Source organism: Ruegeria sp. AB6, assembly GCF_056542685.1.
Genome location: NZ_JBQGAD010000004.1, coordinates 342,597 through 383,388, shown reverse-complemented (window position 1 = coordinate 383,388; position 40,792 = coordinate 342,597). Strand labels below are relative to the sequence as shown.

The 40,792-nt window shown below is 57.1% G+C and carries 37 protein-coding genes (1 of these 37 running past the window's edge); 8 read left to right on the top strand and 29 right to left on the bottom strand.

Features of this window, described 5'->3' with window-relative positions:
• Nucleotides 1–91: 91 nt before the first annotated feature.
• The 5 genes from ACR0DB_RS11785 to glyA all read right to left on the bottom strand — a co-directional run bounded on the left by ACR0DB_RS11785 (nucleotide 92) and on the right by glyA (nucleotide 5,596).
• Nucleotides 92–514 carry a universal stress protein gene (locus ACR0DB_RS11785; protein WP_480551048.1) on the bottom strand — a complete coding sequence of 141 codons (423 nt, stop codon included), beginning with the start codon at nucleotides 512–514 and terminating at the stop codon, nucleotides 92–94.
• Nucleotides 515–592: 78 nt separating this feature from the next.
• On the bottom strand, nucleotides 593–1,966 hold the full coding sequence (locus ACR0DB_RS11780) for an alanine/glycine:cation symporter family protein (protein ID WP_170680932.1): 1,374 nt from the start codon (nucleotides 1,964–1,966) through the stop codon (nucleotides 593–595).
• A gap of 24 nt (nucleotides 1,967–1,990) precedes the next feature.
• A complete protein-coding gene (lipA, locus tag ACR0DB_RS11775) occupies nucleotides 1,991–2,935 on the bottom strand; it encodes a lipoyl synthase (protein WP_480551045.1) in 945 nt (314 codons plus the stop codon).
• A 14-nt stretch (nucleotides 2,936–2,949) separates the two neighbouring features.
• On the bottom strand, nucleotides 2,950–4,332 hold the full coding sequence (gene lpdA, locus ACR0DB_RS11770) for a dihydrolipoyl dehydrogenase (RefSeq protein ID WP_480551043.1): 1,383 nt from the start codon (nucleotides 4,330–4,332) through the stop codon (nucleotides 2,950–2,952).
• A 10-nt stretch (nucleotides 4,333–4,342) separates the two neighbouring features.
• A complete protein-coding gene (glyA, locus tag ACR0DB_RS11765) occupies nucleotides 4,343–5,596 on the bottom strand; it encodes a serine hydroxymethyltransferase (protein ID WP_480551041.1) in 1,254 nt (417 codons plus the stop codon).
• A gap of 145 nt (nucleotides 5,597–5,741) precedes the next feature.
• Here glyA and ACR0DB_RS11760 point away from each other — a divergent pair, with 145 nt between their 5' ends.
• Nucleotides 5,742–6,368: a helix-turn-helix domain-containing protein gene (locus ACR0DB_RS11760; protein WP_170771603.1), complete on the top strand. Its 627-nt coding sequence runs from the start codon at nucleotides 5,742–5,744 to the stop codon at nucleotides 6,366–6,368.
• Between the two features lie 22 nt (nucleotides 6,369–6,390).
• On the opposite strand, the gene ACR0DB_RS11755 is transcribed toward ACR0DB_RS11760, so the two are convergent.
• The 4 genes from ACR0DB_RS11755 to ACR0DB_RS11740 form a co-directional block, all read right to left on the bottom strand.
• Nucleotides 6,391–7,413 carry an adenylate/guanylate cyclase domain-containing protein gene (locus ACR0DB_RS11755; protein ID WP_480551039.1) on the bottom strand — a complete coding sequence of 341 codons (1,023 nt, stop codon included), beginning with the start codon at nucleotides 7,411–7,413 and terminating at the stop codon, nucleotides 6,391–6,393.
• Between the two features lie 3 nt (nucleotides 7,414–7,416).
• Nucleotides 7,417–7,776: a group I truncated hemoglobin gene (locus tag ACR0DB_RS11750; RefSeq protein ID WP_170771607.1), complete on the bottom strand. Its 360-nt coding sequence runs from the start codon at nucleotides 7,774–7,776 to the stop codon at nucleotides 7,417–7,419.
• A 117-nt stretch (nucleotides 7,777–7,893) separates the two neighbouring features.
• Nucleotides 7,894–8,724, bottom strand: coding sequence for a class I SAM-dependent methyltransferase (locus tag ACR0DB_RS11745; protein ID WP_480551037.1), 831 nt, complete (start codon nucleotides 8,722–8,724; stop codon nucleotides 7,894–7,896).
• A 39-nt stretch (nucleotides 8,725–8,763) separates the two neighbouring features.
• Complete coding sequence (locus tag ACR0DB_RS11740; RefSeq protein WP_480551035.1) at nucleotides 8,764–9,603, bottom strand: alpha/beta fold hydrolase; 840 nt, start codon at nucleotides 9,601–9,603, stop codon at nucleotides 8,764–8,766.
• Between the two features lie 253 nt (nucleotides 9,604–9,856).
• Between ACR0DB_RS11740 and ACR0DB_RS11735 the strand changes: the two genes are divergently transcribed.
• The gene (locus ACR0DB_RS11735; RefSeq protein WP_480551033.1) at nucleotides 9,857–12,094 is read left to right on the top strand and encodes an ATP-binding protein; all 2,238 of its coding nucleotides are present in this window, start codon (nucleotides 9,857–9,859) and stop codon (nucleotides 12,092–12,094) included.
• Nucleotides 12,087–12,800 carry a response regulator gene (locus ACR0DB_RS11730; protein ID WP_480551031.1) on the top strand — a complete coding sequence of 238 codons (714 nt, stop codon included), beginning with the start codon at nucleotides 12,087–12,089 and terminating at the stop codon, nucleotides 12,798–12,800. The genes ACR0DB_RS11735 and ACR0DB_RS11730 overlap by 8 nt, the downstream gene beginning before the upstream one ends.
• A gap of 106 nt (nucleotides 12,801–12,906) precedes the next feature.
• Here the strand turns inward: ACR0DB_RS11730 and ACR0DB_RS11725 are convergent, their stop codons facing one another.
• The 7 genes from ACR0DB_RS11725 to ACR0DB_RS11695 form a co-directional block, all read right to left on the bottom strand.
• Nucleotides 12,907–14,028, bottom strand: coding sequence for a Gfo/Idh/MocA family protein (locus ACR0DB_RS11725; RefSeq protein ID WP_480551029.1), 1,122 nt, complete (start codon nucleotides 14,026–14,028; stop codon nucleotides 12,907–12,909).
• Nucleotides 14,025–15,086 carry a sugar phosphate isomerase/epimerase family protein gene (locus tag ACR0DB_RS11720; protein WP_480551027.1) on the bottom strand — a complete coding sequence of 354 codons (1,062 nt, stop codon included), beginning with the start codon at nucleotides 15,084–15,086 and terminating at the stop codon, nucleotides 14,025–14,027. Before ACR0DB_RS11720 ends, ACR0DB_RS11725 begins: the two co-directional genes overlap by 4 nt.
• A 62-nt stretch (nucleotides 15,087–15,148) precedes the next feature.
• Nucleotides 15,149–16,273 (bottom strand): substrate-binding domain-containing protein, encoded by a 1,125-nt coding sequence (locus tag ACR0DB_RS11715; RefSeq protein ID WP_170783160.1) that lies wholly within the window; start codon nucleotides 16,271–16,273, stop codon nucleotides 15,149–15,151.
• A 32-nt stretch (nucleotides 16,274–16,305) separates the two neighbouring features.
• Nucleotides 16,306–17,259: an ABC transporter permease gene (locus ACR0DB_RS11710; protein WP_170783161.1), complete on the bottom strand. Its 954-nt coding sequence runs from the start codon at nucleotides 17,257–17,259 to the stop codon at nucleotides 16,306–16,308.
• On the bottom strand, nucleotides 17,256–18,194 hold the full coding sequence (locus ACR0DB_RS11705) for an ABC transporter permease (protein WP_237217331.1): 939 nt from the start codon (nucleotides 18,192–18,194) through the stop codon (nucleotides 17,256–17,258). The genes ACR0DB_RS11710 and ACR0DB_RS11705 overlap by 4 nt, the downstream gene beginning before the upstream one ends.
• Nucleotides 18,195–18,217: 23 nt before the next feature.
• Entirely contained in the window at nucleotides 18,218–19,738 is a 1,521-nt protein-coding gene (locus ACR0DB_RS11700; RefSeq protein ID WP_480551025.1) for a sugar ABC transporter ATP-binding protein, read from the bottom strand.
• Nucleotides 19,735–20,583 carry a sugar phosphate isomerase/epimerase family protein gene (locus ACR0DB_RS11695; protein WP_480551023.1) on the bottom strand — a complete coding sequence of 283 codons (849 nt, stop codon included), beginning with the start codon at nucleotides 20,581–20,583 and terminating at the stop codon, nucleotides 19,735–19,737. Before ACR0DB_RS11695 ends, ACR0DB_RS11700 begins: the two co-directional genes overlap by 4 nt.
• 109 nt (nucleotides 20,584–20,692) lie before the next feature.
• Here ACR0DB_RS11695 and ACR0DB_RS11690 point away from each other — a divergent pair, with 109 nt between their 5' ends.
• Nucleotides 20,693–21,706, top strand: coding sequence for a LacI family DNA-binding transcriptional regulator (locus tag ACR0DB_RS11690; protein ID WP_480551021.1), 1,014 nt, complete (start codon nucleotides 20,693–20,695; stop codon nucleotides 21,704–21,706).
• Nucleotides 21,707–21,824: 118 nt separating this feature from the next.
• Here the strand turns inward: ACR0DB_RS11690 and ACR0DB_RS11685 are convergent, their stop codons facing one another.
• The 4 genes from ACR0DB_RS11685 to ugpB all read right to left on the bottom strand — a co-directional run bounded on the left by ACR0DB_RS11685 (nucleotide 21,825) and on the right by ugpB (nucleotide 25,994).
• A complete protein-coding gene (locus ACR0DB_RS11685; protein ID WP_480551019.1) occupies nucleotides 21,825–22,880 on the bottom strand; it encodes a sn-glycerol-3-phosphate import ATP-binding protein UgpC in 1,056 nt (351 codons plus the stop codon).
• 3 nt (nucleotides 22,881–22,883) lie between these two features.
• Nucleotides 22,884–23,720, bottom strand: a complete 837-nt coding sequence (ugpE, locus tag ACR0DB_RS11680) for a sn-glycerol-3-phosphate ABC transporter permease UgpE (RefSeq protein WP_170772291.1) — start codon at nucleotides 23,718–23,720, stop codon at nucleotides 22,884–22,886.
• Between the two features lie 20 nt (nucleotides 23,721–23,740).
• Entirely contained in the window at nucleotides 23,741–24,622 is an 882-nt protein-coding gene (gene ugpA / locus ACR0DB_RS11675; RefSeq protein WP_480551017.1) for a sn-glycerol-3-phosphate ABC transporter permease UgpA, read from the bottom strand.
• A 61-nt stretch (nucleotides 24,623–24,683) separates the two neighbouring features.
• Nucleotides 24,684–25,994, bottom strand: a complete 1,311-nt coding sequence (gene ugpB / locus ACR0DB_RS11670) for a sn-glycerol-3-phosphate ABC transporter substrate-binding protein UgpB (RefSeq protein WP_480551015.1) — start codon at nucleotides 25,992–25,994, stop codon at nucleotides 24,684–24,686.
• Nucleotides 25,995–26,165: 171 nt separating this feature from the next.
• Here ugpB and ACR0DB_RS11665 point away from each other — a divergent pair, with 171 nt between their 5' ends.
• Complete coding sequence (locus ACR0DB_RS11665; protein WP_170783169.1) at nucleotides 26,166–27,068, top strand: LysR substrate-binding domain-containing protein; 903 nt, start codon at nucleotides 26,166–26,168, stop codon at nucleotides 27,066–27,068.
• Nucleotides 27,069–27,312: 244 nt separating this feature from the next.
• On the opposite strand, the gene ACR0DB_RS11660 is transcribed toward ACR0DB_RS11665, so the two are convergent.
• From ACR0DB_RS11660 to ACR0DB_RS11640, 5 genes are read right to left on the bottom strand one after another with little or no spacing between them, the layout of a single operon-like run.
• Nucleotides 27,313–28,344, bottom strand: a complete 1,032-nt coding sequence (locus tag ACR0DB_RS11660) for an L-idonate 5-dehydrogenase (protein ID WP_480551013.1) — start codon at nucleotides 28,342–28,344, stop codon at nucleotides 27,313–27,315.
• Nucleotides 28,345–28,347: 3 nt separating this feature from the next.
• Nucleotides 28,348–29,106 (bottom strand): SDR family oxidoreductase, encoded by a 759-nt coding sequence (locus ACR0DB_RS11655; protein WP_170783171.1) that lies wholly within the window; start codon nucleotides 29,104–29,106, stop codon nucleotides 28,348–28,350.
• Between the two features lie 3 nt (nucleotides 29,107–29,109).
• On the bottom strand, nucleotides 29,110–29,457 hold the full coding sequence (locus ACR0DB_RS11650) for a non-heme iron oxygenase ferredoxin subunit (protein WP_480551058.1): 348 nt from the start codon (nucleotides 29,455–29,457) through the stop codon (nucleotides 29,110–29,112).
• 27 nt (nucleotides 29,458–29,484) lie between these two features.
• Nucleotides 29,485–30,222, bottom strand: a complete 738-nt coding sequence (locus ACR0DB_RS11645; protein ID WP_480551011.1) for an SDR family oxidoreductase — start codon at nucleotides 30,220–30,222, stop codon at nucleotides 29,485–29,487.
• The gene (locus ACR0DB_RS11640) at nucleotides 30,219–30,917 is read right to left on the bottom strand and encodes a GntR family transcriptional regulator (protein ID WP_480551009.1); all 699 of its coding nucleotides are present in this window, start codon (nucleotides 30,915–30,917) and stop codon (nucleotides 30,219–30,221) included. The genes ACR0DB_RS11645 and ACR0DB_RS11640 overlap by 4 nt, the downstream gene beginning before the upstream one ends.
• A 177-nt stretch (nucleotides 30,918–31,094) precedes the next feature.
• Between ACR0DB_RS11640 and ACR0DB_RS11635 the strand changes: the two genes are divergently transcribed.
• Nucleotides 31,095–32,126 carry a sterol desaturase family protein gene (locus ACR0DB_RS11635; RefSeq protein WP_480551007.1) on the top strand — a complete coding sequence of 344 codons (1,032 nt, stop codon included), beginning with the start codon at nucleotides 31,095–31,097 and terminating at the stop codon, nucleotides 32,124–32,126.
• Between the two features lie 183 nt (nucleotides 32,127–32,309).
• Here the strand turns inward: ACR0DB_RS11635 and ACR0DB_RS11630 are convergent, their stop codons facing one another.
• A complete protein-coding gene (locus ACR0DB_RS11630; RefSeq protein ID WP_480551005.1) occupies nucleotides 32,310–34,793 on the bottom strand; it encodes a response regulator in 2,484 nt (827 codons plus the stop codon).
• A 119-nt stretch (nucleotides 34,794–34,912) separates the two neighbouring features.
• On the bottom strand, nucleotides 34,913–35,944 hold the full coding sequence (locus ACR0DB_RS11625; protein WP_480551003.1) for a carbon-nitrogen hydrolase family protein: 1,032 nt from the start codon (nucleotides 35,942–35,944) through the stop codon (nucleotides 34,913–34,915).
• A 169-nt stretch (nucleotides 35,945–36,113) separates the two neighbouring features.
• Between ACR0DB_RS11625 and ACR0DB_RS11620 the strand changes: the two genes are divergently transcribed.
• Nucleotides 36,114–37,061, top strand: coding sequence for an AraC-like ligand-binding domain-containing protein (locus tag ACR0DB_RS11620; RefSeq protein ID WP_480551001.1), 948 nt, complete (start codon nucleotides 36,114–36,116; stop codon nucleotides 37,059–37,061).
• Nucleotides 37,062–37,198: 137 nt separating this feature from the next.
• The gene (locus ACR0DB_RS11615; RefSeq protein ID WP_480550999.1) at nucleotides 37,199–38,929 is read left to right on the top strand and encodes a GMC family oxidoreductase; all 1,731 of its coding nucleotides are present in this window, start codon (nucleotides 37,199–37,201) and stop codon (nucleotides 38,927–38,929) included.
• 3 nt (nucleotides 38,930–38,932) lie between these two features.
• On the opposite strand, the gene ACR0DB_RS11610 is transcribed toward ACR0DB_RS11615, so the two are convergent.
• Both ACR0DB_RS11610 and ACR0DB_RS11605 read right to left on the bottom strand, forming a co-directional pair.
• Complete coding sequence (locus ACR0DB_RS11610) at nucleotides 38,933–40,435, bottom strand: enoyl-CoA hydratase-related protein (RefSeq protein ID WP_480550997.1); 1,503 nt, start codon at nucleotides 40,433–40,435, stop codon at nucleotides 38,933–38,935.
• Nucleotides 40,436–40,486: 51 nt separating this feature from the next.
• Nucleotides 40,487–40,792 carry the 3' end of a helix-turn-helix transcriptional regulator gene (locus ACR0DB_RS11605; protein WP_480550995.1) on the bottom strand. The gene runs 615 nt beyond the window's last position, so the window shows 306 of its 921 coding nt (coding positions 616–921); its start codon lies beyond the right edge, outside the window; the stop codon is at nucleotides 40,487–40,489.

Genomic DNA, 40,792 nt, shown 5'->3' with positions numbered 1-40,792 from the left:
CCCAGCAAAATCAACCATCTTCCCGCCCAACTCAACATGCAAGTCATACAAAGGCGTGCGCCGCGGTAATGTCATATCTATAACCTTTCAATTAGCGGGATTGGTCGCGAACGACCATGACAGTGCAGTGCGCATTCCGCACCACCCGCGCCAAGTTCGGGCCAATTTCATAATTCGGGAAATCGCCCTTGGTGGAGGCCATGACAATCAGGTCAAACCCCTCTTTATAGGCGAGTTTCAGAATTTCACGGTAGACGCTGCCTTCTTCGATGTGGATCGCCACATCGGAGGCATCGCCGTGATTCAGAATGGCCTGGACCGCGTTGCGCACATGATCCTTGGCACCAGCACCATAGTTCGCAGGTAGGTTCGGCAATTGAATTATCTCGGGGATGACGGAAACCGCGTGCAGTTCGGCGCCGTAGAATTTCGCTTGTTCCAACGCGACCGGCAGAGCCAGTTTCCAGGAACGGTCATCCGTATGATCAATCGGCAGCAGGATTTTCTTGGCCATCACGTCTCTCCTCGAGATATGGAATTCTGTTTCAAAGGCGGGGGGCCGGGTTGGCCCCCCGTTTTGGTCGGGCCGAACCTATTCGGCGGGTTTTGCCTCCGGCTCTTCGGACTGACCACCCGAGGCGAAGAACTCTTTCGTCAGTTTGAAGACGATCGGGCTCAACAGGGCCAGGGCGATCAGGTTCGGGATAGCCATCATGGCGTTCAACGTGTCCGCCAGCAGCCAGATGAAGCCCAGATCCGCAGTTGCGCCGAAGTAGATCATGACGATCCACAGGACGCGGTAGGGCATCAGGGATTTCACACCCAGCAGGAACTCGACACATTTTTCGCCATAGAAGGACCAGCCAAGGATAGTAGTGAAGGCAAAGATCGACAGGGCAATGGCGATCAAATACCCACCGATACCCGGCAGCGACAGTTCGAACGCATGGCTGGTCAGCGCCGCACCGGATTCACCGGATGTCCAAGCACCCGACGCGATGATTGCCAGACCGGTGATCGAGCAGACGATAATGGTATCGATGAACGTACCCAGCATCGCGATCAGGCCCTGGTTTACCGGACCTTTGGTCTCGGCAGCGGCGTGCGCAATCGGGGCGGAACCCAAACCCGCTTCGTTCGAAAACACACCACGTGCCACACCAAAGCGGATGGCGGCCCAGACGGCTGCGCCCGCGAACCCACCTTCGGCGGCGGACGGGGTGAATGCGTAGGTGAAGACGAGGGACAGCGCATGTCCGATGTTGCCGATGTTGATCAGCAGAACCAGCAGGCCCGCGATGATATAGGCAACAGCCATGAACGGAACCAGCTTGCCCGCGACAGCACCGATGCGCGTGATTCCGCCCAGGATAACAGCTGCGGTCAAGACCATCAGAACAACGCCGGTGACCGAAGTATTCAGGCCGAAATTGGCCTCCAACACCTGAGCAACACCATTTGCCTGTACGCCGTTGCCGATACCGAAAGCTGCGACCGCGCCGAACAGGGCAAAAGCTACACCCAGCCAGGCCCACTTCGCGCCGAGGCCGTTCTTGATGTAGTACATCGGGCCGCCGACATAGTTACCCAGCTCGTCTTTCTCACGATATTTCACCGCGCAGACGGCTTCAGCATATTTGGTGGCCATGCCCACCAGGGCGGTCATCCACATCCAGAACAAAGCACCCGGACCGCCCAGGAAGACAGCAGTGGCCACACCAGCGATGTTGCCCGTACCGATAGTTGCCGACAGCGAGGTCATCAGCGCGTTGAACGGGCTGATCTGCCCCTCGCCCTGCCCTTCGCGGCCTTTGAACAGCAGGCTGAAGCCTGTGCCAATGCGCAGGATCGGCATGAATTTCAGCCCGACCTGCAGGAAGAAGCCGACGCCGAGGATAAGAACCAGCATCAGCGGTCCCCAAACGACGCCATTGATGGCCCCTACGATTGAATTTAACGCTTCCATGGTATTCCTCCCTAGTGCGTCTGGTTATGCCCCGGCAGCAATCGCCCGCTGGCGAGCTTGCTTGAGGGCGGCAAAATCTTCGTCCGCGTGGAACGACGAACGGGTCAGCGGTGTGGCCGACACGTGCAGAAAGCCCTTGGAGCGCGCGATCTGCTCCAGCTGGGTGAACTCTTCCGGTGCCCAGAACCGGTCGATCGGATGGTGTTTCGGGGTCGGTTGCAGATATTGCCCAACCGTCAGGAAATCGACCTGTGCCGCGCGCAGGTCGTCCATCACCTGCCGCACGTCATCCAGGCTTTCCCCCAGCCCGACCATCAGACCGGATTTGGTGAAAATCTCGGGATTGGCGCGTTTGGCGTCGTCCAGCAGGCGCAGCGAAGTATAGTAGCGTGCGCCGGGACGAACCGTCGGGTAGAGATGCGGGACCGTTTCAAGATTGTGGTTGAACACATCCGGCGCACTTTCGAAGACGGCCTCCGCCGCGCCGCCCTTGCCCAGAAAGTCGGGGGTCAGGACCTCTACCGTGGTGCCGGGGTTTTGATGACGCACGGCGCGGATGGTCTGTGCGATATGTTCGGCCCCGCCATCAGTCAGATCGTCACGGTCCACGGATGTGATCACCACATGGCGCAGGCCCAGCTTTTTGACTGCCGTCGCGACGCGGCCCGGCTCGAACACATCGAGCGCATCCGGGCGTCCGGTTGCGACGTTGCAGAAGGAACAACCGCGGGTGCAGACCTCGCCCATGATCATCATGGTGGCGTGACGTTTGGACCAGCATTCGCCGATATTCGGGCAGGCGGCTTCTTCGCAGACAGTTGCCAGATCGTGATCGCGCATCAGGCGGCGAGTCTCATAGTACTCGGCGCTTTCGATCTTTTTCCGGCGTATCCACTTGGGCTTGCGCGGGATCACGCTGTCGGCCTTTTTGGCCTTTTCCGGGTGGCGAGGGCGAAGCTGGATGGTCATCTGGCTGAACTTCCTTAGGCGTGGATCGCGCGACCCATGGCGTCGAGGCAGGCTTCTTTCACCGCCTCTCCCATGGCTGGATGTGCGTGGCAGGTCGCGGCAACATTGGCGACGGTGGCGCCTTTGGTCATCGCCAGAACGAGTTCTGCGATCAGATCGCCGCCATGGGCTCCGCAAATATGCGCGCCCAGAATTTTGCCGCTCGGGTCAGCCAGAACCTTTACCGCGCCGTCGGTTTCCCCGGTCGAACGCGCGCGCGAGTTGGCCATGAAGGCGAACTTGCCGACCGTGTAGTCGGTACCGGCCTCTTTCAGCGCCTCCTCGGTTGCGCCGACCGAGGCGACCTCGGGGTCGGTATACACAACACCCGGTACGGTGTTGTAGTCCACGTGAACATCCTGCCCGGCCAGCATCTCGACACAGGCGACGCCGTCCTCTTCGGCTTTGTGGGCCAGCATCGGGCCGAGGATGCAATCGCCTATGGCATAGATACCGGGCACCGAGGTGCGGAACTTCCCGTCAACCTGAACAAAGCCGCGCGGGTCAAGAGCTATCCCCAGATCTTCCAGCCCCAACCCGCGCGTAACGGGACGGCGGCCGACGGCGATCAGGACCTTGTCGGCCTCAATCACCTCTTCCTTGTCTTTGCCGACCCGATCCAGCGTAAGCGTTAATCCGGTTTCTGATTTGTCGATGGCCTTCAGCGCGCGCCCCAACTGGAATTTCAGCCCCCGTTTGGACAAGGCCCGTTGCGCCAGTTTCGCAATCTCGCCATCAATGCCGGGCAGCACGCGGTCGAGATATTCAACCACCGTAACCTTAGCGCCAAGACGCGCCCAGACCTGCCCCAGTTCCAGCCCGATCACGCCTGCGCCAATGACAACTAGATGATCCGGCACAGAGTCCAGCGCCAAGGCACCGGTCGAACTCAATACGTGCTGCTCATCAATCTCAATCCCGTTCAGCGGCGTCGGTTCGGACCCGGTGGCGATCAGGATGTTCTTGGCTTCATAGATATCATCGCCAACCTGCACCTGCCCGTCGGCGGGAATGCGTGCCCAGCCTTCGATCAGCTCAACGCCGTTTTTCTTGAACAGAAACCCAATGCCCTTGGTCAGATCACCCACGATCTTGTCCTTGCGCCCCATCATGGCGGGTACGTCGATGCTGGCCCCCTCGACCGCAATGCCATGGGAGGAGAGATGTGCAAGTTCGGCATATTTGGCCGAGGAGGTCAGCAACGCTTTGGAGGGGATACACCCAACATTCAAACAGGTACCACCCAGCGCCCCGCGCCCCTCGATGCAGGCCACTTTCATCCCCAATTGGGCGGCGCGAATGGCCGCGACATAGCCGCCCGGGCCGCCGCCAATGACGATCAGGTCATAAATGTTCATGGGTCGTCTCTCAGTAGATGGGGTGTTGTGCGCACAGGGCGCGGACCTGATCGCGGGTCCGTGTTTCAACGGTCGCATCGCCTTCGGGCGTCCGGACCAGCGCATCCAGAACATCGCCAATCAAGTGGCCGATCTGGCGGAATTCATCCGGCCCGAACCCACGGCTGCATCCGGCGGCAGTGCCCAAACGGATACCGCTGGTCACAGTTGGTTTTTCCGGGTCGCCGGGAACGCTGTTCTTATTGCAGGTAAAACCTGCACGCTCCAACGCGGCTTCGGCGTCTTTACCCTTCACCCCGATAGGGCGCAGATCGACCAGCATCAGGTGATTGTCCGTACCACCGGAAACGATGTCGCAACCGCGAGCCATCATCACTTGGGCAAGGGCCGAGGCGCTGTCGACAACCCGTTGCATATAGGTTGAGAATTCAGGTTTTAGTGCTTCGCCAAACGCGACGGCCTTGCCTGCGATCACGTGCATCAAAGGGCCTCCCTGAAGGCCCGGAAACACTGCCGAGTCCAGCTTTTTGGCCAGCGCCGCGTCATTGGTCAGGATGATGCCGCCGCGCGGACCACGCAGCGTCTTATGCGTAGTTGACGTCACCACATGGGCATGACCGACCGGCGAAGGGTGCAAGCCAGTTGCCACAAGCCCTGCAATGTGTGCCATATCGGCCAGCAACCAGGCCCCGACCTCGTCCGCGATCTGGCGGAATTGGGCGAAATCAATTGTCCGGGAATAGGCGGACGCACCTGCGATGATCAGTTTGGGTTTCTCGGCCCGCGCCAAAGACGCCACCTGATCATAGTCAATCAACCCCGCATCGGTCAGTCCGTACTGTACTGGCCGGAACCACTTGCCCGATTGCGCGGGTTTTGCACCATGAGTCAGATGGCCGCCAGCGTCCAACGACATTCCAAGGATCGTGTCACCGGGGCTGAGCAAAGCCAATTTGACAGCCCCGTTTGCCTGAGCACCTGAATGCGACTGCACATTGGCAAATTCGCAACCAAAAAGCTGTTTCAGCCGCTCGATTGCCTCGGCTTCAACCTCATCCACAAATTCGCACCCGCCATAGTAGCGGCGACCCGGATAGCCTTCGGCGTATTTGTTGGTCAGCACGGAACCTTGGGCCTCAATCACAGCCTGAGAGACGATGTTCTCTGACGCGATCAATTCAATTTGCTCAGCCTGCCGCTGGCTTTCGCGTGCGATCGACGCAGCGATAACCGGGTCTGCTGTATTGAGCGAAGTTTTGAACATTGTCTCCTCCCGTAGCATCGAATCCCATGTAAGAGATTTTGTTTCCTATAGTGGAATTTTATCTCTTAAAGCAACATTATTCTCAAAATTGTGAAGTTGTGCAGCTTGGGAAAACCGGCTAATCTTTGAAAAACAAGGAGAATACATGTCTGAAGATACCCCCGGCGATGTTTCCAATGCGGAAGAACATGACGATGGGGCCGCACTGGGCCGGTCCATTAGGGACGCGCGGCGTGCAAAAGGCTGGACTTTGGAAGAGGCCGGGCGGGCGGCGGGAATCGGGCGCTCGACACTCTCGAAGATCGAAAACAACCAGACCCGCCCCAGCTTTGACATCGTTCGACGGCTGACCCAGGCGCTGGATATGAGCACGCCGCAGTTATTCCTGCAATCGGGTCAAACAGGCATTTCGGGTCGGCGCGACTTCACCCCCAAAGGTCAGGGCGAAACGCGGGACACCCCCACATATCTGCACGAGCTATTGTGCCCTGAACTAACCAGCAAACGGATGCTGCCCTATATCGCCACAATCAAGGCCCGCGATGTCTCAGAGTTCGAGAACTGGATCAGACATAGCGGAGAAGAGTTCATGTACGTCATCAGTGGCGAATTGATCTTTGTGTCCGAACACTACCGCCCGCTTCCAATGAAAGCCGGTGACTCGCTTTACTACGACAGTGGAATGGGGCACGGCTGCATCTCGACCAGCAAGGAAGATGCAAAGGTGCTTTGGGTGTCTTTGGAAGGCTCTGCCGCGCAAAATCTCAGATGACGGCGACACAGCCAAAACGCATTCAATCCCTGTCCGTCAGGCGCCAGATTTCCTGCTGTTCAAAGCCACGAACGGATTTCAGGCCAACACTTTCAATGTCGAACTGATCTTTCAACACCTCGGCGACTTCGTCCTGAACGGTGATTTGCATCGGTTCCGAAAACTCTTGCAAGCGTGAGGCCAGGTTCACCGCCGGTCCGAAAATATCGTAGACATATTTCTGGATACCCACGACCGAGCCCACAACCGAACCCGAGGCCAGCCCGATCCGACAGCGCCACTGGTGCGGATGGCTCAGGTTGCGGCGGGTTAGATAGCGGACGAAACGAATGGCCGTATTGGCGATTGCCTTTGCGTGATCCGGCGTCGGATCTGGCAAACCTGCAACCGTGATATAGGCGTCACCGATGGTCTTGATACGCTCGCAACCGAATTGCTCACCGATCCGGTCAAAGGCGCTGTAGATGTCGTTCAACTCGGTGACCGTCACGCTGGGGTCCTGCGAAGCTACCATCTCGGTGAAACCCACGAAATCCAGCATCAGGACGGACACTGGATCGTAAAGCTGCGGCGTCACGACCCCAAAGGTCTTGTATTCCTCGTAGACAGACCGCGGCATCAGGTTCAGCAACAGCTTTTCAACCTGTTCCTTTTCTCGTTTCAGCTCACGCGTATTGCGCTCAACCATCATCGAGTAGGAGTCAATCATGGACTCCAGCTCTTTGATGCGGGTGATGTTCTGACAGACAAGAACCAGCAAATCATCATGTGCGACTGTAAAGTCCAGCGCGATCACCAATGTCCGGCGCTTCTTCTTGAAACTGATTTCCGAGGTGTAGCGTCCGGATTCAAACAAGCTCTTGCGAACCGTCTCAATCTCCAGATCGGGGAATAGCTGCTGCAAATGCGACGATTGAGTTTCGGTATTGAACCAATCCTCAAACGTGTCGTTGCGGAAACCGAACCGAAGTGTTTCGCGATCCAAAAGCGCAACACCCACACCGATGGCACGCAGCAACTGTTCATTGATGGCTTCGATAGTCATGGTTTACCTAACAATCAGAGGACGACGTTTCCCGAATTCTGCCAGGACAACAGCGATATCGTCCTGCGCCACGTTGTGTTTTTGAAGCGCGTCCTGCAACACGGTTTCCAGCTCATCGAAATGGGCATTGGTGATCTGGAGATGCGAATGCAACTGATGCAGTTGTTTGTCTGTATAAGAAGCCGGGCCACCCAGCAAAGATGCGATGAATTTGGTTTGATGGTCTACCATTTTCGTCATATCCACATGATCAAAGAATGGGCCAACCTCATCGTTGTCCAACAGAGTGTCGTAAAATGAAATCACGATTTTGCTGATTTTTGAAAACCCGCCGTATTTCTCATAAAGTGTGCGCTCAACCATTTAAACAAATCCCTATCTGAAAATTACTCGTCACCCGCATACCCCGATTTGCTCATGCGCGTTTCTCCAACGTTCCTGAAAAGATGCGTTGAAACGTTGGAGAAATGCCGTTTGAAATCAGCGTCGTACCGCGATGATCTCGGCGTATTCCGACGCGATGCACAACGTGTCATTTGTTGACACATCGAATTCCCGGATCAATGCCATGATATCGTCGCTCAAAGCGGCTTGCCCTAACGTATCCAGTGCCTCGAACGCTTTCTGCATCGGGCCGTAGAACGTGCGGAAGTATTCCAGAAAATGCTCGGCCGATCTGTAGCGGAACATGAAGGTTTTGCGCCGGAAAGACGTGATTTCGCACTTGCCTCCAAACGTCTCTTGAACCCAGGTTTCACTGCCCCATTGCGCCGGAGAGTTCACACCCGCAGGCGGTGGCACATGCTTCCCAATGGTTTTGAACAACTGTCCGATGAAACTGTCCGGTGTCCAGTTTGCCATACCGATCTTGCCACCCGGACGAACCACGCGCTGAAGCTCGGCCGCGGATTGCTGCTGATTGGGCGTGAACATCACACCAAAGGTTGAAACCACCGCATCAAAAGTCTGATCCCCAAAAGGCAGCTTCTCGGCGTCGGCAACTTTGTAGGTCACAAACAGACCTTCGGCTTTGGCGCGCTGGCTACTGGCCTGCAGCAGAGTTTCAACATAGTCGGTCGACGTGACATCGCAAAACCGCCGGGCGAACGCTAGGGTGGCATTGCCATTTCCGGCCGCGACATCCAGAATTCTGGCACCTGGCGTCATAGCCATCGCCTCGGCAAGCTCTTCTCCGGTGATCTGCAGGGTCACGCCCACTTTGCTGTAGTCGCCAGACCCCCAGGCAACGTTCTGTTTGGCTTTAATGGCCGTAAAGTCCGGGGTGGCCGTGGTAGATGTTTGAACATTCATGATCTCAATCCTTCTTGCTGAATGCTGAATTTATGTGGTTCAGGCGGCTTTCCCGCTTGGCCAGCTGATGTTCACGGCGGGCCGCTCGGCGCTGGCCACGTGTTCAATGATCCGTGAGTTGACCCATTCCGGCTGGAAGATCGGAGCCATGTGCCCCAGCTCGGGCAACAGCGCCATCCGCGCATTGGGCAGCGCCTGCGCGATTTCCACTGCCGCGTGCTGCGCAATCTGCGGTGATTCCAGCCCGGTCATGACCAGAGTCGGCATTTCAAGCCTGGACAGTTCGGACAGATCCCAGTCTTCGGCGAAACCATTTTCGAAATCGCGCAGGACCGAGGGCACCATCGCGGCTAAGCGATCTTTGGCCTGTTCGGGCAGCGCCTCCCAAAATCCATCTTCATTCCAGAAGTTCAGGAAGTGCTGCATCGCACTGGCGGGATCACCCGTGGATACCGCAGTCGAGACCGTCGCCGACACGTGCTGAATGTCGCGAAACAGCACTTGGCTCAGGTCATTCCCTTGAGCAAGGAAATGAAATATTGCCGGCTCGTAGAGCGTCAGGCTTTTCACCAGGTCAGGGCGCAGCAGAGCGATCTTGATTGCGATGCCGCCACCGTTGGAATGACCGACCAGATGCACGGGGCGTCCCAGTGCTTCGATCTCGCGCAGAACAGGTGCTGCCGAAATTGCCGCGCCAGTCTGGGACATGTCAGGTTCAAGGGGATCGAGCCCGTAGCCGGGCAAATCAAAGGCATGGAGAGAAAACCGCCCTGCCAGATCCTTTGCCAACTGACCCCATTGGCCACCATTTGATGCCGAGGAATGCAACGCGACAATCGGTGCGTTGGTTGTTTCGGTAGTGATAAAAGAAATACTCATCATTCTGACCCAACTACAATTTTGATGGACCAAAACTGGGCGTTTTATGTTTCAATGTGATTTCTGAAATCAGCAGTTCGTGTTTCAGTTGTTGCTCTGTGAAGCCGTTCACACAACGCGCTATCCGGTTCCAAACACGCCATGTTTTCGAACGTCTGTGGCAGGAAAATGCACGCCTTGAAACAATTGAAACACAGCAGGCCGATTTTGAAATGGCACTGAAACACTGATATTCTAGACATTCGGAATGGACATGGACTCGTCAACTGATCTTGAAGAAATCGAAAAGGCGCGGGATCTTCTGCGCGACGCGATCGAGTCCTTGAAAGAGGGGTTTGCCCTCTATGACGACGATCGTCGTCTGGTCATGTTCAACCAACGTTATGCCGAAATGAACAAAGGGGTTGCCGACCTGCTGGAGCCGGGCCTCGACTGGGAAATCCTGATGCGCGAAACGGCACGGCGCGGCATCTACGCCGACGCCGTCGGCAATGAACAGCAATGGGTCTCGGACCGGCTGGCCAATGGTATCGACTTCATTCAGGACTTTGAGCTTCTTGAAACGGATGGGCGTACGTTTCTGGTCTCTGTTCATCCAACGAAGTTCGGCGGTTTCGTCGTCACGCGCGAGGATATCACTGAACGAAAGCAGGCTGAGGTTGAAGAGCGCGATGGGGACCTGCTGATCCGAAAGGTGCTGGATGCCAGTTCTGCCGTTGTCACAATGGCGCGCATTGGCGATGGACAGATCCTCTATCGCTCGCCAGCGGCGTTGCAGTTGTTCGGCCCTTCGAAGTCCGCGCGCGAGCATTATCTGAACCCGGAAGAACGCGCAGATTTCATCACTCTGCTTTTGGCCGATGGCCGGGTCGAAGATTACAAGCTGGATCTGGTGAACGCCGCGGGCGCGACGTTTCCGGCGTCAATCTCTTCGCAGCTGATCGACTACAAAGGCGAAGAAGTCATAGTTACCAGCATCATCGACCTGACCGTGCAAAAAGAAGCCGATGCGCTGATCCGACAGGTCATGGAGGCCTACCCTGCCGCGATCAACATGACTCATGCAGAAACGGGCAAAGTCCTGTTTGCCACGCCCGAGATCAAAGCACTGTTTGGCGACACCGAAAGCTCCAAATCCTACTATGCCGACCCGGCCGAGCGCGAGCGATACTTGAACGACCTGCGAAAAGAAGGGGCGCTGAAAGATCGGCGGATGGAGTTCGTTGACGTGCGCGGGCGTAAATTCTGGGCCGCGGATTCGTCTCGCCTTATCGAATTCAATGGCGAGGAGGTCATCGTTTCGAATACGCGTGACCTTACAGACGAATTGGCCATCGAAGCCGAACTCACAAAACAGCGCGAGATGCTATTCCAGAATGAAAAGATGTCGGCCCTGGGAGAGCTGCTTGCCGGTGTCGCACATGAGCTGAACAATCCGCTGTCGGTGGTTGTGGGCCATTCGCTGATGTTGAAGGAAGAGATAACAGATCCGGACCTGACCGCCAGAATTGAAAAGATCGGCAACGCCGCCGAGCGCTGCGCCAAGATCGTCAAGACATTTCTTGCGATGGCACGGCAGCAACCCAGCAAGATCGAACCTGTCGATGTGCTCACTTTGATCGAAACTGCTGCCGATGTGGCGGGCTATGGCAGCACCTCGGGTGAGATCAATATTTCTCGCGTTGTTCCGCAGGATATGCCACCCATTGCAGGGGACGCAGATCAAATCACGCAGGTCATCATCAACCTGATTATCAACGCGGAACAGGCGATGACATCTTCGGGTGTCGGCGATCGGATCACGTTGTTTGCCGAAACCCGAGCAAACACAAACATGATCGAAATCACGGTCGAGGACAACGGCCCCGGCATCCCCAAAACCATAGCACCACGGATATTCGAGCCCTTCTTCACCACCAAGGAGGTCGGCGATGGCACAGGCATCGGCCTGGCCTTTTGTCACCGCATAATTCTGTCCCATGGTGGTCAGATCAGGCTGGAGCAGAGTGGTGGTACCGGCACTTGTTTCCGAATTACCCTGCCAATCGCCTCCGACGAAAGCACCCGTTCGGATGACACAAAAGACTCCATTCCAGCCGCATCTAGGCATAGGGCCTTGGTAGTGGATGACGAGGTCGAGGTCGGGGAATTGAATGCCGAGATCCTGCGACGGGAAGGGTTCGAGGTAGACTTCGTGTCCTCGGGTGAAGAGGCGCTGAACCGGCTGCAGATATCGTCATACGATATCTTTCTAAGCGATCTGAACATGCCGGGTGTCGATGGGCGAAAGATTTTTGAAGCGTTGAAAACGCGCTTCCCCGAGATGCTGAAGAAAACCGCTTATATCACCGGTGACACGATGGGCGAAAGCTCTTTGGGTTTACTGAAGGAATCCGGCCTTCCCTATCTTGAAAAACCCGTATCACCCTCGGAACTCCGGACACTTGTCGGGCAGTTGCTTGCAGACCAGAAGGACTTGTCAGATGAATAGTCAGCAATGCCACATTCTGGTGTGCGACGATGAAATCGACGTGCGTGAGATGTTGCAGGAATATCTGGGCAAACGCGGGTATCAGGTTTCAACTGCCTCTGGCGGCGAGGAACTGCGCGCGATTGTTGCAGATGTGCCGGTCGACCTGATGATTATGGATATCAACATGCCCAAAGAGGACGGCTTGTCCATCCTCAGATCTCTGCGACCAGAAAACACGACGCCGATCATCATGCTGACGGCAGCGGGCGACGTTGTAGACCGGATTATCGGGCTTGAGATGGGCGCAGATGACTATCTAGGAAAACCGGTCGATCTTCGCGAACTTGAAGCCCGGATCAAGGCCATTTTACGCCGCGAAGCCCTGACTGACAGACCCGCGGTGGGTTCGACTGACGCCGAACAGGCCGCATTCGGACATTATGTACTGGATAAAGAGGCCGCCAAACTTCTGGCCGAAGATGGGTCAGAAGTTCAGTTGACGGCCATGGAATACAGGTTGCTCAAGGTTTTTGCGGAAAACAAAGGGCGTGTTCTGAACCGTGACCAACTACTTGAACATGCGCATGATCGGTCCTGGGACCCGTTTGATCGCAGTATCGACATCCGTATTTCCAGGTTGCGCCGAAAACTGGAGACAAACCCCGAAAAGCCCCAGATCATCCGGACCGTACGCGGGATCGGGTATGTCTATGATCCCAAATAGACTGCGCAGATTTTGACAAAACCTACGGCGAAACCACAGACAACCTTGGAGTCCAAGCGTCTGGCGGGTCACTGCCGTCATTAGGTTCGGCGCAAGCTCAGTTACCTTACTGGATTGAGACCGGCTGCCACACGCCATCACTATCGGACGATTTGAGTGCAGCCGAGATGAATGCCATCCCCAGCAAACCATCACTCAGCTCAGGCAATAGATCTTGGCGATCTTGATCTTTTCGGATCAGCGCCGCTGCGTCCTTGTAAATCGTCGCAAACCCTTCCAGGTAGCCTTCAGGGTGACCGGGCGGAATGCGGGTGGCCGCGCGCGCGGTTTCTGATGTCGCCGCCGACCCTCGGGTCAAAACCTGAGTTGGTTCACCAAAGCGGCTAAAGTACAGATGGTTGGGGTGTTCCTGTGACCATTCCAACCCGCCCTTGTCGCCATAGACCCGAAGTCGCAGCCCGTTTTCATTTCCCACAGCAACCTGACTGGCCCACAGCATGCCTCGCACACCATTGCCATAGCGCAGAAGGATATGGGCGTTGTCGTCCACTTGCCTGCCCGGCACCATGCTTGAAAGGTCCGCCGCCAGATGTGAGGGCACTTCACCCGTCACGAAATGCGCCAGATTGAAAGCGTGTGTGCCGATATCGCCGATCGCCCCAGCACCCGACCGCGCAGGGTCCGTGCGCCAGTCGGCCTGTTTGTTGTCGGCATCCGCCGGTTCAGTCAGCCAGTCCTGCGCGTATTCGACTTGCACCAGCCGCAACTTACCCAACTCACCCGCCTGCACCATCTCACGTGCCTGCCGGATCATCGGATAGCCGGTGTAATTGTGCGTCAGGATGAAATGGGCGGATGACGCCTCGGCTGCGGCCTTGATGCGCGCGGCATCCTCAGCCGTGGCGGAAAGAGGTTTGTCGCAAATGACGTGGATACCCGCTTCAAGAAACGCAATCGCCGGATCGGCATGCATATGGTTGGGCGTCACAATCGCTACGGCGTCGATACCGTCGTCGCGCGCTGCCTCGGCCTGTGCCATCTGACGAAAATCTGCATAACTTCGATCAAGCCCCAGCTCTTGCGCCGAGGCCGCCGCGCGCTGCGGGTCGGAAGACAGCGCACCGGCCACCAGCTGCCACTGCCCATCCAGCCGGGCGGCAATTCGGTGTACGGCTCCGATAAAGGCGCCTTTTCCGCCGCCGACCATGCCCAGTTTCAATGGTGTCATTGGCCCAACCCCAGTATGGATCGGATCATGGCCTGATCCACTTCGCCGCCTGCGAAATCGTCAAAGGCCTTGTCCGTGGTTTCAATGATATGACGCGCGATGAAGGGCGCGCCCTCGGCAGCGCCCTGCTCGGGCGATTTTAGACAGCATTCCCATTCCAGAACAGCCCAGCTGTCATATCCATATTGCGTCAGCTTCGAGAAAATCGCCCCAAAATCTACCTGCCCGTCGCCAAGGCTGCGGAACCGCCCCGCCCGGTTGGTCCAGCTTTGATAACCGGAATAGACACCTTGGCGACCGGTCGGGTTGAACTCGGCATCCTTGACGTGGAAAGCACAGATGCGCTCGTGATAGAGGTCGATGAACTCTAGATAGTCCATCTGCTGCAACAGGAAATGCGAGGGATCGTAGTTGATCTGGCAGGCCTCGTGCCCGTTCACCGCATCCAGAAACATCTCGAAGGTGGCTCCGTCGAAGACGTCCTCGCCAGGGTGAATTTCAAATCCGATGGCAACGCCCTGTTCTGCATAGGCGTCAAAGATCGGACGCCAGCGACGGGCAAGCTCGGAAAAGGCTTCTTCAATTAGACCTTGGGGGCGCTGCGGCCAGGGGTAAAGATAGGGAAAGGCCAGTGATCCGGTAAAACTTACCGTTGTGTCCAGCCCCAAGCGCCGGGCCGCAATGGCAGCTTTCTTCACCTGGTCCACAGCCCAATCCTGCCGCGCTTTTGGGTCGCCGTGCATGTTTTGGGGCGCGAAGGCGTCGAAAGCTGGATCATAAGCCGGGTGAACGGCAACCAGCTGGCCTTGCAAATGGGTCGACAGTTCACTTATCTCAACCCCTGCGTCGCGGCAGGTGCCAAGTATTTCGTCGCAATAGGTCTGACTGTCCGCCGCCTTGTCCAAGTCGAACAGCCGCCCATCAAAGGTCGGGATCTGCACTGCCTTGTACCCCAGACCGGCCGCCCATTCCGCAATCGACCCCAGCGAATTAAACGGCGCGGCATCATCCGCAAACTGCGCAAGAAACAGTCCTGGCCCTTTGATTGCACCCGACATCACAGACTCCCTTTCAAATTCCGAATACCGGGGCCTCAAGCAGCCCCGGTGAATTCACACAGTTATTTGCCACCCCAGCGTTCAGGGTAGCCGGGCATGTCTTCACACCCGCAGGCTGCGTAGTGCAGCGGAGGCATGGAGGGGTTCACGAAATCGCCGAGATTGTCGCTGGTGATCGCCGGTTGTGGCAGGTTCCATTCCGGCCCAGGAATGGCCTCGCCATCCAAAACTTTTAGAGCTGCCAGGATAGGCGTGCGCCACTGATAAGTCGGGTAGGTCGGAGCAATGGTGTTCAGGCCAATCTCCTGCCATTTCTGTAGGAAATCCTGCTGATCCTCGCCGGTTACGATCGGAACCTCCAAGCCCATATCTTCGAAGGCTTCGATAGCGGCGACTGAAGTGGCACCCGCGTCCATCCAAACTGCGCCCAATTGGGTTCCGCGCTGGATATAATCCTCGACAATCGCCTTGGTCTTGGCACGGTCGCCATCGGTGAACTCGGCCCCTACGATATTTAATCCAGCCTCTTCCATGATGCGCTTGGCCGCGGAATAGCGGGTTTCCAGCACATCCACGCCGGGCAGGATGCGCAACATCAGCACGTCCGAGCCTTCGGGTGCGTTGGCGGCGATGAACTCGCCCGATTGAATGCCGAAACCATACCCGCCGACCGGTTTGATAAACGTCACGGGACAATCCGTGTTTACGCCGCGGTCAAACACGATGACCGGCAATTGCGCGCAGGCTTTTTCCACAGCGGGGGTCAGGGCTGCTGTCGTGTTGGGGGACACGATCAAGGCGTCACAAGTTCCGCCAGCCAGCAAATCTTCGATATCGGCGATCTGTTTGTCATCCGAGCCTTCCGCATCGGTCACAACGAAGTCCGCAATGTTGTCGTGCCGCTCGACCTCGGCCTGCATTGTATTCCAACCAACTACGCGCCAAGGATTGTTGACGCCCGCGTTCGAAAAACAAATCGTATGAGGGCCGTCTTTCTTGTACGCCGACGTATCAGCCATCACGTCGCCATAGTACTGCAACCAGGGTGTTTCAGCATCGCCGTTGGCGGCAGCCCCCAGCATGTCCTTTTGTTTGGCGAACTCCACCGGGTCATCGAAATTCTGTGCTTGCGCGGGAAGCGCTACCACCAAAGCCGCCAAGGCTGTCGCTGTAAACTTGTTGATCATTTTGTTTTCCTCCTCTGAAAAGTTTCGGGCGCCTATCCCCCTGATCGGCGTCGTCGGTATCCGGCGATCACCACCGCCGAGATCAAAATCAGACCCTGAACCACGTCCCGGATCGGCTTTGGGAAGCCCAGAATGTTGAGCAGCGTAAACATCGCCTGCAATACCAGCGCACCCGCGATCGTTGCCCCGACAGTGCCGCGCCCGCCTAGCAATTGCGCACCGCCGATCACAGCAGCGGTAATGGCCTGCAGCTCCAGCCCGACACCCACATCTGTGGACACCCCCGCAAAGCCGCCAAGAAGGATCCCGGCGATAACAGCCGAGACCGAAGATACGACAAAAGCGATGATCCTGGTCTCGGTAAGCGGGACGCCCGCCAGCAATGCAGCCTTTGGGTTGTCGCCCATCGCAATCAGACGCTTGCCGTAATTGGTGCGATGCATCAGCCACCACATACCGGCACAGACAATGACCATAACGATGACCGCCACCGGAAGAATCTTGATCAGCGGCACATCCTTGATCAAATACCGGCCGAAGAACCTAAAGTTCTCTGGCAGATAACCGCGAGGAGCCCCACCTGACCATGTCAGAGCGACACCGCTGAGCGTGATCATCATCCCCAGAGTAGCGATTATCGATGGCACTTTGAGCCACGACACCACGAGCGCGTTCGCCGTTCCGACAATCACACCTACACCCAGCATGACCAGGACAACCCACCACGTCGCGCTAGCGTCGCCATCCAGCAGAATAGAACTGCCGATCACGGTCAAAGTCACCAACGCCCCTGCCGACAGGTCGAATCCGCCCGAATTGATGACGTACAATTGCCCAACGGCCAAAATTGCGATCGGAGCGGCCCGTTTGAGAAAATTCATATACCCGGTAGGCTGCAGGAAATACGGCGACAGGATCGCAATCGCCACAAACAAAAGTGCCAGTACCAGAAAGACGGGATTGATCTGCTTTAGCCGTTCGATCACGCCTCGATCCTCCGGCTCCGCACTGCATAGACGGCAACAGCCGCCACAATGATGATCCCGCGCAGGATCTGTTTCGCGAAGGCATCGACACCGGCAATGTTGAAAATCGAGTCGATCAGCGAGAAAATCATCACCCCCATCAGGGTGCCCCAAACACCTCCGCGCCCACCTGAAAGCGCCGTGCCGCCGATCACCACCACAGCGATGGACTCAAGATCATATACCCCGTCCCGCCCAATCCACGGCGCGCCCGAACGCAACCGACTGGCCAGATACAACCCCGCAATGGTGGCGCAGACCGAGCAGATCACATGCGCCATGATGACCACGCGGGTTGTCCGCATACCCGCCAATTTGGCGGCGTCCGGATTGCCTCCAACTGAATAGATATTCGACCCGGCGCGGGTAAAGCGCAGAAACACCCAAGCGGCCACGGTCAGCGCGATCAGAAAGATCAGACTGATCGATATTCCCCCGACTTGCCCATAGGCAAAGACCTGGAACTCTTCTGGCACCTCGCCGGCAAAATTGTTGAACGTGGCGCTCAGAAGGCCCTGCAGGACGAGCGCCATGCCAAGAGTAGCGATCAGTGGGTTGACTTCGAACTGGGTGATTACCAGCCCGTTGATCAACCCGACCACAACACCCACAGCCAAAACGGCGGCAATCGCTGGCAGCATCATCGAAGGATCGCCCGACATGATTGATGACGCCAGAACGGCAGATACCGAGATTAAGTTCGCGACACTCAGATCAATTGACGCGATCAATATGGCAAAGGTCTGGCCCACTGCCGTGATCCCAAGGGCAATCGAGCGCCCCAACAGACCAAGAAGGTTTTCAACCGTCAGGAATTGTGTCTGGCCTGTCAGCACGGCCACGATGACATAGACGGCGATCGCAGCCATCAGCAGCAAGAATGGCGCAAAAGCCATGAGATTTCTTGAGCGCGCAGGTTTCATGAGGTTTCGAGTCCCAAATGCGCTTCAGTTGCTGCATGCATGACCTCAGTCTCACTGGCGCCATATCCAAATTCGGCCACGATTTTACCGTCGCTCATCACCAGAACCCGGTCCGATATGCCTAGAACCTCGGGCAAGTCAGACGAGATTGCCATAACCGCCGCGCCGTCCTGTGCCAAACTGCGCATCTGAGCGTAGATGACGGCCTTGGTGTTGACGTCGATCCCTCTGGTCGGTTCAACAAAGATCAGGACTTTTGGAGCCAAGGACAGCCAGCGGGCAACGATGGCCTTTTGCTGATTACCGCCGGACAAAGACTGAATCTCGACCTCGTAATTCGCAGCTCGCAGGTCAAAGGCGTCAAACAGCTTATCCATCTGATCCAGTGTCGCAATCGGCGTATTGTTCGGCGCGCCCAAGGGGTTGGAAAACGCGCGTGCCGAGATCATTCCGTTGTCCCGGACCGATTGCATCAGCATGAGCCCCTCGGCCTTGCGATCACCTGGCAACATGGCGATGCCCGCCTTGGCGGCCTTGCACGGGCTTGTCAGCGAAACCGGTTGCCCTTCGACCGACACTGTGCCGGTCTCAAAGGGTTCTGCGCCAAACAAGGCCAACGCCAATGCAGTGCGACCTGCCCCCTGAACACCTGCGAATCCGGTGATCTGACCTGCACACAGTTCAAGATCAATGTCGAACAAGCGCGCGTTACCCCCACCGTGCACGGTCAGAACCGGTGCGCCGACCTCGTCCGATGTTGCGGGGTCGGGATAGAAATGCCCGATGTCTCGCCCGACCATAGCTTCCACGATTTGGCCGGTTTCGGGCACATCATCAAACGCGGCAGCTACTTTTCCGTCCTTGATGACGGTCACACGGTCGGCCAGACGCCGAATTTCGCGCATACGATGGGTAATATAGACGATCGAACGCCCCTGCCCCCGTAGGTCTTCGACCAGTTGAAACAGCAAGTCAGATTCCGCATCGTTTAGGGCTGCGGTTGGCTCGTCCATGACGATCACTTGCGCGTTCAAAGACAATGCTTTCGCGATTTCAACCATCTGCTGCTGCGCGACGTCCAGATCACTGACCAGCGTGTCGGGTCCAAACCGATGGCGATCTCCAAACAAAGCCAGCACGTTGCGCGTTTCGCGCCGCATCCTCGCGGCGTCCAAAATACCAAACCGGTTGGTTGGTTCGCGACCCAGAAAAATATTCTCGGCCACTGTTCTGTCCGGCAGCAGCGAGAACTCCTGATAGATCACACTCACACCCTGGGTGAGCGATTCCAGCGGATGCTGAAACCGAACCTTCCGACCGCGAAGGAATATTTCCCCTTCTTCCGCCTGATAAACACCCGACAGAACTTTCATCAGGGTGGACTTGCCCGCGCCGTTTTCTCCGACCAACGCGTGAACCTCACCAGCCCGAGCCGAAAAACTGACCGAATCCAGTGCTTTGATCCCTGGAAAAACCTTGGTGATCCCTTTCATCTCAAAGATTGCGTCACCGGTCATGCTTGGGCCCAATTCTTACGAATGAACTCAGCACTGTCCCGAAACAACTGCGCATGAGTATCGAACATGGGGCGCCAGATACGCGTAGCCGCAGCAAGTTCCGGCACGCCTACGCCAAAGGCTTCCATAACGACCCATCCGTCGAACCCGGTCTTTTTCAAGGATGAGAAAACCCGCCCAAAATCAATCTGCCCTGTTCCAGGGGTGCCCCGATCATTTTCAGAAATGTGCAGCACGTTGATTTGACCAGCGACTGCAGCGATTGCCCTTGCCTGGTCTTTTTCTTCGATATGTGCGTGAAAGGTATCGTACATGATCCCAAATGCGGGATGATCGACCATTTTACAGTATTGCGCGGCCTGTTGGGCGGTGTTCAGGAAATGGGTCTCAAACCGGTTGAGCGGCTCAAGCGCCAACCGCATTCCTTGCACTGATGCCTTTTCTGCCATCCGATGATGAGCATCAGCACCGCGTTTCCATTCTTCGGTAGTCGGACCACTGCCGGTGAAGTGGCCGATCGGTGCGTGGAAAGGTCCCCCGATGGTTTGAGCACCCAGTGCGTTGGCGCAATCCACGATCCAGTCCAGATGCTCCAGCCCACGCACGCGGATTTCAGGATCAGCACTGGTGGGGTCCGCATTCGGGTCAGGCGTAATCGCGGTGCATGTTCGCTCCAACCCCAGCGCGTCCAATTCGCCGCCCAGCCATTCATAGTGATCGGCTGTTCCTTCGAGCACGGGAATTTCAACACCGTCATACCCTACTTCAGCCGCTAACTGACAGAACTTCAGCTGCGACTGGTCGATAAATCCACCGACACAAAGCAGGTTCACGCCCAGCTTCATTTCCCCTCCCAAGGCAAAATCGCACACCCATCTCGAATCTTATGTAATCGTTTTCATTTTTAATGTAAAGGATTACATTCTGTCTTTTTCGCTGCTATTACTGGCTGACATGACAAAGAAATCGAACAGCAGACCCACGGTTCGGGACGTCGCACGGGTGGCCGGAGTTTCGACGGCTACAGTAAGTCGGGCGCTGCAATCCCCTGATATCGTTTCTAAAAAAACACGGGATGCAGTGTTTGCCGCCGTTTCGGAAACAGGCTACAGCGTCAATACTGCTGCACAGATGCTGCGTCGCAACAGGTCCGGGACTATACTTGTCATCCTCCCGGATATCTCCAACCCCTTCTTCTCGAAAATCCTTTCCGGTATCGAAGAGGTTGCCACCCGCGCAAATTTGACAATTCTGATAGGCAACACAAACGGGGATAGCACGCGCTACGCAAATATCCTCGAAAACCTGCGCAATGGACGCGCGGACGGGGCCTTGATCCTGAACGGGGAAGCACCCCCTGACGGAATGCTACCCGAAGGCACCCCTGCCGTTTCGATCTCAGAACGCCTGGACGGAACACCTTATCCGCACGTTGGCACGGATAACGAAAAGGCCGCATTCGACGCCACACGGTACTTGATTGAACAAGGTCACCGGAAAATCGCCCATGTCACCGGACCTCAGGACAATACGCTGACCAAAGACAGGCGAGATGGATATGTGAAAGCAATGACCGAAGCGGGGCTGTCAGACCACATTCGCCTCATAGACGGAGGCTTCGTTTACTCAGACGGTGAACACGCAGGGCACCACCTGGCAAAAAACTGGCCCGACACGACGGCCGTGTTTTGCGCAAACGACGAATCCGCCATGGGGGTCATACGAAGCCTGCAACAGCACGGCTACTCGGTACCGGATGATATATCCGTCATGGGTTTTGACGACGTCCCTTTCGCTCGCATTTTCCAGCCTGAGTTGACCACAGTGCATCAGGCCCGAAACCTTATTGGACAACGCGCCATGGAAATATTGCTGGAACAACTTGAAAAGAAACCCTTTTCGACCGGCTCGGTCTATTTGGATCACAGGATCGTTTCGCGAAACAGCGTGACCGGACCGCGAAATTAAAGTTCAGCACCAGGACCGTGCCGAGAGTTCAATAGAGCGTCGATGCCGTAAGGGACCAGCATGTCCCAAGGCCAGGACAGCATTTGAAACCCACAAACCCTGTTCCGCGGGGACGGTATCAGCTTTCCAGCCGCTTACCTGTTTTGCTGTCAAACAAGTGCATATGCTCGGGCGCAACCGAAAACCGCATTTTCGGGTGGTGACCTTCGATAGGGTGGACGCCCGGAAGACTGATCGTGATTGTAGCGCCAGAGTTGGTAAGGTGGCCGTGTAGCAACGTGTTTGCGCCCAACGGCTCTGCCATTTGTACACTGGTTTCAAAGGGGCCGCTATTGTCAGCAAACAAATGTTCGGGACGGATACCCAGCATTAGGTTGGCATCCGGGCCTTGTGCAGGGCCAATCTCGATATCCCCAACCTTGATCAATCCGTTTTCGCGGCGCGCGTCAAAAATATTCATCGCGGGGCTGCCGATGAATTGCGCTGCAAACAGTGTTTTCGGCGTTTCGTAAACTTCAAGCGGAGTTCCGATCTGCTCGGCCACGCCTGCGTTCATCACGATCATCCGGTCCGCCATTGTCATGGCTTCGACCTGATCATGCGTCACGTACAGGGATGTAATCCCAAGTTTTTCCTGAAGTTCACGGATTTCAAGGCGCATCTGCACGCGCAGCTTGGCGTCCAGATTCGAGAGCGGTTCATCAAACAGAAAAACAGCTGGTTCGCGAACAATGGCCCGACCCATTGCCACCCGTTGACGCTGGCCACCGGACAACTGTCTGGGTTTTCGATCCAACAATGGCTCAAGCTGCAACAGCTTGGCCGCTTCGGTCACTTTCGCATCAATTTGCGTCTTAGGCAGTCCAGCGATCTTCAGCCCATAGCCCATGTTCTGGCGCACCGACATATGCGGATAGAGCGCATAATTCTGGAACACCATCGCGATGTCGCGGTCCATCGGCTCTTTCTCATTGGCGCGCTCATCGCCAATGCGGATTTCGCCCGAAGTAACGGTTTCCAAACCGGCCACCATGCGCAAAAGCGTAGATTTCCCACAGCCCGACGGGCCGACGATCACAATGAACTCTCCGTCGGCAATGTCGATGTCGATGCCGTGGATCACATCCGTGGGACCAAAGCTTTTCTTGACGTCTTGCAGGGTTACAGTTGCCATTTCTTACTTCTCGCTATCGACAAGGCCGCGCACAAACAGCTTTTGCATGGATACGACGACGATGACCGGCGGGATCATCGCCAGTATGGATGTGGCCATGATCGTCGGCCAATGGGCAAAATCATCGCCCGAAGGGAACATCTGCTTGATGCCCATTACAATGGTGTTCATTTCCGGGTCGGTGGTGATAAGCAGCGGCCACAGATATTGGTTCCAGCCATAGATGAACAAGATCACGAACAGCGCCGCGATATTGGTGCGGCTCATGGGCACGACAATATCAATGAAAAACCGCATTGGGCGGGCACCGTCGACACGCGCGGCCTCGGCCAATTCATCGGGAATGGTCAGAAAGAACTGACGGAACAGGAAGGTCGCGGTGGCCGAAGCGATCAGCGGGAAGATCAGCCCCGAATAGCTGTTGAGCATACCAAACCCGGCCACAACCTCGAATGTGGGAACGATCCGCACCTCGACCGGCAGCATGAGGGTGATGAAGATCATCCAGAAAAATGTCTGACGACCGGGAAAGCGGAAGTAAACAATCGCAAAGGCCGACAGCAGCGAGATGATGATCTTACCCACGGCAATGCCGATGGCCATCACCAGACTGTTGAACAGCATCGTCGCCACGGGCACGTTGACGCCTGAAAACAGCGCCGCCTTGTAGTTCACCCAGAACTGGTCCCCTGGCGTCACCGGCATAGGGGGCGACACGATATCAGCCTGCGTGACAGTCGAGGCAACAAAGGCCAGCCAGATCGGAAAGAAAATGATCAGAACGCCCAGGATCATGAAGGCATGGGTCAGCCAGATTCCCGCGCCGCGTTTCTCGACCATTCCGTGTTGTTGGGCGGCCATCAGTAGTGCACCCTCTTTTCCACGTATTTGAACTGGATGACGGTCAGCAGGCCAACTACGACCAACAGGATGACCGACTGGGCCGAGGACGATCCCAGATCTTGCCCCACGAACCCGTCGGAAAAGACCTTGTAGACCAGAATGGTCGTGGCTTGTTGCGGCCCGCCCCCGGTGATCGTGTGGATAACCCCGAAGGTTTCAAAGAACGCATAGACCACATTCACCACCAGCAGGAAAAACGCGGTTGGCGACAGCAATGGCAACACGATGGTGAAGAACCGCCGCCAAAAGCGGGCGCCGTCGATCGCGGCGGCCTCGATCACCGATCTGGGGACCGATTGCAGGGCTGCGAAGAAAAACAGGAAGTTGTAGCTGATACGCCCCCAGGCCGAAGCTACGACGACCAGTCCCATCGCCTCGGTCCCGTTCAGAACGTGGTTCCAATCATAGCCAAGCCGGCCCAGATACCATGAGATCACGCCGACGCGAGTGTTGAACATGAACAGCCACAACACCCCGGCCACAGCAGGCGCGACCGCATAGGGCCAGATCAACAGCGTCCGATAGACGCCCGATCCTTTGATCAGCCGATCCGCCAAAACCGCCAGAAACAGCGCCGGAATCATTGAGCAGAGCGTGACCAGCGTCGAAAACACCGCGGTGGTCACGAAAGACGCACGATAGAACTTGTCGCTGAGCAGGAATTCAAAATTGCCCAATCCAACGAATTGCGAAGATAACCCGAACGGGTCGGGGATAAACAAAGATTGCCAGATCGCCTGACCTGCGGGGTAAAAGAAGAAAACGGCCGAGATGATGACTTGCGGCGCGATCAGTGCTAGTGGCAAAAGCCAGCCGCGAAAGGTGACGCGTTTTTCCATCCTAGAGGCCCATCAGCAGATAAACATGTGGGCCAGGACCGGCCCACATGTGCCTTTAATTTTAGCGATTTGCAGTCTCAAAGCGGCGCAACAGGGCGTCTCCGCGTTCTTTTGCACTGTCCATCGCCTCTTGTGCGGTCTTTTCTCCCGACCAGATCGCCTCAAGTTCCTCGTCGATAATGCCGCGGATTTGGTCGAACGACCCAAGACGCAGACCTTTGGAATTAGCGGTTGGCTCTTTCGCGGTCATCTGGATCACGGCAATATCAGTGCCAGGGTTCTCTTCATAGAACCCTGCATTGCGCGTCTCGACACCGGCTTCGGCGGTGATCGGCAGATAGCCGGTATTCTGGTGCCAATCGGCCTGAACACCCGAGGTCGACAGGAAGCTGAGAAACTCGCCAACGCCTTTATATGCATCGTCCTCATGGCCTTCCATCACCCAAAGCGAAGCACCGCCGATAATCGTGTTCTGCGGCTCGCTGATCACGCCAGACCAATAGGGCAGCGGGCGGACATCAAAGTCGAACTGGGCCTCGGCCTTGATGCCCGCATAGCCCGCGGAGCTTTCGGTAAACAGTGCGCATTCGCCAGACCGGAAGTTGGCTCCGCCTTCGTTGCGGCGACCGGTATAGATGAATTTTCCGTCCTTGGCCCACTCACCCATGGCAGTCAGGTGCGCGACCTGCGTGGGCCCGTTCAACATCAACTCGGTGTCCAGACCGGCAAACCCATTGTCCTTCGAGGCAAACGGGACGTCGTGATATGCGGACAGGTTTTCAAGGTGAATCCAGCTCTGCCAAGCGGTGACCAGCGGGCAGTCTTCACCGCCTGCTTTCAACTGATCCAAAACCGCGCCGACATTTTCCCACGTAGACAGGTCGGTGTCGGGATCAACACCGGCAGCTTCGAAAGCGTCACGATTGACCCACAGAACTGGCGTCGACGAGTTGAAGGGCAAGGACAGCATGTCGCCATCGGTGGTGGTATAATAGCCTTTGACAGCGCCGATATAAGCGTCGGGGTCAAAGGATGCGCCGCTTTCGTCCATGACCTCAAACACAGGTTTGACAGCTCCCTTGGCGGACATCATCGTGGCGGTGCCGACTTCGAACACCATCAGGATGTGGGGTTGTTCCCCCGCGCGAAACGCCGCGATGCCTGCGTTCAAGGTTTCCGAGTAGTTGCCCTTGTGGCTTTCCACCACGACAAATTCATCCTGGCTGGCGTTGAATTCTTCCACTTGGGCTTTCACAAGCTCACCCAGACGACCTGTGAAAGCGTGCCAGAACTGAACTTCGGTCTGCGCCATTGCCGCCACCGGAGACAAAGCAGTTGTTACGGCAAGAGCGCCGAGAAATTTCTTTTTCATGATTCCTCCCATGCATCAGGTTCGATGCTTCGTTGAATACCGACCGCTCAACAGCTTCGGCACACATGACGATTTCCCGACGTTAAACGCACAGAATTATAATTCAAGTCCGATCTGATGGATAAAAAAATAACATGGTGTTATGAAACTTGGGAACGATTGGAAACAGCGATGAACCAAACTCTGCGGGTCCGGCAATTGGAAGCACTGATGGCCGTGACGACCAATGGCTCGGTCACGGCGGCCGCAGTCGATTTGGGCGTAAGCCAACCGGCTGTCAGCAGGCTACTTTCAGATCTTGAAAAGTCGCTTGGGTTTCAACTTTTCGACCGTCGAGAAGGTCGTTTGGTTCCCACGCAAGAGGTGCGCTACCTCCTGCCTAGCGTTGAACGCGTCCTTGAGTTGATGAATCAAATCTCGGATGTCAGCCAGGACATCACGCAGCGCAAGGCAGGGCATATTCGCGTTGCCTGCCTTCCCGGATTTGCAACCAGCCATCTGCCCAACGTGGTTGCAGGGTTTTTAAAAGATCGACCCGGAGTGACTTTGACGATCGAACCGGACCGGCCAGAGCGCATTCTGGAATGGATGATCGGAGAGCAATATGATTTCGGCATAACAGACAGTTTCAACGGTCATCCTGCGGTTGAAAGCAACAACATCGACGTCCGCACCGTTTGCGTTTTCCCAACAGGACATCACCTTGAAAACCTGTCTACCATAGCACCAGCGGATCTTGCTGACTGCAAACTGATCCACACCCGACGAGACAGCGATTTCTTCAGCAGGCTTTCCAAAGCCTTTCACAACGTCAATGCGACGTTGAATTCGCATATCGAGGTCAGGCAGTTTACCGCAGCCTGCGAGCTGGCCATGAAAGGCGTAGGCGTTTCTGTCGTCAGCGAGTTGGACGCCGTGCAATACGCCTCACGTGGTCTTAGCTTTCGACCGTTCACACCTGAACTTCCACATACCCTTTCGCTCGTCCGGCCTATCCTGAAGCAACCGTCGCTGGTGACGTTAGAGTTCATTGAACAGTTCAAGGAAAGCCTTACCCCATTTGCAGTTCAATAAGTCGGGCAGATAGTCCGATTTTTTGCCTTATTTAGAGCCACAATCGTTTCATCTTGGTGGAGAATGACGCGCTGAGCCTGGCCTGCGTGCAACACAAAGTCTTGGTATTTGGTCATGATCCCGTAGTGGGGACCGCTGAACCTGATCGAACTCAGCGGCAAGCTGTTTAACTGGGGCATTGCCCAGCAAATTGGTCTCTCATTCCGAGTCCTGAGCTTCTAAAAAAGGATTTCGCTTGGGGCTCCTATCCGAATGCGATTTGCGCCTTCATTGCCTGCGTTCGATCCCCCGCCAGGTCAAAGCCCGCCTGCGCCTGATCCAAAGGCACCGTGTGCGAGATCAGCGGTTTCACATCCAAGCTGCCATTCTGCATCAGAGCAATGGCGGTGGGGAATTCCTCGTGGAACCGGAACGAGCCGCGCAGGTCCAGTTCCTTGGCGGTCAGCATCTGCATAGGGATGGTCATGTCTCCGCCCAGACCCAGTTGCAGAACGATGCCGCGCGGACGCAGCGCGCCAATGCCTGCGGCCAGCGCCTGGGGGCTGCCGGAACATTCGTAGAGGATATCGAAGGTGCCTTTGCCCGCCTGATAGGCGGCCAACGCGTCGCTATCTTGCGCCACGTTGATGACCCGATCGGCACCCGCCCGAGACGCAAAGCCAAGCGCGTTATCCTCAAGGTCGGTCACGACAATCTCGGTCGCCCCTGCTGCACGTGCAGCCAGCACAGCCAGAGTGCCAATGGGACCGCTGCCGGTGATCAGAACCCGCTTGCCCAGAATTTCTCCCGCGCGCCGGGTGCCATGCAGCACAACCGAGAGCGGCTCGGCCATCGCCGCCTCACCCGCCGTCAGGCCCGTTGCACGCACGCATTGGCTGGCATCTGCCACCAGAACCTCACGAAACGCGCCCTGAATATGCGGGAACGGCATGGCAGAGCCGTAAAACCGCATGTTTTCACAATGATTGCGCAGACCTTCGGCACAGTACTGGCAATTCCCGCAGGGCCGCGATGGGGACACGGCAACCAAATCGCCAACTGCCAGCCCGTCGACACCTTCGCCCAACGCCTCGACGTGACCCGAAACCTCATGCCCCAGAATCATCGGCTCGCGCAGGCGCACCGTGCCAAAACCACCGTGGTTGTAATAATGCAAATCCGAGCCGCAAATACCCCCTGCGGCCATTTTTATGCGAACCTGACCGGATCCTGGCTCTGGCACTTCGCGGGTTTCAATACGTAGGTCGCGGGCGGAGTGAATGACAATCGCACGCATGGCTTACAAGCTCGCCGTGATGCCGCCGTCCACGAACAGAGTATGTCCGTTGACAAAGCTGGATGCCGGGGACGACAGGAACACGCAGGCCCCCACCAGTTCCTCGACCTTGCCCCAGCGGCCCGCCGGGGTGCGTTTTTCCAGCCAGGCCGAGAATTCGGGATCGTTGACCAGCGCCTCATTCAGGGGCGTATCGAAATAGCCTGGCGCGATTGCGTTGCATTGCAGCCCATGCTTGGCCCAGTCAGTGGCCATACCCTTTGTCAGATTGCCTACGGCCCCTTTGGTCGCGGTGTAAGGCGCAATGCCGGGCCGGGCGAGCGCGGTTTGAACGCTGGCGATGTTGATGATTTTACCCGCACCGCGGCCGATCATATGCCGCGCACAGGCTTGCCCAACGTTGAAGACCGTCGAGATATTGGTCTCCAGCAGCTTGCTGAACATCTCGGCGGGGTAATTCTCCAGTTCTGTCCGAAACTGCATCCCGGCGTTGTTGACCAGAATGTCGATCTGTCCTGCGCTCTCATATTCGTCAACTGCAGTCTTGACGGCCGCATGATCGGTGGCGTCGAAAGGCAGCGCCGTGACGCTGTGGCCTTCGCCGGCCAGCTTGGCAACAGCTGCATCCAGTTTGGTCGTATCGCGGCCATTCAACACCACCGAGGCACCGGCCTCGGCCAAGCCTCGCGCCAGCGCAAATCCGATCCCCTGAGAGGATCCGGTGACAAGGGCAGTTTTTCCGGTCAGGTCAAATAGGGTCATGGTTCAGATCTCAACATAAACATCGTCGCCTTCAACAGCGACAGGGTAGGTTTTCAGCGCCTCGCAAGCTGGTGCTGCGGTGGGGTCGCCGGTGCGGTAATCAAAGGCCCCGAAATGCAGCGGGCATTCGATGTTGAACTCGTCCACCAGCCCGTCGGACAGGTGCTGCTTTTCGTGGGTGCAATAACCATCGGTGGCATAAAAATTTCCGTCCGGGCCGTGGATGATGATCAGACTTTTGTCCCCATGATCAAAGCGTAAGACGTCCTCTTCTTCGATGTCGCCCGTTGAACAGGCGCGGATTTTCTCGGCCATATAGCCCTCAGATTCTGTGAAATGCGTCATGGCCATGCGATGCACGAATGGTGTCCACCTGCGTCACCCGCGCCCGATGAAAGGCATGTTGGTGGCCATGACGGTCATGAACTGGACATTCGCCTCAAGCGGCAGATCGGCCATATGCAGAACTGATTGCGCCACGTTCTCGACACTCATCACTGGTTCAGGCTTTATCGACCCGTCCGCCTGCGGCACACCGCCGGACATTCTCGAGGTCATTTCGGACGCCGTATTGCCAATGTCTATCTGGCCGCACGCGATGTTAAACGGGCGACCATCCAACGAGATCGACCGGGTCATGCCCGTGATTGCATGTTTGGAACTTGTATAGGGCGCTGATCCGGGTCGGGGCACCGCAGCCGAGATCGAGCCATTGTTGATGATCCGTCCGCCCTGCGGGTCCTGATCGCGCATTAGGTTAAACGCCCCCCGCGCGCACAGAAACGCTCCATAGAGGTTTACGTTCATCACGGTCAGGAAATCCTCGGGTGGGATATCCCCAATCGGCGCTGCGGGCACATTGTTGCCGGCGTTGTTGAACAGGACATCCAAACGCCCATGCGCTTGTTTGATCTGGTCGTACAGAGCATCAACCTGTGCCGCATCCGTCACGTCGCAGGCCAAAGCCAACCCGCCGCCCATGGCAGCAAGAGTTTCGTCCAGCGGTTCCTGCCGCCGTCCGGTGACCACAACCGTGTATCCGTTTTCGGCCAGCTTCACCGCACAGGCCTTGCCAATGCCAGAGCCGCCGCCCGTCACCAAAGCAATCTTGCTCATGTCCTTTTTCCTCTCTTGGGCGCCAACTTGTCTGGCAGGCGGTTATTGTCTTCATACAACGCCAAATGCGCGCGTATCGCATCAAGGCAAGCAGGCAAGTCGCGGGCGATGGCAGCATCGTAAATTGCCCGATGTTCGCCCCGCGTGACCTGCGAGAACCCGAACCAGGCGATCCGGGATACGGCGTACATTCGAAACGTGTCGTAGACGGACTTGTAGGTCTGCATCAGCAGATCAGATTTGCACGCCCCCAACAATGTGCTGTGAAACACCCAGTCCTGCCGGGACCAGCGCCTGAGAAACGGTTCAATATCATCCGCCTGCTCCATACGCACCTCGATAAATTCAAGGTTGTGATGCGCCGCGTTCAGCGCCATTTCCCATTCGAAATCCCCTTGTTTCAACGCCATTTCAGCCGCTTCGCATTCCAGCAAAAGCCGCAGATGCGCCGCCTGCCGAAACGTGTCTTCCGAATGCTCGACTGCGCGGAAACCATGGTTCTTTTCGTTTTCGACAAAACCTTCTCCGGCCAGCCGCAATAATGCCTCACGAAGGGCTGCGGTGGTGCTGCCGAACTCGACCTTGAGGTGCTGAGGTTTCAGACGTTCCCCAGACTTCCATCGCCCCCAGATCAGCCCATCGCGCAAGCTGTCGTAAATATCCGGCGAGGATTGCAGGGCAGAGGAGTCGTCCATGTCAAAAGGCGTAAGGACAGGTTGAAGTCACGTCAAGATTATTTTGGGAGATGTCTATTTTTTCGCCATTCCAAGACAGTTTCGAAACTTTTGTTGACGGAATGCAGGCTCCTCTCTATCCGAGTATAAGGTCAGTAGCGCCCTTTTTTCCGGGTTTGGGTGTGGGAAGGACATGAAATGGCGAAAAAGCCCAAGATCACGATTGACGAACATGGTCAGGAACGAAACCGCCGTGGTGAATGGTGGTCGGGCCGCCCGGTTTTTCTTGAACCGCTGCTGGACGATCCGCTGAATTTCCCGAAGATATTCAAATGGCTAACCGGTTTTCCGGGGTTTTTCTTTCCGTGGTTTGCCATTTACATGGTCCTGATCGGCGTCTGCTATGTCTGGTTCACGCCAGAACTGTCGCGCATGGAAACTTTCCAACTTGGTTGGATGGGTGAGATTTTCTTGCGCAATCTTGTGCTGATCTGGGTTTGGACTGGGATAATCCACCTGTGGTTCTGCGGTTTCAAAATGCAGGGGCGTCTAAAAAAGTACAACGCCAACTGGCAGGCAAAGAACAACGCGACTTTCCTTTTCGGTGATCAGGTCTGGGACAATATTTTCTGGGCGCAGGTCGGTACACTGATCTGGACCGGTTACGAATGTTTCCTATGGTGGGGCTATGCAAATGGCTGGATGCCCTATCTTGATCCGGCCGAGCATCCGATCCTGTTCTGCCTTCTCATGATGGCAATTCCGTTCTGGCGCAACTTTCACTTCTACTGGATTCACCGGCTGATCCATTGGAAACCACTGTATGACTGGGTACATTTCCTGCACCACAAGAACGTGAATGTCGGCCCTTGGTCCGGATTGGCAATGCATCCGGTTGAACATCTGATCTATTTCTCATGCATGCTGATTCACGTGATCGTACCCAGCCATCCGCTGCACATGATGTTCAACGGGTTCCAGACTGCCCTCGGCCCTGCAGTCAGCCATTCAGGATTCGATGAAATCGTGTTTGGAGATGAGCTGGCCCTGCGCAATGACCGCTATATGCACTATCTGCACCACCGCTATCACAACGTAAATTTCGGCGAAAGCAACGTGCCCCTGGATAAATGGTTCGGCAGCCTTCATGACGGCACCCCCGAAGCTGACGAACATTTCCGCAAGCTACATACTGAGCGCGCCAAAGCCATGCGTGGCCGCCAAGAATGAGCAACACTTTCGCTGCTGCACCTCAGATCGCGGGGGCAACAGCGCTTTATCTGGAATAGAACCCCGCAATCATATAGCCAAGCTGGATCGCGAAGTCTTCACACGCTCTGGCTGCGCTCGGTTGGAAAGGTCTGGCCCAAGGTGTGTTTCCACCAATCGAGCTGTTAAAAAGAGTTCTTCTGCTCACGTTTCCCCAGAACTGGAGGTGAGCAGAATCTCATTCAATTGGGCAAGAATGGTTTCAATTTCGTCCCCACCCTTTTGGATCAGCGTATCGACCGATCCATTCAGGCGTATTCGATCCTCGCTGGATAGGGTTTTGGCGGTCACAATGATGACCGGTATATCTTTCCAGTCGGGGTTTTTCTTCATTCCGGCCAGAAACTCGAACCCGTCCATTTCGGGCATCATGAGGTCCAAGAGGATCACGTCTGGAACAGATTCAGACAAGCGTTGCAACGCGTCCAGCCCGTTGACGGCCTCGTCGATCTGCCAACCCTCCCGGCCGAGGACGCGGCAGATCAATTCGCGGGTTGCAGCTTCGTCTTCGACAACCAGGACAGTCGGGGTTGGTTGCGTTGGGCAATGCTCTTTGAGGGCCTTCAGCAGCGCGACTGTGTCGATCGGCTTGTCCAGATACTCGCTGGCCCCGAGAGACAGGCCCCGTTTTCGGTCCTCGGCGAAAGTCAGCATGATAACCGGGATATTCCCCAGTTCCGGGTCTTCTTTCAGTTTGGACAACACTGCCCAGCCGTCGATCTCGGGCATGAAAACATCCAGAGTGATAGCGTCAGGCCGCGTTGTCCGTGCTAGTTCCAAAGCCTCATCACCGTTGGTCGAAGCCAGCACGCGATAGCCTTCGCGAACCAGACGTCGCCCCAGCAGATCATGCACAGTCGGATCGTCATCAACCAGAAGAACAAGCGGCGCGTTTGGATCGCTGTTCACGCTGCCCTCGGTATATTCGGCCCGTTGCAACAGATCAGCGGACGGGTCCTTGCAGATGCGCGGTAGCCGGATGGTAAAGGTCGACCCTTCACCCAACGTGCTGTCACAGTAAATATCGCCGCCCAGTTGCTCGCAAAAGGCTTTGGTGATCGACAGACCCAGCCCAGTGCCGCCATAGTTGCGCGTGGTCGAGGAATCGGCCTGTGTAAAGGCGTCGAAAATCCGGTCAACCTGCTCCGGTGACATACCTATCCCATGGTCGGAGACGGCAAATTCCAATTGACCGCCTTCGTTAGACTCCACGACCGACAGCGTGATCTTCTGGTTTTCGGTGAACTTGCAGGCATTGGACAGCAGGTTCAGCAGCGCCTGTCGGACCTTTGTCAGGTCACAAACCATCTCGCCGATATCTTCGGGGCACGAGATTTCCAGCGTGTTGTCGTTTTTCTCGGCCAAAGGTTGCACCGTGGTACTGACGTCGTTGATCATCTGAGAGATGTCGAACGTGTCCAGAGTGAACTCCATCTTGCCCGCTTCGATCTTGGACAGGTCCAGAACGTCGTTGATCAGCGCCAGTAGATGTTTCCCTGCGGACTGAATCTTTTTCAGGTCGTTCAGGTTGGCTTCATCATTCTGGTCTATCGCTTCTTCAAGCATCAACTCGCTATAACCGATGATGGCGTTCAGGGGCGTGCGCAGCTCGTGACTCATATTGGCAAGGAACGAACTTTTGGTTTGACTGGCCGCCTCGGCAATGTCGCGGGCGACGCGCAATTCACTTTCGACCCGTTTCTGTGTGGTGATGTCGCGGCCGTAGACATTCGCGTAGCCCCCATCCGGGACCGGCCAAAGCAACAGCGCGTAGATCAAGTCGCCGGCGGCATGTTCGAAATCCTGCCGCTCGTCCTCGGTCATGCCGCGCGAGACCCGCTCGCGCCATTCGGCTGCGACCTGCGCGCCAACCTTGAAACCCAGCGCCTTGATCAATGGTGCGCTGGCCCGGTTGGCGTACATAAGCTTGCCCTCATCACTGATACGCAAGACTGGGTTGGGGTTCTCTTCAGGGATGCGAGCAAGTTCACGTATCCGACCTTCGGCCTTAAGTTGTTCGTTCAGCGCTTTGGTATTCGCCAAACTCAACTTGATCCCGTTGATTGCGCTTTTTCTGGTCAGGAACGTGAGCTGCGTAATCGCCAAAACCGTGCCCAAGATTGTGAGCGTGTTGAAATACCACTCCAGCGGTCCCCACAGCAGCATGGACAGCCAGGTCAGAAACAGGACCGGGCTGGAGAAGCCCCACGTCACCCTCAGCGAAAAAGTCGTAGAACCGCCAAACGCGCCGATAAAGGCGAACAGATACAGAACCATCTGCTCGTGCGGCGCCAAAACCGGCATCATGAAAAAATTGAAGCAACCCCATGTTGTTCCAAGGATCACGGAGGTAATGAGGATAACTTTCAAGCGACGTTTCGAGATCGACTTTGGCCTGGGCTTATTACGCAGCGCGTAATAACTTTTCATCCCCATTACATTCATGGCCAGCAACAATGCCAAAGATACGATCGCGGGAAGCGTCAGGTTTGCAGGGCCGAACTGCAAAATCATAACGACAAAAGCCATCAGGAAAGACAGTGCAAATACAGGCGTCGTCGACGCAACGTCCAGTGCCTCGTGAATTCGCAGCTCGCGTTCGTAGTCTTTGTCCTGCCCGTCCTGCACGCTTTTTCCCCCCAAAAGCTCGCCAGCATCTGGTCACAAGATCAGGTGTATCCTTCCCCTTGCAAGGATTATCTGCCAAACGCGACCAATTGTGTTCAATGCGCCGGATCAGGTTCGTATCATGTCGCGGTTTCGGCACCGTCCTGCGTTGTTTGTGATGCGGTCCGACCATCTGCGCCCGCAAATTCGCGCGAGTCTTCATTGTCAAAGGCCATGACCGGCGGGCTGGGTTTGTTGTTGAACATCAGTCGGAACACGTCAGGGCGCGAATAGTGCCCACATGGATCGGCGGCCGCCTTGCCAATGGCAATCATGTTCAGATCGATCTCGGCAATCACCAGCCCCTCTTGGTCCGGCGGGATGACCTCGCCCAAAGGCGATCCGTCAGGGCCAAAAATCCGCGCATAACCACCGCCCTTCTTCAAAAGCTGCTGCTTGACCGGTGTATCGCACAGCGCCTCGACCATCTCATCGGACACGGTTGCACAGGCGGCCAGCACGAAGCACTGCCCCTCGACCGCGTAGACCTGACTGGCGGCGGTATTGACCTCGGGGCCCAGGGCATAGGCCCCACCTTCATAGACCGAAAAGCTGGGCCAGGCGGCGATGTGGATCTGTTCGTTCTGCGCAAACATCGCGTATTTGTTCAAAGGCTGAATATGTTCCCAACAGCACAAGGCCCCGACCCGGCCCAGATCGGTGTCATAGACCACCATGTCGCTGCCATCACCTTCGCCGTAAACCGTGCGCTCAACATGGGTGGGTTTCAGCTTGCGCCGACGCGAGATGACCTCGCCATCCGGCCCATAGTGCCACTGACCCATGTAAAGCGTGCCGTTCACGTTCCACGACAGCCCCATCACCACATGCATGTTGTTGTCGCGTGCGGCTTGCGCCAGCCGTTTATCCTGCGGGCTGCCCGCCACGATCGAGTTTGCCGCGTATTTCGGCACCAACGGCATGTAAAGCGCGGTCGCATCCAGCCAGATGTACCAGGGATAACCGGGCAGCCAGGTCTCAGGGAAAGCGATGATCTTAACGTCCTGCGCGGCGGCCTCTTCGATCAGTTTGATCGCTTTGTCGATCCCCGCATCCAGGTCAAGAAAGGCGGGAGCGGCCTGAACGGCGGCGGCTTTAAACGGGGCAGTCATGGCAATCTCCTTCAGTATCGGTCGGTTCTGATCCGTACTGTGGCACATCTGCGGGTGGCCGATTTCTCAATCTGGGCGGAAAGACGGGTCAGAATGGGCGACATACCGGCAAGGTTTCTTGAAACAACGGTTTCATGATAGAAAACTGACGGGAGATGGGGTTTCCAACATGACGTCTTTGCTCAGCACCAATAGCGTTCGGCGGAAAGACAGGTTTGCATTCTGGCGCGAGGCGGTTTGCGACGCTTACGTTATGCTCGATTGCCACTGCGACCGCCCCGAGGCCTTCGACGGCGAGATCTCACTCAACCGTATGTCGCGCCTGTCCACATCCTTTGTGACCGGCAGCCAGCAACTGGTGCGCCGCCGTCAAAAGGACGTCTCGCGCGCCAGCGAGGAAAGCTTTCTGATCAGCCTGCAAATCGCCAAAGAGGGCACCATCAGCCAATGCGGGCGCGCGGCTCATCTGCGGCCCGGCGATTTCACACTCTACAGCAGCACGGATCGCTACAGCATCGACCTGCAGGACGGGTTCCGTCAGTTGGTCGTCCAAATCCCGCGCGAAGACCTGCTGGCCCATCTGCCCAATGCGGATCAGTTCACCGGGATCACAGTGTCCGGCAACAGCGCCATCGGGCGCGTTGCAGGGGCCAGCGTAGTGCAACTGGTCGAGGCCGTGGATACTGCGGGCGAGGCCGTGCAACACGCAATGCAGACGACCATCCTTGATCTGTTTGTGACCGGTTTGGCCTCGCTCGGGGAAACAGCGTTCGAGCTGTCCAAGCCCGAACAGCAGATTCTGTTGCGCGCCGATGCCGCCATTCTGGCCAATCTGCGCGATCCGTCTTTTGACCGGAACGTGCTGGCGGCCGGGATGGGCATGTCGGTACGGCGGTTGACCGAAATTTACGGACGGGACAACCGGTCGATCTCGTCCACCATCCGCAAGATGCGGCTTGCCCGGATCGCCGACGACCTGCGAAACCCGCGCTGCGCACGCATGTCGATCAACGAAATTGCTCTGCGATGGGGGTTTGGACATCACCAAAGCCTGACCCGGAACTTCAGAGCGCAATACGGAATGACGCCCCGCGACTACCGGATGCGATGCGCGTGACCCTCGGGGTCCTGTCGCCGCACTGAAGGAGTTTCCGACCCAGATGGGGTTCGCCCCGTTCCAAACCGGCCCTTTGGCCGGACCAAAAGACATGACCGTTGCGCAGCAACGGACCGTTTGAAAACAGGGAGAGACAGATGAAATTGAAGCCAACTTTGGACCTGCTGGCCGGAGATATGTTCAACGCGCTACAGGCGGGTCTGCTGCATGGCCGGATCAGCCGCCGCCGGTTTGTTCAGCTGGCCCTTGCCACAGGGGCAAGCGCTTTGGCGGTTCAGGCTACGGCGCAAACCCTGGGCGATGCGGCGATCACTCAGCGCTACAACGCACAGGCACTGGCCCCGCAATATGACTATATCGTCATCGGATCAGGCTCGGGCGGGGCCGTCGTTGCAGGCCGGTTGGCCGCTGAAACCGACGCCAGCGTTCTGGTGCTTGAGGCCGGAGATACCGACCGGATCGACGCGGTGCTGAACCCGCTGCTCTGGCCCACAAACATCCGGTCCGAGCGGGATTGGGGTTACACAGCGGATCCCAGCGATGCCGTGAATGGCCGCTCTCTGATCCTGCCGATGGGAAAAGTTGTCGGCGGCGGGTCCTCGATCAATGTGATGATCTGGGCGCGCGGGCACAAGAATGACTTCGATTTCTGGGCCGCTGAAACCGGAGACGACGCGTGGAACTATGCCTCGGTGCTGGAGATCTACAAACGGATCGAGGACTGGCAAGGCGCGCCCGACCCTGACCGACGCGGAACGGGAGGGCGCCTTTACGTGGATCAGGTGCGCAACATCAACCCCTCGGCCCAGTCCTTTGTCGAGGCCTGCGGGACCGTGGGCATCCCCGCCTTCGAGGACATGAACGGCGCGATGATGGAGGGCGACGGCGGCGCGGCACTGGCCAATGTGCGCATCCGCGACGGTCAACGCCTGAACCTGCCCGCCTCCTACCTGTGGGAGACATTGGCGCAGCCCAATATCACGCTGTTGACCGGGGCGACCGTGCATGCGCTGACGATGGATGGCACCAAGGTGACGGGTGTTACCTTCGAAAAGGATGGTCAGGTTCAGTCTATCACCGCCGGATCTCAGGTGATCCTGTCGGCGGGGGCCATCAACTCACCCCGCATCCTGATGCAATCGGGGATCGGCCGGGCGCAGGATTTGAAACCACTGGGGATCGAGGTCAAACACGACCTGCAAGGCGTCGGTCAGAATTTTCAGGATCACATTCTGGCCGCCGGGTGCATCTGGGAATACAACACCCCCCTTCCCCCCGCCAACAGCGCCGCCGAGGCCACGTTTTTCTGGAAATCCGATGCGGCGTTGGACACGCCCGACCTGCAACCGTTCCACATCGAGGTGCCCTATGCATCAGAAGTCACCGGCGCGCAGACCGAGGTTCCGCCCGGTGCATGGACCATTGCGCCGGGTCTGGTGCGCCCGCAAAGCCGCGGCAGTGTGCGTCTGACCAGCGCTGACGTGACCGCCCCCCTTGCCATCGACGGCGGGTTCTTGCGAGAAGAGGCCGACCTGACCGCTCTGACCACCTGCATCGAGCTGTGCCGTGAAATTGGCAACGCCGCGCCGATGGCCGAATACGCCAAGCGCGAGGTGATGCCGGGGCCACTGGACAAGGCCAGCCTGAAGGATTTCGCCTGCAACGCAGCAGGTACCTATTTCCACCAAAGCTGCACCTGCAAAATGGGCCGCGATGAGATGTCCGTCGTCGACGGCAATCTCTCTGTTCATGGGCTTGAGGGGCTGTCCATCGCCGATGCCTCGGTCATGCCGCGCGTTTCAACCGGCAACACGATGGCGCCCACCGTGATCATTGGCGAACGGATGGCGGATATCCTGATCGGCTAAGCCTTAGCCGGGAAAGCAGTCGGACAGGGAAATACCCTGTGCGGCGCAAAGCCGCAGGGACGGGCTGGCCGCCCAGGCCAGGCTGTCTTCTTGCGCGTAAGTCTCCAGTCGCGCCAGAAGGGTCGTGGCCCCGATTGTGTCTGCGTAGTGCAACAGCCCGCCGCGCCAGCGTGGAAAGCCAAGTTCTGTCACGCTGGCACAATCGATTTCGCGGGCCGCGGTTGCGATGCCTTCGTCCAACAGGGCGACCGCTTCGTTGATCATGGCGCTCAGCAGCCTGTCCGTGATCTCATCCGCGGCGTAGTCGCAGCGGGTGATCTTGGCAAAATGCGCCTCTTCCAGCGCGAGGTCAGCCACAATCGGGTCCTCGACCTTGCCGCCCCCGCCGGGATAGCGATACCAGCCTGCGCCGACCTTTTTGCCCAGTTTGCCCAACTCGATCATCCGGTCGGCGATGGGAACATATCGCCGGTTCGGGTCGCGCGAGGCGTTTTCGCGGCGATTGGCAAGGGCGATGTCCACACCGGTCAGGTCCTGCGCCTCGTAGGGGCCCATGGTATAGCCGAATTCGACCATGGCCTCGTCCACCTCCCACGGGGTCGAGCCATCCATCAGCACCGTATCCGCCGCTTCGTGGTACCGGGCAAGAATGCGATTTGCGATATGGCTAGTGCTGGGGGTGTCCCGCCACCGCGCAGCGCGTTCGGCAAAGAAGAAATGGCGCAGGGCACGGGCTTGTGTGCCTTGCCGCAGGTCGAAAAACGTCGCGCGTTCTTGGGCCATTGCGTCCGACAAAGGAGTTGTGGCGGACAGGGCCACCAGATCAATCGCCTTTGGCGGCGCGATCTGGTGGGGCATCCGCTGCGCGACATCGGCGCGCGCAGCCGCAATCGCCGTATCATCTGCGGCGGGCCGGTCCCGTAATCCGGGCGGTAAAGACAGCTCCAGCGTGCCTACATCCAGATGCTGCGCAACATCCACCGGGTCCTCTGCGATACCGTCCACTAGCCCCAAGGCTTCGGCCTCTTTAACGGGTACGGGTTTGCCGGTTGCAATCAAATCAACCGCCGCCGCAATCCCGATCAGGCGCGGCAAGCGTTGCGTGCCGCCCGCGCCGGGCACCACGCCCAGCGTAACCTCGGGCAGGCCAATCCGGACACCCGGCGCCGCGATCCGATAGCGGCAGGCTAGCGCCAGCTCACACCCACCGCCCAACGCAACCCCCGTGATCGCCGCAACCCACAGCACGTCCGAGGCCTCGATCCCATTCAAAATTTCCGGCAAATGCGGCGCAACCGGTGGTGCGTCAAACTCTCGCGCATCCGCGCCCGCAGCAAAGGCGCGCTGCGATCCATGCAGCACCACCCGCGACAGACCTTTCTGTGCCTGAACCCAAGCCAACGCATCCCACAGGCCCTGCCGAACGCTGAGACCGATGGCATTCACAGGCGGGTTGTTCAGCCTGACAAAACCGACGGCCCCCTGACGCCAGACATCCACGGCCATCATCGGCTCCTTCTGCGTTATAGTTCACTTATGTAAGGATATAAACCTAGGTCACGCTTCCAACAGCTTTTGCGTCCGGATCATCGTCACCAATTCATCCAGCGACTGGTCCAGCGCCCGCCCCGACGTGTCCAGCATGAACCGCGCCTGCGCATAAAGAACCTCGCGGCTGGCAAGGATCGAAGTCAGCTGCTCCATCGCGTCGGCATTGCCCGCCATGGGCCGCTCATCACCCTGCGCGCGCACCCGGTCCATATGCTCCTGCGGCGAGGCCTTCAGCCAGATCGTATGGAAACTGGATAGCAACTTGTTGAGCGTTTCAGGCTCGGACACGATGCCACCGGCCACGGCCAAGAT

Coding starts and splice junctions, on each gene's coding strand:
- lipA (WP_480551045.1), bottom strand. CDS start 2,935: ATGACCATCCAGCTTCGCCCTCGCCACCCGGAAAAGGCCAAAAAGGCC.
- ACR0DB_RS11785 (WP_480551048.1), bottom strand. CDS start 514: ATGGCCAAGAAAATCCTGCTGCCGATTGATCATACGGATGACCGTTCC.
- ACR0DB_RS11730 (WP_480551031.1), top strand. CDS start 12,087: ATGAATAGTCAGCAATGCCACATTCTGGTGTGCGACGATGAAATCGAC.
- ACR0DB_RS11610 (WP_480550997.1), bottom strand. CDS start 40,435: ATGGCCGTGGATGTCTGGCGTCAGGGGGCCGTCGGTTTTGTCAGGCTG.
- ugpE (WP_170772291.1), bottom strand. CDS start 23,720: ATGGTCGAGAAACGCGGCGCGGGAATCTGGCTGACCCATGCCTTCATG.
- ACR0DB_RS11625 (WP_480551003.1), bottom strand. CDS start 35,944: ATGACTGCCCCGTTTAAAGCCGCCGCCGTTCAGGCCGCTCCCGCCTTT.
- ACR0DB_RS11720 (WP_480551027.1), bottom strand. CDS start 15,086: ATGTCGGGTGCAATCAAAGGGCCAGGACTGTTTCTTGCGCAGTTTGCG.
- ACR0DB_RS11725 (WP_480551029.1), bottom strand. CDS start 14,028: ATGACACCATTGAAACTGGGCATGGTCGGCGGCGGAAAAGGCGCCTTT.
- ACR0DB_RS11745 (WP_480551037.1), bottom strand. CDS start 8,724: ATGAATGTTCAAACATCTACCACGGCCACCCCGGACTTTACGGCCATT.
- ACR0DB_RS11655 (WP_170783171.1), bottom strand. CDS start 29,106: ATGACCCTATTTGACCTGACCGGAAAAACTGCCCTTGTCACCGGATCC.
- ACR0DB_RS11615 (WP_480550999.1), top strand. CDS start 37,199: ATGAAATTGAAGCCAACTTTGGACCTGCTGGCCGGAGATATGTTCAAC.
- ACR0DB_RS11685 (WP_480551019.1), bottom strand. CDS start 22,880: ATGGCAACTGTAACCCTGCAAGACGTCAAGAAAAGCTTTGGTCCCACG.
- ACR0DB_RS11640 (WP_480551009.1), bottom strand. CDS start 30,917: ATGGACGACTCCTCTGCCCTGCAATCCTCGCCGGATATTTACGACAGC.
- ACR0DB_RS11620 (WP_480551001.1), top strand. CDS start 36,114: ATGACGTCTTTGCTCAGCACCAATAGCGTTCGGCGGAAAGACAGGTTT.
- ACR0DB_RS11650 (WP_480551058.1), bottom strand. CDS start 29,457: ATGGCCATGACGCATTTCACAGAATCTGAGGGCTATATGGCCGAGAAA.
- glyA (WP_480551041.1), bottom strand. CDS start 5,596: ATGTTCAAAACTTCGCTCAATACAGCAGACCCGGTTATCGCTGCGTCG.
- ACR0DB_RS11665 (WP_170783169.1), top strand. CDS start 26,166: ATGAACCAAACTCTGCGGGTCCGGCAATTGGAAGCACTGATGGCCGTG.
- ACR0DB_RS11660 (WP_480551013.1), bottom strand. CDS start 28,344: ATGCGTGCGATTGTCATTCACTCCGCCCGCGACCTACGTATTGAAACC.
- ugpA (WP_480551017.1), bottom strand. CDS start 24,622: ATGGAAAAACGCGTCACCTTTCGCGGCTGGCTTTTGCCACTAGCACTG.
- ACR0DB_RS11645 (WP_480551011.1), bottom strand. CDS start 30,222: ATGAGCAAGATTGCTTTGGTGACGGGCGGCGGCTCTGGCATTGGCAAG.
- ACR0DB_RS11750 (WP_170771607.1), bottom strand. CDS start 7,776: ATGGTTGAGCGCACACTTTATGAGAAATACGGCGGGTTTTCAAAAATC.
- ugpB (WP_480551015.1), bottom strand. CDS start 25,994: ATGAAAAAGAAATTTCTCGGCGCTCTTGCCGTAACAACTGCTTTGTCT.
- lpdA (WP_480551043.1), bottom strand. CDS start 4,332: ATGAACATTTATGACCTGATCGTCATTGGCGGCGGCCCGGGCGGCTAT.
- ACR0DB_RS11695 (WP_480551023.1), bottom strand. CDS start 20,583: ATGAAGCTGGGCGTGAACCTGCTTTGTGTCGGTGGATTTATCGACCAG.
- ACR0DB_RS11705 (WP_237217331.1), bottom strand. CDS start 18,194: ATGGCTTTTGCGCCATTCTTGCTGCTGATGGCTGCGATCGCCGTCTAT.
- ACR0DB_RS11715 (WP_170783160.1), bottom strand. CDS start 16,273: ATGATCAACAAGTTTACAGCGACAGCCTTGGCGGCTTTGGTGGTAGCG.
- ACR0DB_RS11735 (WP_480551033.1), top strand. CDS start 9,857: ATGGACTCGTCAACTGATCTTGAAGAAATCGAAAAGGCGCGGGATCTT.
- ACR0DB_RS11700 (WP_480551025.1), bottom strand. CDS start 19,738: ATGACCGGTGACGCAATCTTTGAGATGAAAGGGATCACCAAGGTTTTT.
- ACR0DB_RS11740 (WP_480551035.1), bottom strand. CDS start 9,603: ATGAGTATTTCTTTTATCACTACCGAAACAACCAACGCACCGATTGTC.
- ACR0DB_RS11760 (WP_170771603.1), top strand. CDS start 5,742: ATGTCTGAAGATACCCCCGGCGATGTTTCCAATGCGGAAGAACATGAC.
- ACR0DB_RS11690 (WP_480551021.1), top strand. CDS start 20,693: ATGACAAAGAAATCGAACAGCAGACCCACGGTTCGGGACGTCGCACGG.
- ACR0DB_RS11635 (WP_480551007.1), top strand. CDS start 31,095: ATGGCGAAAAAGCCCAAGATCACGATTGACGAACATGGTCAGGAACGA.
- ACR0DB_RS11755 (WP_480551039.1), bottom strand. CDS start 7,413: ATGACTATCGAAGCCATCAATGAACAGTTGCTGCGTGCCATCGGTGTG.
- ACR0DB_RS11780 (WP_170680932.1), bottom strand. CDS start 1,966: ATGGAAGCGTTAAATTCAATCGTAGGGGCCATCAATGGCGTCGTTTGG.